Below are 57671 nucleotides of genomic sequence, written 5' to 3'. Positions count from 1 at the left end.
GCTGGTAGCCGCGATTTCCCATTGATTGCCGTTTGGTAAAATCAGCGCTCCTTTGTCAGCTCCTGTATTTTTCATCGCCAGTTGCATGAGTTTGGCAATCAGTCGATCGAGTTCTCTTTCACTAGAGAGCGCTTGACAAGCTTTGAGCAGTGTTGAAAAATTCCCGAAATCTGAGACACTCGCCGAAACAGACGGATGAATGGATGGATGAATGGATGGATGAATGGATGGATGAAGCGATTGATTTTGCCCAGCAGGTGTTGGAAAATTTGCTAATGAATTTGCAGGGAGTTTTGCCTGTTCTAAAATCGGTTTTAATAATTGAGGATAACGTTTTTCTAAGTCATCAATTTTTGCTCTGTCTCCCCAGCGGACATAGCAATCATAGGCATCTATCATGTAGATTCTGGCAATTTTTTCCCTTCCTAATGACAGGTAAAATTTAGCAGCGAGTTCGCAGGCAAGAGCTTCTTCATTGACATATTCGTTAGCTTTAGCTCCGGTAATAGCTCGATCGTACAATTCCATTGCTTCTGCTGTCTGTCCCAAAACGCCCAGCAATTCTGCCTCAACCAGATCGAACTTGTGTTGGTAATTGATCGGCGTATGGTGCGCGAATTCTTTGAGTTTTTTCTGACTAGCCCCAACGCGATCAAGGATTTGTTGGCGCTCCGCCGGTGGGGCCTCTGCATAGATTGCCAAATCTGCCAGCGCATCATAAAAGTCGTGCATCATCGTTACTAGCATCAAAACACAATTCCCAAGATAAGGTTTACCTCCATTTCCCCTGTCGATTGGCTGCGGATTACTGCTCTAATATATCCTGAATCCGTGGCCTCTTTTTGCTAAATTTTATACACCTCTATATAGCAGGTAACAGTCAAGATTAATTGAAAGATTGGAAGGTTTAATGTATTTGTAAATAACCGGTCTGCATTTCAGTCTGTCGAAAATTTTTCTTCTGTTTAGGACTATTTCTACCGATGCAATTAACGGTCGCTAATGCAACTTTTGGAGATTTGGGCAGCACCGCCTCTCGGAAATCCTCCGCCACAATAGCGTAGGTTTGAGAATTTTAGCGGCGGGTTGTCGGTCTTTCTCCCCCATGAATCGATCGATAGCCGATCGAGAATCTGTGTACGATTGCGCGATTGCGCGATCGAGCGATACCCCGGTATTACCCTAGTCAAATATACTCCATTTATTATTGTGTCCATATTGGCTGACCTCAACCCAGACATTAACTTGACAAAACTTGGTCTATCTATCTTAGGGCATAAACACCATAATTTTCGAGCTGTAGATCAAAAAATCAAATTATCTATTAAAAAATAATGTTTTATACTTGAGCGATCGCGATTAAAGCTGTTTACTTACGTATAAGTTTCTGCTCTTAATCTCAAAGGCGATTAAATAAACGCAAAATTCCGTATAAACACTGCCTTGTCATGTATTGAAAAATACACACCTTAATTAATTGAATTTAATATAGCTCGATCGCCCAAATTTCCGCAAAGCCGATCGAAAAGTTATTACCTTAAAAAGTCCAAATACAATCTATATATATTATAAAGAATCCGTCGTGAGAGCAGTGGCATTCCAGTCCCCCGAATTTATCTCGCGCAAGTCAATGCTTCAATTCTTTAATCTTTAATCTAAAATCGATTTACCGAAAGCATCCAGGATACAGGCCCCGAATTTATCTCGCGCAAGTCAATGCTAAGATCTCAAATCTCAAATCTCAAATCTCAAATCTCAAATCTCAAATCTCAAATCTCAAATTGATTGACTTTACCTACATTCCGACAGAGGTTAAAACCCCTGTCGGAATGTAGCTTCCAGAAAAGGAAACAGCGTTATTTGAGATTAGTAGTCTGTCGCTCTTTGGGCCTATCGTTGAGTTCAGTCAATATCTCGATTCACTTTCGAGCAAATATCGTCTGAGGCATCTTGAGCCTTCTATCTTGCATCTCGTGCTGCATCATTGATATTTTCTTGGCCGCCGGCGGTATTATATCTCAGAGACTCAGTACCCTCTGATACTCTTTCTTTTGCTCCCTCGGTGGCTTCTTTAACAATATCTTTTGCTCCCTTCAAGCCTTCGCGAGTGTTTTCTTTAAGATTAGCAAAGCCTTGTTTGGTTTTGTCGCCAAAGTCATCAGCTTTCTGCTGGGCGGTGCGAGCATCCTCCTTGATCTTTTCGCCAATTTGGTCGAGTTTTTCAGGCGCATCATCCGCTACCCGCCGCACATTTTCACCTACATTGTTGCTAGATTTCGTGTCAATGCGGCGCTGCGCTTGATCTTTGAGAAGCTGAGCTTTTGCTTCTGTTGTTGTCATCTTTTTGTTTCTAGGATCGACATCGCTGTAATCGTTCATGCCGCCTTTGAATTCGGACGTTACAGCGCCGCTCGGCACTTCTTCTCTAATTTGGTCGGCAGTTTTTCCTTTTCCTGTCATCACATCAGTTTTTCCTGCCATAATATCAGGGGCGCTGCTGCAGGCCGTACTCACAAATACTAAAATGCCAGCCAGAAAAACTGTTAAAATTTGTACAGCTCGAATTTTTTTCAGAAATGCAGTTAGTGTCTTCATAAAAATGCTCGGTAAGTGGGAAACAAGCGTGGCTTGAGCCCTGAGAAGGAAACGACGCGGCGGTTTCAACCGCTTTGAATCGCCTTTCGGGGTTGGAGAGGTATGGTTGCCCCTCCGATGGAGATATGGTTGTCTCCTTTCTCCCTTGCGGGGTAATGTTCGCCTCGACCTGGTTATAAAGGCTTGTTAGACCTGCAACACTGTTTCAGTGACTTTAAAACTGTTTAATTGCAGATGACAGAGCGGAAAACTGGCGTCGCATTCACCGGTGTCGTGACCTAAATAACGTCTCCGCCATGCGGGGGGTCTGGTCAGAACAGCTTGCAATTTCTTACAAGCTCAGTGGCACTTAGCCCTGAGTTCCTGACAAAAATGCTCCTTTCTATTGTGAGATGCTCAAATGCCTGGTGGTTTTGTAGATGGCTAGCCTTACCAAATTAGGCACTTAAACACTTTTTTAAGTATACGAATAGAAACCGTAGCTTTTCATCTATCCCAAGTTACATTCCTCAAGTTATAGTAGGAGGAAGAAGGAAGAAGGAAGAAGGAAGAAGGAAGAAATAAGAAGGAAGAAGGCTCTTCAGCTTGGCGAGCGGAGAGAAATCACCAATCAGGAAGAAGGAATGAATAATCCTCAATCTTTTACCCATTATTAAAAGTCGCAGCACAGCCCACCGGAGAAGGCAAAGTCGTTTGCATACATAGCTGTTTGGTTCTCCATGCCTGCAATAGGTGGAAATGTTGTGCGTGTTCGGCTCAAAAAAAACCTTCTAGTCAGGAACTAGAAGGAATGTGGTGTATTATCTCAAGTACAACAAGGTCTTTAATCGCAATTGTGATGGCACATCCCGATCGCACACATCTGTCTAATGGCTGAAAGTATTGTACAGTTACTAAGGATTTTGAATCGCTGTTTTTAGACTTTTGCAGAATTCGCCGATCGCCTCTAAGCCCTGTTCTGGAGTACCTTCTGCCAACCGTTTGACAAATGCACTGCCAACAATCGCAGCATCTGCACCCCATTCTTTCACTTGGCGAGCGTGTTCGGGTTGCGATATACCAAACCCGACCCCGATGGGTTTGTCGGTGACGGCGCGAAGTTCTTGCAGCAACTCTTTTGCTCTCGTTTCTAAGCCTTCGCGTACTCCCGTCACCCCCGTCACACTGACTAAGTAAATAAATCCTTGAGACTGACGAGCGATCGCTTCTATACGGCTTTTGGGACTTGTCGGAGCAACTAATAATGTTAGTTCAATCCCTAATTTGTTGGCAGGTTGGATGAGACTGTCTGCTTCTTCTAAGGGCAAGTCTGGTACAACCAATCCCTGAACTCCAGCACTTTTGATTTGCTGCAAGAAGGTTTCTATACCTCGGTACAAAATCGGGTTGTAGTATGTGAAGAGAATGATGGGCGATCGCAAATTCGGACTAACTTTCGCTACCATTTCCAGCACCGCATCTAACCGCGTTCCCCGCTGTAGGGCCCTTGTAGCGGCTGCTTGAATTACCGGCCCGTCAGCTAGCGGGTCAGAATAGGGAACGCCAAGCTCGATCGCATCTGCACCATTGTCATCCAAAATTTGCAGTGCTTTAGCCGTTGTCTCCAAGTCTGGGTCGCCAGCAGTAATAAAAGGAATCAATGCACATTGGTGGTTCTTGCGTAACTTTTCAAAACAATTAGAAATAGTCATTAGTTATTAGTCATCAGTCATTGGTTGTTGGCAGTTGGTTGTTGGCAGTTGGTTGTTGGCAGTTGGTTGTTGGCAGTTGGCAGTTGGTTGTTGGCAGTTGGTATTAGCTAATAACAACTAATATCATGTCCGAGCGATTAACCATAATAGCCCGGTCGGGGCGGGTTTTTGAGATTGTCAATTATGGGCGGTATTGTTTGTGAACCCGCCCCTACAAAAATCGCGATCGCTCGACCGGACATGATATAACAACTAACCACTGACAACTAACAACTAACCACTGACAATTGACAACTAACCACTGACTAACTATCTTTTTCCTGCTCAATTTCGGCTTGAAGTTTGGCTAATTCTTCAGGAGTGAGTTCATCGAGTTGCTTCTGCAAGACAGCTTCTTTGTAGTCTTGCAATTGCTGGCTGTAGGTCATATTTTGAGTCAGTGCTCGAAATAAATAAGTCACCAGCCAGCCAATCAAGCCAGCAACCAAAAACAACTGACTCCAAATCCCGGCATTCATACTGTCGAGTCCGGCAAATTGCAGTAGCAAGTAGACAAACCCACCTGCTACAAAAAAGCCGACACTGATTCCAATTACGTCAATACGTCGCATTTAGGCTTCTATCTGCCGCCGTTTGGGCCGAAAATTCAAAAATGGAGCTAGGAGAAACATACCTGGGAAGAAGAAGAACATCAAGAAGTACATGAAGCCACGCTCAAAAGAGGTAGCGACGTACCAGCGGCTGTTCAGGTAAGCGTAGGTGGCCGCGGGTACTACCAGGAGGTAGGCTCCTGCCAAGACGGCGTAAAGCAGTAAGGTAATATACATAGATTTGCTTTAGGGGAATAATAACACCGGTAAGTCAGTTGACACGCTCCGTTAGCTGGTTAACTATTGTACCGCTTGCGGAGATCCAGCGCGACTTTTGGGAATTTTTTGATTAGGGGTTGCGTAAATCGGGGTTTTGCCTGTAGAATAAAAGGCTGTTGCTGTTAGTGGCTCAAAACCACAGCAGCTTGACCAAAGGGGGGCGTGGCGGAATGGTAGACGCTACGGACTTAAAATCCGTTGACCCGAAACGGTCGTGTGGGTTCAAGTCCCTCCGCCCCCATCCATTTCCATCATTTGTGATTCAACGGTTTCAGATTTCTTGTCACCAAGAGTTCTGTTTTCCGCTCAATTTTCGCGCTAATGGTTTTTTACTAAGTCCAAAAGCGCCTCTATATCTGCCCAGTTCGCCCCGACTTTTTACGTCGGGCTGTCAACTGGTTGAGCAAATCGGCTGGTTTGGGAAATTGGGCGGCTGTCGGAGCTGAGTTTAAATAGTCGAATAACAAATTATGTGCCGTCGTTAACACATTAATGTCCTCAAAATAGACAATATCTAGCTTCAAGTTTGAGATGAGGCGGGGAGTGCGATCGCAAACTCTGCTCCCCCTCCCAAAGATGAAATTACCTCTATTTTTCCCCGATGTTTTTCCACAATTTGGTAGCAAATTGCGAGTCCGATACCAGTGCCTTTTCCTGGTTCTTTAGTTGTAAAAAATGGGTCAAATAGCTTGTTTTGGATTGCGGATGGAATGCCAGGGCCGTTATCGCAAATTCGCACCAGAATTTGGCTACTGTCCAACTTTTGCGTCTGAATTAAAATCTGAGGATTTTTCCCTTTTTTAGAGTCATGGGATGATTGTTCTAGTGCATCTATCGCATTTGCTATAATATTCATAAATACTTGATTTAGCTGCGCTGGATAACACTCTACTTCTGGCAAGTCTCCATAGTTTTTGACAACTTCAATTCCCTGCTTGAGCCGACTGTTCAAAATCAACAGTGTATTGTCAATGCCTTCATGAATATCAACTAATTTCATTTGAGATTCATCTAAGCGAGAGAAATTTCGCAAAGACAAAACTATTTGCCGGATGCGTTCTGAACCTATTTTCATAGATTCAAGAAGTTTTAGTAAATCTTCTGTGATAAATTCTAGTTCTATTTCTGCGATTTCTTCTGCGATCGCCTCTGTGGGTTGCGGGTATTCCTGCTGATATAGACGAAGTAAATGCAGCAAGTTTATAATATACTCGTTGGCATATTCTAGGTTGCCGTGAATAAAGTTAATAGGGTTGTTTATTTCATGGGCTACGCCTGCCACCATCTGCCCTAAACTGGACATTTTTTCGGTTTGAATTAACTGGGTTTGGGTGTGTTTAAGTTGGTGAAGCGCTGCTGTAAGCTCTTCTGTTCTTTCTTCTACTCGCTCTTCCAAAGTTTGGCGACCCAGCTCTAATTCATCGGTGTATTCTGCTACCCATTGAACTAATTGATTGATGGATTTTGCTAAGGTTCCTACTTCATCTTCTGTGGTGACAGGTGCTTGCAAATCAAAATTTGCTTGTTGAGTAATAGTTTTAGCAACGCTGGTTACAGCTTGGATAGGGATGGCGATCGCGCGGCTGGTACAGATGGCTAGAAAAGTAGCGATCACAACTGAAACTAACATACTCACTACGATGATTTGCACTCGCAATTTCTCAGCTATATTAAAATTAACAGAGGCTTGTCTTTCCTGTGCATTAGCTACTTCTGTCATCAAGCTCAAACTCTCTGAGAGTCGCTCAAACTTAACATCGAGCTTAACAGCTCTATCCCCTCTGATTAAATCCAATACTTGCTGCTGCGCCTGTTTAACGTCCTCTGGTTTTAGTGAGGAGGGAGCTATTTCTTTCCAAAAAGAGGTGAGCAATTTAGAATACGAATCTGTCGCAGTTGTGTAACCGTCTAATAATTCCTTTAATTCAGCATAATTTACTGCTAATTCTTCCGAGTATTCTTCACTAAAAGTGTCTATTTCTGCAATATTTTTTTTAACTGCATTAACATCTTTCGAGAACTTAGCAGTTTCATATTCAAACCAGATTGAATCTCCCAAGATAGATATTAGTCGTTTGGGATGTGACTGGACTACCTGCACGGAATATTCTAAATCCCTGAGCAAATCTTGTTGATCGTCGGCGAAGGTTAAAGCTTTGAAAGCTTGCTTTTGGTAATAGTCTCCACAGATCATTCCCCCTGTGGTTCCTAGTACGGCTATTCCAATTGCTAGGGAGTAGCCATAATTAATTTTTTGGGCAATGCTTAAGCGAGAAATGAAACGGTTAATTGCAGTGAAGGGAGTTTTTTTGAGAGGATTTTTGATGTCGCGAGATCCTTCAGTGACAGCGGCATTATTTTTTCCTCTATTTAGGATAAGGTTTTTGAACCTCACAGCCCTATTCTCTCCCTGTTCAAACTTTTGCATACTGGCAACCTGAGCTAAATTTTAACAACTTTATCAATTAGTAAATGCACGTAAATAAACTTTCTGATTCCTAGTACCAAATCTTCCTTATAGTTTATGGATTAAGGGCTAACGCCCTACTACAAAGTAGGCATTAGATAAAACTTAACCTTAAAAAACATTCCCCTGACCAATAGCTTTATAAACTTCACGAATCATGTTATAATCACTGTCGTTTGCTGGCACCAGTTTAGCTCCTTGATACTTATCATTATCTTTCCCAACTAAAATTGCTTCAATTAGCTGATCTTGATTTTCGACCAGGCGATCGCGAATTTCTTCAACAAGAGTATTAGGCAGATTACTACTAGCAACAAACAAATCATTAGGTAAGGGTTGCCCTGTGGCAATAATCCGAAAATCCTTGGTTGACAAACTGTCTGTTTTGAGTAAATCTTTGTATCTATTCACACCAATTGCTAAGGCATCAACTTGGTCTTTTTTGAGAGCCTGCAAACCCTTGATTCCCAACATTGAGATTTTGAAGTCGGATTGGGGATTTAAGCCAGCATCCAGGAGAATTTTAATCGGGCTTAGATGACCACCAGTTGCACCTATTTCCCACATAGCTATTGTTTTACCTTTCAATTGTGCTGCGGACTTAATTTCGCTATTGGCACGAACAAGAATAATTGAGTGATAGTCGGGGCGGGTGATGGCAATGATGGGAACAGCATTTGTCCGGGCCCGCATAATCACATATTCAGATGGCCCTGTTAGAGCTAGTTTTAGCTGACCAGACTGGAGAGCTACTGCTGCTTCTATATAGTTATCGACAGGGAACAATTCAATTTTTTTCTCCAAAACTTCCCCAAGAACAGTGCGAAAGGTTTGATAATTTTGCTGCAAATCTTCTGCACCATGAACATCAGTCACAGCAAATTCAAGGGTTTCAGGTTCACTTACGGCCAAACTGGAAGAAGTGCGATTAGATTGATTTACTGTTGTAGAACAGCTTGCTACAAACAATAGCGATAACCCAACAAAATGCCGCCGCTTCATAATTTTTAGGAGTTTGAGTGGCAGTTGAAAATTGCATAACTATTATAAGCTATTTGGAAGCAAGTTTCATTAAAATAGATTATCCGTTGGTTAAGCTTCAGTCAACTGTTGTGGCAAAATTATTAAGAAAATTTTTATCGAGGGGTTTTATGGTTGCGAGTATCAGGCAGCGGATATTGTAAACTTAACTCATTAAACGCTGCCAGCTTTAACTCAGGAGCGCTAATTAAATAACTTACAATTTTAATTGTTATTGTGGGATGGGCGTCCCGCCCGTCCTTTTTGGACGGGCGGGACGCCCATCCCACTTTCAAGAGTGGAAGTTATTTAATTCTCATTCCTCACAGGAATCGCCAACGCCGTCAGCAATCAGCAACTTTACCGCCGCCGTAACAAAACCAAGTTTTTTTGCAAGGCACTCCCCCATTATTGCCTAATTTAATGATTGCTGTCTTTTTTAGCTCAATCAGAGGTATTAAGATAGAGAGTGCATCGCCTTCTCTCCCCTATTATGCCCCGATCCGAAATACTTCTTGCATGGCTTGAATATAATGGGGGCGACAGTCTCGATAGCCGGAATAATCTAAGTGTTGACACTAATGTAAACGCGATCGGCGTTGAGAGTTTCGACCCCGGAGATGCCAAAACTTAGAAAAATTGTATTGCGATCGATAACGTAGGTGATGGGCAGGCTTTCGGAGATTGGATCGAGGGTGCGATCGCGCTTAAGCGTCTGGCTATCCTGCAACCGCTTTGAAGGGAGCGATCGCCTCAACGGATCTCTGATGGTGTACAATCCCGTATCACCAGCACGCCTCAAGAGGACTTTGATTGTCTAATTTTTGCACGTCCAAACAAAAACGAAGTCGCCCCGCGAATATTACACAGCAACTGGCAAAGTAATCACAAATTCCGTACCCTGTCCTATTTGAGAATTCACCTCTATTTTGCCTTGATGCTTGGCAAGGATTTGATAGGAAATAGCCAATCCTAATCCAGTACCTTTGCCGATCGACTTTGTAGTAAAAAATGGGTCAAAAATCTGTTGGGCACAGGCTGCTGCAATTCCCGGCCCGTTATCCCGAATCTTGACGGTGACAGTATTGTCGGCTGTAATTTCCGTGCTCACCCAAATCGTTGGCGAATAGCCTTTGTCTTCCTTTTTCACCTCCTCCAGCGCATCTATTGCATTACTAATAATATTCATAAATACTTGATTTAGTTGCGCGGGATAGCACTCAACCGCAGGCAAATTGCCGTAGTGTTTAATAACTTGAATACCTTGTTTGAGCCGATGATTGAGAATTACGAGGGTGCTATCAATTCCTTCGTGAATGTCGGCTGATTTCATTTTTCCGTCGTCCGATCGCGAAAAATTCCGCATGGATACGACAATTTCGCGAATGCGATCGGCTCCCATTTTCATCGAAGAGAGGGTTTTTGGCAAATCTTCTCTGAGAAATTCGAGTTCAATGTCTTCGATGCGCTCTAGAATGGCATCTGGTGGGTTGGGATAGTATTCTTGATAGAGAGTTACCAAACCTGCCAAATCTTCGATGTATTGGTTGGCATAGTCAATGTTGCCCCCGATGAAGTTGACAGGATTGTTGATTTCGTGGGCTATCCCTGCCACCATTTGACCGAGAGATGACATTTTTTCGGTTTGAATTAATTGGGATTGAGTTTCTTTGAGTTCTTTTGTATACTCACTAACTCGCTGAATCAATTGATTGAAAGAGACAGCTAAAACTCCTATTTCGTCGTCGGTTGTGACTGGTACTTGCAGGTTAAAATTCGATTCGCGAGCGACTTGCTGAGCGACATTAGTGACGGTTTCGAGGGGTTGGGCGATCGCGCGGCTGGTTTTGTCCGCTAGCGCCGCGGCGATGAGTGCTGAAATTAGCATACTTCCGAGAATAATTCGGTTTCGCAAATTTTCAGATTCTTCTAATGCTTGGGTTCCTTCCTGTTTGTGAATTTCTACTTGAGAAATTAGCTCAGTTAAACGTTGAGCGAGGTTATCTAGTACGATCGCCTCTTGGCCGCTGCTAGTCCTCAACATTTGTAGCTGTGCGGACTCGATGCTGTTGGGGGGCAAATTCCAAACTTCCGCTTCTTTTAACTGCAATTTAATTAGCTGACCGTAGTAATCAATGACGAGGGCAGATTTCTTCAATATAGCGTGCAATGCTGCCTCTTCTGTTGCTAGTCTGTTGGGATGTTCTCGTGCGAAAGATTCAAGTTCTGAAATCAGGATTTTGGCCTGATTGATTTGCCCAAAAAAGCGATCGTGTTCGTATTGCAGCCACACGGCGTTTCCCAAAACGGCCGGCAATCTCGCCGCGTGCGATCGGGCTTCAAATACGGTATTTTGCAAATTTTGCAGCAGTTGCTGCTGCTGCCCAGCAACATTGACCTGAACTAAAGCTTGCTGGTGAAAGTAGTCTCCCAATCTCAGTCCCGCACCAGTTCCCAAAATCGCTATGCCGATAGCTAAAGCATAGCCATAGCTGATTTTTTGACCGATACGCAAATAGTTGAATCGTCCTTTTAGCCAACTTATATTAATATTTGAATGGTGTAACAAGGTTTTTTTAGCAGAGTGTTCTTGCTCTACTTTGCTATCTTGGGGCTGAGTGTGGGTAAAGAATAACATTGAAAGCTCCTCCCAAAACAATCAGGAGTAATTGAGCGAATAAATGCAGAAGGCACTTATGCTGAAAGCAGAAAGCTGTTTTGAGTGTTTAATTTTTAAATTTTAAATTTTTAACTCAAAAATCACAACTCAAGACTCAAGGCTTCCCCTAGTATCTCTCTTTTTCGACTAGAGTGTTTGTGATCTATATCAACAATCTATGTGATTATACGCAAATTTACAAAAGTTATGATAAGAGCGATTAGTATTTGTAGTCAGTTGGAACACAAGCCCCAACTACCGGCTCTCCCCGTTTTTCTTGTTCTGCCAGTTCTAGGTTGAATTCCAGCACTTTTGCTAAAATATCGTCGCTGTCAGTAAATCCATAAGCTGCATTACATTCGCGATCGAGCGCTTCATGAAGTTTATAAAGTTGACTTGTGGGTTCTTCAAAAAACTTATTGTAAAGTTGAGTAATTCCCCACTGCTTTGCGGACATTTGTTGAGTGCGGTATTGATGCAATTCGACCGCCGTTGCCCGAATTTGCTCTACTGATTTACGAGTCGGTGTCTGGGGAAATGCGAAAGTTTCAAAGCAGGTATTGTGGGTGTATGCGATATCTCCTTTGAGAGTTGATTTTTGAGCGTGCATCCAAATTCGGTGAATGTTAGATGAGAGAATGCCGAGAATATAAAAGTCTTCTGAGGCAACAACTACTGATTTGTCTCCCGGCAGCCAACTAACGGGAGCGGGAATGAAGACAGCCCACTTTGAGACTCTCGGTACGGTGAAGTAGTCAGATAAGGGGGCGATCGCCTTTCTCATTCCTTGATTAGTACGCTTAAATCTCCACCACTTTTCTCGCAGAATAGCTTCGCGGTTTTGCTCGCGTTCAGGTTTAACATGAATCCTAATATGCTCTAGTGGTAGTTCGTAATTGCTAGCTTCTTCAATACTCATATCATTAAAATCAATAATCCAGCGTTCAGGCGTACAATTAGGATTTTTTGCGAGATTTGCCCCCATTGAAAAAAGTTTAAGAACCTCTTGATTTTTCGCATCAGCTTTAATCCAATCATTAACCTGCTGTTGAGTAACAATAAACCCCATTCCCACTGGAATTACACCTTGAAAGCATTTGTTTGAGTTCGCTGACAACCGGGCAGCTTGAGAAACATCAATCGTAGCTTGTAGCGAAGAGTTAATACTTGAAACCGCGAGATTATCTAAATAATAAAGTTTCTGCTTTTCCTTGCTCCAGTTAATCAAACTAACATGAACCTTAGCTTCTCCAGACCAAGGCTGAGTAGAAACGGCTGCATAAATGTAACCGCCATTTTGCGCGACATAATCTAAAGCAGCAGCACGACTTTTACCTTGACTAATTGAATTAGTAGCAACTAAACCAGCCCTGCCATTTAGTTCTAAATTGTTGTGAGCAATGCGAAACCAATAAGCACAAAAATCAACCGAATCTTTCACATCTGGAAAGCGTTTAAACACGCGGTCAATATATTCATCTCCCAGGGCAATCCTCATGTGCTTTCCCCCTAAAAACGGAGGATTCCCGATAATCGCGTCAGCCTTCACCCAATCAGTAAATAAAGCATCAGCACAGACAATATTTTTATCCAAAGTGTCTAAAGGCAGAGAAGGTTCTTTCAATCCCAAATTATCGATCGCCACCTTGCGGCCAATCATCAGTGTCACCCGCGCCAACTCCACCGCAAACGAGTTAATATCCATGCCATAAAATTGCTGCGGCGTGACTAAATTCATATAACCTCTTGTACCGTCGAACTCGTTTAGCTTATCTAAAAGTAACTTTTCAACTTGCTTGAGTTCCTGATAAGCTACATACAGAAAATTACCCGAACCGCAAGCCGGATCTAGGACGCGATAGCGACCTAATTCTTGGTGCAGATTTTGCAGTTTGGCTACGGTATTTGCAGCGTTAATTCGCTCTTCCCAGTAATAGCTAATTGTGGGCAAAACAATGCGACGAATGTCTCCCTCAGTAGTAAAGTGAATCCCGTAAGCGCGGCGCTGTTTTTTATCTATTTTCAAAGCGGATTCAAAGATATTGCCAAAAATAGAAGGGCGTACCTGACTCCAATTTTGTTCGGCACAAGCTTCTAATATTTTCAACTCTCCCTGTTGCAGTTCAATGGGATGTATTTCAGAAAACAATCCGCCGTTGAAATACTCGACTCCTTCATAACGTCCTTCCGGCGTGACTCCCTGCTGATTCATTGCTTGAAATAAGCCGCCCAAGACCTCGTAAGAACTTGCTCCTTCCAGACAATCTTTGACGCAGCGAGTAAAGAGTGCCGACGGCAAAAGTCCCCTATCTTCGGCAAACATTGCTAAGACGCATTGCAACACAAATCGCTGGGCCTGAAACTGATTAAATTTAGCAAATTTGCGCTCTTTTCCGCGATCGATTAGCATTTCCAGTAGCATCCCCATTCTGCTAGCAGCTTTTTCGGTAATCTCGACTTGGTTGTTTTTGAATATGGGGCGGCGGCTGGTAGATTCCATGAAGGCAAAAGCGGGCGATCGCGCGGGCAATTGCTTTAGGGATATAATGTCTACAGGCTGATCCGGCTGAAGGTCGAAATCGTAAATGTGAAACTCGTCAAAATTGCACATCATCACGTAGCGCGGGCGATCGTCTTTTTTGAGGCGAATATAATAGCGTTCTGTTTGGGTGCGGTGTTCTCTTTTAGTCAAGTCTTCGCCCCGTTTTTTCATTTCAATCAAAACGTGCTTTTTCCACACCAAATCAGCAAATCCAAGTAGACCTTTTTTGCTGCTTTTTTCTATACGTTCCTCATAGGTTGCGCCTGCTTCTAATGCCCCCTCGTGGCCGAAAGCCCGAAAGAAGCGGTCTAAAAATACTTGTGCTTGTCCTTTTTCATCGCCTGTAATGTGTTGCTGGCAGTAGCTAACGAATTTCTGGAGGCTTTCAGGGGTGGCTGGCATGGGAGGATAATTTAAAACGCATATTAATACCATTTTTCTAAAGATGTGCTATGGATGAAGTCTTAGCCCCCCCGCGGGAGGGGGGGTTGGGGGGGTAATATCTAGCGCTACTTTATGAAATTGGTATAATTAGTATAATCTGGTTAGACGTTACGCAGCGATCGCTTAAAATTTCGATACTCCCTAGCCTTTTTTAAAGAGAGTCGAATTGATTCATACTTCCTTGGCCCGCCAGGGACTTAAGTCCCTGTCTAATAGCAAAAGTCGGTTGAAACCGACTGAAATACAGGACTTACGCACAGCAAGCAAATACTAACTTTACAGTCCTCTTAAGAGGACTTTCGCTTTGAGGCAGGGAATTCATTCCCTGCCGGACTATCGGACTGTCGGAATATCAAACTCCATCAGTGACCGATCATCCAAGGTCGTCCCCCTCGGTGTTCGCGATTCCGCTGCGGTTTTGGTTCCTCAGAACGCTTAATTACCTGCGGTTCCCGATTTTCTTGACCTTTCAACCGCAGCTTTCCAGTTAGAATCATCGGCGGCGAAAAGATGCGTTTAGCAACAGTTTCGCAACTCGGGCAAAGCACCGGTGTATCTGCTTCTGCAAGAGGGCGCCACTTATCAAAAGTGCCGCAAGTTTCACACTTAAAATCGTAAAGAGGCATATCAATTTTTGATTGTAGATTTGGATGCAATGACTAGGCGGCGGGCCACACATTGTGTCAATTTAAGTTCAACTTAAGGTCAAAGTTAGTATCAGTCTGCTGTCTGAGTCACATTCCTCTAGATCCCCCCTAGCCCCCCTTAAAAAGGGGGGGACAAGAGCGCTCAAAGTCCCCCTTTTTAAGGGGGATTTAGGGGGATCTAGACTCGGATAAAAGCGAGAGATACAGAGGGCTTTAGTCTTAAGTTCACACCCCCATGACTGGCCCGGCCCGCCCTACTAATTAAGATGGCAGAATATCCATCTGGAAAATTTCTGTCGGTAAAGCAATCGTGCAGCAAGCATTAGGAATATCCACAATGCCGCTGATGCGACCCTCAACCGGAGCACAACTTAAGAGCAAATACGCTTGTTCTCCGGTAAAACCAAACTTTTTCAAATATTCGATCGCATTCAAACAAGCTCGTCGATAAGCAACGTGGGCATCCATATAATACTGCTGACCCGTAAATTCATCAACAGAAATCCCTTCAAAAACCAGGTACTCAGAATAGCGGGGTTCCACCGGCCCGGGTTTGAAAATCGGGTTGACCATCGCGTATTTATCCATGCCACCTTTGATAATATCAACGTGGAGGTCGATGTAACCCGACATTTCAATTGCCCCGCAGAATGAAATTTCCCCGTCTCCTTGAGAAAAGTGAATATCTCCCATCGAAAGTTTCGCGCCTTCGACATAAACCGGGAAATAAATTCTCGAACCCCGCGACAGGTTTTTAATATCGCAATTGCCGCCGTGTTCGCGGGGAGGAACTGTGCGCGCCGCTTCTGCCGCAACTCGCTCGAATTCTGCCCCTTGCAGCGACCCCAAAACTGCATTGTTGGGGTTCGGCAGTGCTGCTAAAGGCGGCACTCTATCGGGATTTGTTGCTACTAATTCCGCTTCCCGTTTGTTCCATTTATTCAACAATTCCTGAGAAGGAGCGCAGCCGATTAAACCCGGATGAGTAATCCCAGCAAACCTGACTTTTGGTATGTGTCGGGAAGCGGTATAAATTCCCTGAAAATCCCAGATTGCTTTAGCAGCAGTCGGAAAATGTTCGGTCAAGAAACCGCCGCCGTTTTCTTTAGCAAAAATTCCCGTAAAACCCCATTCATCCCCTTGCAAAGCCCCGATATCGAGGATATCGACTACTAAAATATCCCCTGGCTGCGCGCCGTTAACGTAAATTGGCCCGCTCAAAACGTGAACTACTGTTAAGTCTATATCGCGAATGTCGTCGGGGTTGTCGTCATTTTTAATTTGTCCGTCTGTCCAGTCTTTGCACTCGATGCGAAATACATCGCCGGGATTGACGGAAACTACTGCTGGAATATCTGGATGCCAGCGATTGTGGCCGACTAATTCCTGTTCGGACATCGGTTTGGTCAAATCAACTTTGAAGAGAACTTGAGGCATATTCTGCACTCCTCTAGTTACTGATTTTTACATGGTACGCGCATCTTCGCCGATCTGATGGTTGATAAATGTAAATTATTATACTAATAAGTGGAGAAACCAAAAATATTTCAGAGAACGATTATCATTATTTAACTAATTGCAGGGAAGCGCCGCAGTCGTGGTATGTTTTTGATCGGGAATGTTTTTAAATTAAAAAATTAGTGACTGAAAATTTGACCAAACAACATATAGATCAAGTTAAAAATGGCTGGCACGGCAGCCTGAATTTAGTCTACGCTAACCGCAGCGGCTCAACTCAAATCATTCACAATCAAATGCAAGCGCCCCTCAAGGTGCAGCGCCCGTTTTATCCTGAAGGGAAAGACGTTTGTCACAGCGTCATCTTGCACACGGCTGGGGGAGTTGTCGGGGGCGATCGACTTTCCAGCCATTTTCACCTCCAACCCAACGCCAAAGCCTTGATTACAACGGCCGCCGCTGGTAAAATCTATCGCAGCAGCGGACTAGAATCACAACAAAATATTGACATTCAATTAGATATCGGTGCTAATTTAGAATGGCTGCCACAGGAAACAATAGTTTTTGACGGCGCAATATATCGGCAAAATTTGCGGGTAGAATTAGCACCAACAGCGAGGATTTTACTGTGGGAAATTACCAGATTTGGACGCAGTGCTAGGGGCGAAAAGTTCTTGTCTGGAGAATGGCGATCGCACACCGAAATCTGGCAGCAAAACAGCCCTTTATGGATTGACAGACAATTGCTCAAAGGTGGAGAAAAAATGCTCGAAAGTCCTCACGGGCTCGCAGGAAAACCCGTAGTCGCCACCCTCGCTTGGGTAGGCGAACCCGTCACCACAGAGTTCGTGGAAAAAGTGCGAGATTTGCCATCTGAGGCAACAATTTATCCTGGTAATTCCACCGTCGGCGTGACTCGTATTCCTAACGGTTTGCTGTGCCGATATCGCGGTACATCCACAACTGCAGCGAGAGACTGGTTTGTCAGCATTTGGCACTTGCTGCGCTTGTCTTTTTCAGAACGCCCTTGCTGTTTGCCCAGAGTTTGGATAAAATAGGATGATCTTTGAGTTTCAATGTATAGTTGCCCGTCTAACTAGATTATTCATCTCTTCTCTGACTCTGCGCCCTCTGCGCCCTTTGCGGTTTAATCATTCAGAAACAACCGTAAACGATATCATAACCAAATAATGCGATCGCACTTACAAGAATAAAAATGCAACTCACCCCCCAAGAAAAAGACAAACTGCTGATTTTCACCGCCGCCCTAGTAGCAGAGCGCCGGAAACAAAGAGGTTTAAAATTAAACTATCCAGAAGCACTAGCCTACATTTCCGCCGCCATTTTAGAAGGAGCAAGAGATGGCCTCACCGTCGCCGATTTAATGAGTTACGGAACAACTCTCCTGACGCGGGAAGATGTGATGGAAGGGATAGCAGAAATGGTGCATGAAGTCCAGGTTGAGGCGACTTTCCCCGACGGAACTAAGTTGGTAACAGTGCACGATCCGATCCGTTAAAAAAATCAACCAGAGAGACTCATAGGAGGAAAAGATGATTCCAGGAGAAATGATTGTTTCAGCAGGTGAAATAGAATTAAATGCCGATCGCCCAACGGTGCGGTTGCTGGTAGGGAATACGGGCGATCGACCCATTCAAATCGGTTCCCACTATCACTTTTATGAAGCCAACGAAGCCTTAGAATTTAATCGAGAACAAACAAAAGGAATGCGGTTGGATATCCCCGCAGGGACAGCCGTCAGGTTTGAACCGGGAGATGAAAGGGAAGTGCAATTAGTGCCGTTTGTTGGTACTCGTCAAGTCTACGGCTTTAATGGAAAAGTGAATGGTATGTTAGATGGATGAGGTTTTTAGAGGGACGAGACTTTTTGGCATAAATTAAAAAGAATAATTAGTAGGAGTATAATTCGATATGCCCGATCAAATTAGATTGTGGGAAATATCAAAGGATAAATTGAAGGAAATTACCCAATCTAAGTTAGACTTAGAATCTCGTTTAGAAACCTGGCTAGAGAATGATATTTCAATCCTAGCAGATGATCTCTTGGTAATTGGTCGGCAAGTGATTACTGATTATGGTGGACAACTTGACCTTTTATGTATAGATAGGAACGGAGATTTAGTCATTGTTGAGTTAAAGAAGGACAAAACAGCAAGAGAAGTAACAGCACAAGCCTTGGATTACGCCTCATGGGTTAAGGATTTGTCAAACGAGAGAGTTAGAGAAATTGCCAATGCTTATTTACTGACTAAAAATGGCAGTAACTTAGAAAAGGCTTTCTGTGAGAAATTTAGCTCAGAATTCCCGGATATTTTGAATGCTCAGCACAACATTATAATTGTAGCTGCACAGATTGATAGTAGTTCGGAAAGGATTATTAAATACTTATTAGAAACTTATGGGGTGAGAATCAATGTCGCAACATTCCAGTATTTCTGTGACTCTAGTGGTAGAGAGTTACTAGCAAGAAAATTATTGATTGAGGCTGAAATAAAACCTGTAAATATAATATCAAAAAGAAAGCCCAACTTGACCCTGGAAGAATTAGTTGAAATAGCAGATAGCAATGAAGTTGGAAAAGTGTATAGACTACTTTACAACGAAATTATACCACAAATATTTTGGATAAATACAACAACAAGAGGTCTGGCATTGAGAGGAACAAGTCAAAATAGCCAAGTTATCTTCAATCTTTTGTTAACTGAAAGCACGCCTAGGGAGGGTCTAAAGTTTAAGGTATACATAGATAGATTGTCAAACTATTTAAACATTGATGTAGAAGAGTTTGCTAATTTGTTACCTAACTATCAAGAAATAGCACAAGATGATTTTTTTGGTTCAATTGGTGAAGGATTCTTTAAAACAGAAGAACAGGTGAACCAGTTTGTGGGAAAATTAAATCAAGTAAGGAGCTAATTAATATGAGTTACAGAATGGATCGCCGCGCTTACGCGGAAACTTTCGGACCGACAACGGGCGATCGCGTCCGGTTAGCCGATACAGAATTATTCATAGAAGTTGAAAAAGACTTCACAACCTACGGAGATGAAGTTAAATTTGGCGGTGGCAAAGTCATTCGCGACGGCATGGGACAGTCGCCTATTTCTAATGCAGACGGCGCTGTTGACACGGTGATTACTAATGCTTTAATATTAGATTGGTGGGGAATTGTAAAAGCAGATGTTGGGATTAAAGACGGCAAAATTTACAAAATTGGTAAAGCCGGAAATCCTTATATTCAAGACAGAGTAGATATTATTATCGGGCCTGGTACTGAAGTGATTGCCGGTGAAGGAATGATTCTCACCGCTGGGGGGATTGACACTCACATTCACTTTATTTGTCCGCAGCAAATTGAAGTGGCGATCGCCTCTGGAATCACGACAATGATCGGCGGCGGCACTGGCCCTGCAACGGGTACAAACGCCACAACTTGCACTCCGGGGCCTTGGCATATGTACCGAATGCTGCAAGCAGCCGACGCTTTCCCGGTAAATCTAGGATTTTTAGGTAAAGGAAATAGCAGTCAACCCCAAGGATTAGTCGAACAAATCTTTGCCGGTGCAATGGGTTTGAAACTCCACGAAGATTGGGGAACTACACCAGCAACGATCGACACTTGTTTGAGTGTAGCTGACGAGTACGACGTGCAAGTTGCAATTCACACTGATACTCTCAATGAAGCGGGATTTGTGGAAGCTACAATTGCGGCTTTTAAGAATCGAGCTATTCATACTTACCACACCGAAGGTGCTGGTGGCGGACACGCACCAGATATTATTAAAGTGTGTGGACAAGCTAATGTTTTGCCCTCGTCAACTAACCCGACTCGCCCTTACACTGTCAATACTTTAGAAGAACATTTAGATATGTTGATGGTTTGCCACCATTTGGATCGAGGCATTCCTGAAGATGTGGCTTTTGCTGAATCGAGAATTAGAAGGGAAACTATTGCTGCTGAGGATATTTTGCACGATTTAGGTGCTTTTAGTATGATTGCTTCTGACTCGCAGGCGATGGGAAGAGTTGGAGAGGTGATTATTCGGACTTGGCAAACGGCACATAAAATGAAGGTGCAGCGGGGGAATTTACCCCCCCTAACCCCCCCTTATCAAGGGGGGGAAACAAGAGGGATAACCCCCCCTTATCAAGGGGGGGAAACAAGAGGGATAACCCCCCCTTACCAAGGGGGGGAAACAGAGGGGATTAATGACAATTTTCGGGTGAAGCGGTACATTGCGAAATATACAATTAATCCGGCGATTACTCACGGAATTAGTCAGTATGTCGGTTCGGTGGAAGAGGGGAAATTGGCGGATTTGTGTTTGTGGCGGCCGGCTTTTTTTGGGGTGAAACCGGAACTGGTAATTAAAGGAGGGGCGATCGCCTACGGGCAGATGGGAGATGCTAACGCCAGCATTCCCACGCCACAACCGGTGCATATGCGGCCGATGTTTGGCAGTTTTGGCGGGGCGATTGGGGCGACTTGTCTGACGTTTGTTTCGCAGGCTGCGCGCGATCGAGATATTGCCGCACAGCTAGGTTTGCAAAAGCCCACTGTAGCAGTTTCCGGAACCCGACAAATTAGTAAAAGAGACATGAAACTCAACGATTATTTGCCACAAATGGAAGTCGATCCAGAAACTTATGAAGTCAGGGCGGATGGGGAATTGTTAACTTGCGAACCGGCAACAGTTTTGCCAATGGCCCAGCGGTACTTTTTGTTTTGATATAAGTTCGTAGCATAGTAGATATGTAGGTTGGGTTGAGGAACGAAACCCAACTCCAACGCTTCGTTAAAGCCAACCTACATATCTGGAGTTGGGTTTCACTTCGTTCAACCCAACCTACGTATATTATCAGCGATCGAGCGGGTCTGATATACTCCTGAAATAATTGGTGGTGAAATTCAATTTCCTCCGGCTTTGCCGCCACCTGCAACAAGCGATCGCACTATCAAACCCTGACACAAAAACCAAAAATAAAGTGCAATATTAATCCCGCTCAACAGTTTCGGTATTCCCTCCAGCAAGCTCGAAATGATCTCGTTTTTCAAAGGCAGCGCTTCTGCAAAAAAGGCAACAAATAACAAACCAACGCCACTCAGCAGTAAAGGATAGGGAGTCGAGCGAATTTGTCTCCGAAAAGCTAATCCGTATGCAATTGCCAGCACCGCGTAAAATATGACAATTGTCACTTTCGGAAAACCCGCACGGCCCAGATGAACGTGGGTGCGAAAAACTTCATTGAATAGAAAGCAACCTGCAAACAGTGCCGAATATAAAATAAATCGATTTTCTGGGCGATCGGGTTGAATAATTCTCAGCAATCCCAAGGTAAAAGCGCACACCATTACCGATAAATAAAATAACATTTGAAACGCCAAGAAAAAGAAACCTGCACCCGGATACGTGGCAGAACAAGGCGGCAAAAATAACCCTTTTACTGAAGAACCGAATAAACTCAGACACGCCGTCACTAGCCCAACTAGCACTAAAGTTAGACTATTGAACAACAATACAGTTCTGTAATTTGCCATAATTAATAACTAAGAAATAACAACTAACAATAGTATATTGCCCGTCAAACTATTTTTTTGCCTTAGTGCGGATTCAGTAAGGTGCATGACAACACCAACTGCACGCTAAACAGCGCAGATGTTTTGTGAATTTATACGGATTGCTGTGCGTGCATCTGTGGCTAATAATCTTCTGAGGCAGCTATAGCAATGCTAAATGACTCGTAAATTTTTTACCCCACCCCAACCCTCCCCGAAGCCGCGGGGAGGGAGTAAGAAATTCACAGTCGCTAAGGCAGGTAAGATTCCCCCACTACGGGAAGTTTTATTTTTATTTATTATCACCTAAAACTCAGGAGAGTCTTAATCGCTTGGTAAACTCAATTTTAATACCTGTCCAACAGATACCTCGTGCTTGTGCGTCGCTACTACCACGGCACCTTCTAATCGCGGATCGTAACATCCAACCCAAGCCGCAGGATGACATTCGTGTACTAAATACCCGTACAGCCAAATTGCCCCTCTACCTTCAATGACAATTCCTTGGCTCAATTGAACGTCTTGAGGAAGTTTCAAACCTTGTAAATCATTGGGTGTGATAATACCGTCTTGAGTTGTAATTCGCAAGCGCAAATGTTGGTAAGCTAAACCGTCTTGAGTTTGATGTGGGATTATTTTTAATTCAATAGGATTCATTGGATGCACAAATGTTGAAGGCTGCGATCAAATCATATCATGTCCGGTAGTATGGGCGGGGGCGGGTTTATTATATTGTAGATTATGGGCAATTATTGTTTGTGAACCCGCCCCTACAAAATTTAATATCATACAAGTCCGAATCAAACAGACATGATATCATCTACCTTTTAGGGTAAATTGGGAATCCGATCGCCAACTTTGAGTCCCAATTGGGCCGCCCTTCCGCCTCTGAGTTCAATAACTCCGTCAACGGGAACATCCGGGCCGTAGTTGGGGCAGGTTTCGCTCAAACACGGCGGTACGTTAGGAATTATTGCCTGCACTACGCCTTCCCGCAGAAAAACCATATCGAGTTCAATTAACACGTTTTTCATCCAAAAACGCACGTTTCGCGCGGGTTCGATGGGGAAAAACATTCCCCTGTCATCCGGTAATTCTGTCCGAAACATTAAACCTGTCGCTTGTTCTTGGGGAGTTTGCGCCACTTCCAGTCCGATCCTCTGCGAGGGCTCCGCTAACGCGCGATCGGCTATAATCGTGTTAACAGAAATTGGCAAAAGCTGACCCTTATCTAGTCCGCCAAACAGCGACATAAAGTTGGATTCAGTCAGATTAGAATTTCCCGAAACAACTCCTAAATAATTACCAGAGTTTTTGTCTTTCATAATAGTTTGGTTGTCGGCAACAGAAAGCTCCAAATCGCTAAACTTCATGCCATCGGTCAAGACAATTTTATCATTGCCGTTGCCAAAATCTGTAATTATATCGGCTTCAGTAATAGTAGATGCGGCGGAGGTTCTTTCAATCACAAATAAATCATCCCCCGCGCCTCCTGTTAAGATATCCCCGCCTTCGCCGCCTATTAGCAAATCATTACCCCGATCGCCAAAAATCCAATCCGACTCTTGTCCTCCATAGATTGTATCGCTTCCCTGACCACCCGACAGCGTATCAGCGCCTTCATTTCCTGCTAGCAAGTCATTTTCCCGATCGCCAAAAATTCGGTCGTTTCCCCCCAAACCTTGAATAGTATCATTACCTGCAAATCCTCTAATCGTATCGTTGCTGAGAGTTCCCAGGAGAAAATCGAAGCCGAAAGTACCGTCGATGTTAACCATTTTGCGTTTAATGATGGGTTTAATAGAAGGAAGATTTGGCGATCGGCATCCGCCAACCGGTACCAAAAGCTCGATCGCTAATTTTCAAACCCGGGGCTGCTTGCCGCCGTTTAAACTCCGCTTGCCTCACTAATTTTACTACACGTTTAACCACCGCTTCATCGTGTCCTGCCGCCACAATTTGTTGAACCGATTCGTGATGTTCGATCGACCGCTGCAAGATGTCATCCAAAACATCGTAATCCGGCAAAGAATCTTGGTCAATTTGCCCCGGTTTCAGTTCAGCACTAGGCGGTTTAGTAATAATATTAACCGGAATAATTTCCTTTCCCAGGGGCGGGTACGGGGGTGGGTAGGGAGAGGGCGGGCACGGGGGCACCGCCCCTACATATCCCCCAGAATTCAGCCACCTACAAAGCGAATAAACGCGAGTTTTCGGCACATCGGAAATCACCGCCAATCCCCCATTCATATCGCCGTAGAGGGTGCAGTAACCCACCGCCATTTCCGACTTATTGCCAGTCGAAAGCAGCAAATGTCCGAACTTATTAGAAATTGCCATCAACAGATTGCCTCGAATCCGCGATTGAATATTTTCCTCAGCAATGCCGAAAGTTGTATTGGCAAACAAATCGGCGAGAGTGCGATCGTAAGTTTTCATCAAATCGTCGATCGACAACATTTCGATCGCGATGCCCAGATTTCGGGCTAATTCCAAAGCATCATTAACCGAATGATCCGAACTATAAGGAGAAGGCATCAACACCCCTAGAACATTTTCGGGCCCGATCGCGCAACTGGCGATCGCCGCCACCAAAGCCGAATCTATTCCGCCACTCAAACCGAGTACAACCTTAGAAAAACCACATTTGCGAACATAATCTCGCACTCCCAAAACCAAAGCCGCCCAAATTTCTGCATCTCCAACCGCCGGATAAAAACTCAAATCAGTTGTGGAACGGGCATCTTGCCCGTTCCCGCTGCCAACGCCACTGCCGATCGAACCTAGTTTTTGTCGTCCTTCACCTAATCCCAAATCAGTTGTGGAACGGGCAAGATGCCCGTTCCCGCTGGCAACTAAATCTTGTTTAGCTGCATCATATTCCAGCACCGCAAAATCCGTTTCAAAAGAAGCCAATACCTGAATTAAATCACCCTTTCGATTCACAGCAAAACTGCTGCCGTCAAAAATAATATCGTCATTTCCCCCTATTTGATTAGCATAAATAATCGGTATCCCGCAGCGGATGACGCTGTGCTGCAACATAGCCGATCGCACTCCCCGCTTCAGAGCAGAATAAGGCGATGCCGACAAATTCACCACTAAATCTACACCCAATTTTGCCAAATCGGAAATAGGATCGCCCGCGTAACTGCGTTTACCCCAAAACTCCTCATTGTTCCACAAATCTTCACAAATTGTTACGCCTATTTTGACTTTGCCAATAGAAAAGTAATTGCTGTTTTCTCCCGGTTCAAAATATCTATCTTCATCAAATACATCATAAGTAGGCAACAAGCGTTTATGAAAAACTTGTTTGACCACGCCATTTTGCAACAAAACAGCGCTATTAAACAATGATTTTCCGCCGCGTTTAACAGCATTAGCATTAGGTAAGGCAGTGCCTGCTATGACTGCCAACTCCGGCGGCAAAGCTTGCGCCAGTTGCAGCAACTGTGCACCTGCATCTGCAATGAAACTCGGATTGATTAACAAATCGCGCGGCGGATAACCGATCAGGGAAAGTTCCGGTGTTAGCAATAAGTTTGCGCCCTCAACCTCAGCTTTTTTCGCAGCCTCCAGAATTAGGTTGGAGTTGCCAAAGATATCACCAATAGTAGGATTGAGTTGTGCGATCGCAATTTTCATATTACCAAATCACTTAATAAATATTGCTAACAGTCCGCCCGCGCGGACTTACTTTCCTATAGTCCTAGATTTGAATGTAGCGAAAGATTACTTTGATTTGTAATGTTTCAACTCTTCCTCAATATAATAATTTACCAAATCCCGGTAAATATTTTCAACCACATCAGGATTCAAACCCGATTGTTGAGCCCACTCGCGCCGCTGCTGTAACATATCGTGAAAGCGATCGAACGATTTAACGCTAGCTTCACTCGTTTTGAACCTTGCTGCAGCGATGACGTATTGAAATCTCTTGCTCAAAGCCTCGATCACTTCTCGATCGATGATATCAATTTCCTCCCGAACTTCGTGAATATTAGCGCATTCATCTGGATCTTTCATAGTCCGTACTCCTTAATAGCTTCTATTCTCATGTTACTAAATTGCTCCCCGAATGTCATCCAATAAACAGCTAGATAAACACCAGAGGCTTATTTTTGAAAGGAGCAAAAGCGGTCGCATCAAAGCGGTACAAACTAGCAGGGCGGCCCGCCCCGCGCGAAACCTTAACACCGGTATCGCACAAAAAACCCAATTTCAACAATCGAGCTCTAAAATTAGAATAATCAGAAAAATTTTCCCCCAAAATAGTTGTATAAAGTTGATACAAATCGCTCAAAGTAAAAAGTTCCGGCAACACTTCAAAAGCTACCGGGCTGTATTCAAGTTTGTTACGCAGTCGCCGATATCCGTATTCGAGAATTTGATTGTGATCGAAGGCCAGCTTAGGAACTTGTTGCACGGGATACCAAGCAATGCCGCCGACGCGGTGGCCCACACCCGCGACTACACTCCCAGCAATTAACTCAGCTTCCTCAAAACGAACCAAAGCAAAATAACTCACCGAAAGATAGCGATCGCCCCTGGTAATTTCCCGAGGATCGCGCCCCGGTTCTCCGAAAGTATACAATTGCTCCAGATACAAATTTTTTACCCTAATTTTCTCAGACAAAATCCGGTAAGCCGCATTTTCTAGAGACTCTCCGTGTCGCACCAAAGTACCGGGAAGACTCCAAGAATCGATAAACGGTTCGTCTGGCCGCATTAGCAACAGCACCAACAAGCGGTTCTGCACGGTATCGACGGAAAAAATAACATTATCTACTCCTACTTTAAAGTCAGCTAATGAGCAACCCTCGCTCTTGTTTGTGCCTCGTGCCATGCGTACAAATGCTCCCTATGGATGTAATCTTCGATGGTGGGAGTCAGAGCTTCCCTGTCTCCTTTTTCCCGATAGGAAGTAGAAGAAACATTGGGAGCACTCAAAGATGCGATCGCCACCTCTGCACCCATGCGCCTCAACTGCCACAAATCTAATTGTTCTGATGGATAACCGGGTCGCGGTACTATCAGCAAGTCCACTTGTTTTAACAATTGTTCAAATTTGTACCAGCGAGACAGTTGCCCCACCAAGTCCGAACCTATTACCAGCGTCAAATCTGCATTCGGCCACAGCAATTTTGCTTGTTCCACAGTTTCCACAGTCCTCGGACTGCTGAGTTCTGGATGCAAGCAAAGATTGTGTCTGGGCGAATTAATTTCTTGAATCATTAACAGCAGCATTGCCGATCGGTGTTCTAGAGAAGTTTGGTGCGACTTAAAAGGATTGTCCGACGCCCAAACTGCTACCCAATCAAAATGTTGCGAAAGCCAACTCAGAATTGTTTTATGTCCCGCTGTTGGTGGATCGGCACTGGTTCCAAAAAGAGCAATCTTCTGCATAGGGAATCGGTAATTGTTGACTGTTGACTGTTGACTGTTGACTGTTGACTACTGACTACTGACTTCAATCTAAAATCTAAAATCTAAAATCTAAAATCGATTGACTCTTTTTCGTTTTTTCGGTGAGACTCTGCAAATCTGTAGAAATTTCCACTGACGGCGAAATCGGGTTGTCAAGTTGACGAGTTTCGGGTCGAAGACTGGCGACAGAAGCAGCAGTGCGTTTGGCGATATCCTCCAAACTTTCCTGGTTCTTGACTCGTTTTCCCTCCTTGAAAACCAACTCCATTAATGGTAAGTAAGAATCGCAATTGTGAATATTTTCTCCCGACAATCCTAAACAATCTCCGAGAATTTGCCCATTTTCAATATGTCTAAAAATTTGCTTTCTTCCTGGATATGTTACCTTGCCGCTTGCCTCTTTCATCACCGGAATTCCGTCAATTTCCACCAACTTATAAACACCGTTCACAGGGGAACCGCTGACTAACTTGGTTCCCAAACCGTAACCGTCAATGCAAGCACCGCTACTTTTTAATTTAGCAATTTCTCGATCGTCCAAATCGCCACTAGCAAAAATTGGAACCCCAGGCAGGATCGATCGAACTTCCCGCGACAGCACCGCCAAATCGCCCGAATCCAGCCGCACGCCTTCCAACTGCATTTCACCGCTGTTTACTCGATCGGCCAACATCCGCGCCGCCCCCACAGTATCATAAGTATCGATCAGCAGTGGCGCCCCCGGAAAATAGCGGTGAAAAGCTGCAAACGCCTGATTCTCGCTGCCTTCGAGGGCGGCAACAGCCATTACCAAAGCATGGGCGATCGTACCGACAGGCTTGCGGCCCAACTTCAAAGCAGCCAAAACATTAGAAGTTCCGTCGAACCCCGCAGCCAGAGCCGCCCTAGCCGCCCAAACAGCAGCTTGAGGCCCAAAAGCCCTGCGCGTCCCGAATTCCAGCAACTTAGCCTCCGGGCCCGCCGCATCCCGCAGTCTGGCCGCCCGCGTCGCAATCAAAGTTTGATAATTTATCGCATTCAACAAATAAGTCTCCACCAACTGAGCCTGCCACAGAGAAGCCTCAATTCGCAGCAGTGGCTCATTGGCAAACACCGCCGTCCCCTCCGGCACCGCCCAAACATCGCCAGTAAAACGGGCTGTGGCGAGTAAAGTCCAAAATCGTTCCGGGGCGCCGGCAAAAATCCCAGTGGACTGCAAAGCCTCAATTTGCGACTGAGAAAACCGAAATTTCTCCAAATAATCGATAACTTGAGCCAAACCCATCGCGATCGCGTAGCCAAAACCTTCTGGCAGCCTGCGCGCGAACAACTCAAAACTCGCGGCCCGCCCGTCGATCCCTTCCCCGACGTAACAAGCGGACATCGTTAGCTGGTAGAGATCGGTCAAAAGGCTGTAATCTGCTGAAGAAACCGTTAGTTCCTGGTCTTCTAAGATTTCTTCAAAACCTGTGAGCTGCAGGCTTTCTGTGGTAGTTTTCATAAAAAAAACCCCGGACAAACTTCTTTTTCTTAATTATAGTGACAAACACCATATCTTTTTGTAAATATTTGATGAAGATTGCAGATATTTGTCGGATAAATTCGCTTATAATGCCCTTTGATAGCGGATTTCGGTTAATTTGTACATTAATATTATGGTAAATTCAATATAAATATTGAATTTAACAAACTCAGGAATTAAGCACAAACACTCAAGCGTTCCGGGTTTTTTGCGAAAATATTTCGTTGCAGCCTTTGAATAGAGTTAGAAAACCCGGTTTCTGACCGTCGGGAGGGCGATCGCGAGTGCTGGAGTTGAGCGAGGAAATAATCTACCAGCAAAAGGTCGATCGTCCAAAAATGCGTAATTTCTCCAAGCTTCAGCTTGCTTCGATGTTGCAGACCAATAAGTAATTCAAATAAATATTGCTAAACTCATCCACAGCCCCAAAATCAGAGTAATATTAAAAGTATCAGAACTCAGACAAGAGAGGCAGATTCTATGAATCTTTCTAAATCTTTGGCAAACGCGATGCGTTACGTTTCGGAAGCAGCGGTGCGGATTTTTAGCCCCAGTGATGACAACTATCCCAATAGTGGAGTTCAACCTTTTGAGGGTAAGCTCTCCAAAAGTTCTAAATCGAAAGAATGAACAGCCCTCCCGGCAGTTTCTAGTGAGTTCGGCACAGGCATTCCGTCTTTAACCGTGCGTTCTCAAGACGGTTTTGCCTTTGATTTAGAAGTAGCTCAGATTATTCACGTCGGCGCTTTGGATGCTCCAAAAGTCATCTCTCGCGTCGGCTCAATGCAGAATTTAGTAGACCACGTTTTGCAGCCGACAATTGGCAATTATTTCCGCAATTCGGCTCAAGCTTATTCTGTATTAGATTTTCTCTCCGCAAGAAGCGGCAGACAAGCGGAAGCCGCCGAGTATATCAAAGCAGCTTTGCGTACCTACGACGTGCAAGCTATTGATACTTTGATCGGGGATATTTTGCCGCCTGCAGAGTTGATGCAAACTCAAACAGATCGCAAAATTGCTGAGGAACAGTGCAAGACTTATGAGGTGCAGCAATTAGCACAAACTCAGCGGCAACAATTGGTGCGGGAAACGGCGCTAGCTGAGATTCAACAAGAGATGGTAAAATCCGAACAAGGCGTGAAGATTTCTGAGTTGAAAGCGAATTCTCAGGTGAAACAAGCTCAAGGCGAAGCAGAGTCGATTCGGGTGAAGGGAAATGCTCAAGCTGAAGCTTATCGCGCGGGTGTTGTAGCTTTGGGAGGTTCGGGTTATACGGCTTTGCAGTTAATGCAAATTATAGGCGATCGCAACGTGCGAGTTGTGCCGGATGTTGCGGTAACAGGCAACGGTAGCGGTGGCGGTTTGGTTGATGGTTTGCTGGGAATGATGATGTGGAATCAAACGGGCAAAAATGGAGAAAATGGAGGAGAATTACCTGTAGTTAAGTTACAGAAATCCGAGCCGACTGTTTTGGAATCTGCGACAAAGTTACCAGTAGCAAAAGTCCATTCAGCAAAGCCCCCGAAATCTCGCGCTCATTCGCCGGTTGGGAATTCTGAGTCTGATATTGATGCGCGGTTTGATGAATTGCCGTTTGACGATCGATCTTTTAGTTAGGCTGTGCAGTTTGTAGTCACAAACCAGAATACTCACAACCCCGACTTCTTGGAGAAGTCGGGATTCTAATTATCTCGATCGATAATATCTTTACTCTTCACTCCAAGCACTGATCAACTCTATTTGATTTTGCATTTCTGCCGCTGATTTGGCAGAAATTAGACTCAAAAGGCGACGCATTTGTTCTCCCACTGAATAATTTTGCTGTCCTAAAATAATTCCTGCATGAGAATCTCCTCTTTCTAGCCAATTGGTATGGATTCTATAAAAATCCCTAATGTTGAAACTATAAATTACCCTTTGATTAGTAAAAGCCCAAATTAATTGCTCTTCATCGCTGCGAGATAACATCCCTGTTTCGGAAACTGTAATGACATCTACACCACGACTTTGTAAAGCTTGCAATAGTTTTTTACTTCGTGAATCTTCATCTAAGTAAAGACGAATTTGGCTCATGCTTTCTTCTGCATTTTTAGCCGATTTAATGCTGCCAAACGTTCATATTCAGCTTGTTCAGCCGCTAAATCTGCTTCTATTTCTGCTCGATTTGCGTGATAATAAGTCAGTGCAGCATAAACTTGTGCTAAGGTGAGATGATCCAGATCCGCTGCTATTTCCTCAGCACTATTACCTTGTTTGTATAAGACTACGATTCGCTGCACCGATGTGGCAGTACCTGCAATAATAGGGATGCCACCGCGAAGGTGCGGATCGCGGATAATGAAAGTGCCAATATCAGTTAAAGTTGGCATAGGTGAATATGGGGTTATAAATTAGAACTTAATTATAGCATAATTTTATTAAACTTTTGAGCTATAATCAAATCAACCTGTCCTAAGTGTTCCACAAGATAAGAAGCAAGAGGATTTGCTATGTTAACTACTGTTCGAGAAGTTTACGATCGCGTTCTGTCTACCCTTTCACCAAAGGATAGACTGCGCTTGGCAACTCTTATTCTCAACGATTTGGTGCAGCAAAATCTGTCGGTTGTCGATGAAAGCGAGACTTGGACTGAGGAAGATAAACTCGATGTGACGGCATTTTCTTTGCAGTACGCGGCAACCATTTTTTCTGAAAATGAGGAGATGTAATAGTGTCTTTTAATCCTGGTGATGTGGTGACAGTAGATTTTCCTGGTGTCACTGGCATTAAACGTCGTCCGGCTGTAATTCTATCATCAGTTATCTATAACACAACCCGCTCTGATGTAATAGCTGGACTCCTGACTACACAGACAACTGTTTTAGGTTTAACTGATTATATACTTCAAGATTGGGCAACAGCGGGTTTACGAGTCGCTTCAGTTTTTCGCAGTTTTATTGTCACTCTACCCCCATCTTCCAACTTAGTTCTAATTGGTCATCTGTCGGAACGTGACTGGAAGGAGGTTCGTGCTTGCTTGAAATTAGCTCTTGCGGATTTGGAATGATATAGTTGTTACTGTTTGACTAAGAAGTGTTCGATAAAATCCTCTTTAGAGCAGATTATAATTGAATTTTGCCGACTTACTTTATGAAATATTTTGCCCTACTACCGTGCTTCTACATAGTCACAGAGAGTAGTTGGTTCGGGAATGGGTAAACCCTCCTCTCGCAACCCTTCTAAGTGAAATTCGATCGCTTCTTTAATTTGCTGCTGTACTTCCGCAAGGGTAGCGCCTGTGGCTGCACATCCGGGTAAATCTGGCGCATAAGCTGAATAGTTATTCGGTGTTTTTTCAATGACAATGGCATAACGCATCACTTAGTCTCGAATTTAGAGTAGATTAGGACTTACGCACTGACCAAAGAAACCGGGTTTTTACCGAATCTGCTGGCTACAACCAAATATTTCCTAAAAAACCAGGTTTCTGAACCCCAAACAGTTTGTGTTGGCTAATTGTTATCACCCGAATTTCGCGAGTCTGTTGTTTGAAGAGTAAACCCCCGCGTAGCAGGTAATGAAATGACCAAAAGCCGATAACTTCGTAGAAAAAGGTTCTCAAAAAAAGACTTGACAAAGGGCTGAAATCGCTATAAATTACACCTTACAGCTCTTGATGCGAGAGAAGAAGCATCACCTCACCAACCCTAAACCTCCTAACCCCTTGCCCCCCGCCCGTCGGGAGCTGACCACTAGGTGCTTGTTTATTATAGGTTAGGTCACTGTTGTTCAACCAACTGCCTCCTTTTCGCCAACCCATATCATCGCCCAGCTTGCATCCAGTCTCATAATCAATTTTACCACCAACAGACAACCAGATTTTTTTCTGGACGCTAAAGCCAAAGTGACCCTGACTGTATTTTACCCACAATTGGTCGATCGTCCGCAAATCATCGCAAGGAAAATTCTTGATCGATTCCGTTGTGAAATAACGTTCGTTCTCCCGTCTAGCAGCTTTCAGCATCACCTTGAGTGTTTCCTCATCCGCCTCTTTCCATTTCCCCGCCGCCAATAAATCCCGCAGATGAGAATAGTCAATACCCCGCGCCGATTTAAGCTGCACCGAAACACCGGCAACCGTTGGCGGAATCGGTTCCCGCAGATAACTCAACCAATCTTTCATCGACTGCGGCCGCTTTTGCGGTTCGGATGCCATCCCTTTTTCTATTGCTAAACTCACCCAATCTTTCACCCCAAAATCTTTCGCAGGTGGCAATGCTTCATTTCTAAAATGCCGATTGAGGGAAGCTGTTGGCACTTTTCCCGTTACCGCATAATACAAAGAAGCAGCCAAAGCATAAATATCAACTGTTGGTTTACCACTCCCTTCAATATGCTGTTCCCAAGGAGCAAAAGCAGGGTTATGAGGATGTCTGCTACTAATAATAGTTGGCATTAATTCACTCGCCAGCCCAAAATCAATTAATACTGCTTGCCCGTTGGGGCGCAACATAATATTACCCGGATGGGCATCTCGATGGACAATTCCTGCTTGGTGAACATCACTTAATGCTTCTCCAATTTGGCGGATAAGTGCCACCGCTTCTGTATCCGGGAGTCGCCCCCGTTGCCGTACTGTATCAAATAAACTTTGGCCGACGATTAAATCCATTACCAAACAGTGAAGGCCTTTTTCCTCAAACAAATCGCTAATGCGGACAATTCCAGGATGCGCGTTTTGGCAAAATTTTGCTAAGATTTGCCCTTCGCGGATAAATCTGCGGACGAAGTGGGCGTATTCCGGGTCGTTTTGCAAACTCACATTCGGTGTTTTGAGGACAACTTGATAGTTGAGTTGCAAATGTGTTGCTTTGTAGGTAAGGCCAAATCCCCCTTGTGCGAGGATGGTGTCGATGCGGAGAGGGCGAGTTTTGAGGATTTGTCCGGGCGTCCACAGCATGGCAGGTTGGTTAAATACTCTTTAGTTGCTAATTATGATAAACTGTCTCGCCTTTAAAAAGCAATGAAAAGGAAGCATTCTCAGGATTTACGCACTCCGATTCAAGAAACCGGGTTTTTAGAGAATCTCTCGGTGACAGTGCGTCTTACCGTAAAAACCAGGTTTCTGGACTAAAGTCCTTACTACCAACAAAAATATGGTTTTAAATTCAAGCAGTTGTTTTGACTGGATGCAGCGGAAAGAAAACAGCCGGCGAGACGCGGAAAAACTCTGCAAGCTTTTGTATGTGTTCGGTTGTAAGTGGGCGCTTTTCACGGAGGATATCTGAGACAATAGACTCGGTTTTAAAAATAGGAACTAAATCTTTTTGTCTGAGCTCAAATTCTTCGATTAAAGCCTTTAATAGTTCTACTCCGTAAATGTCAGGTATGGGTTCTAAAGTTTGCTCGTACTCATAAACAAGGGTTCCCAGTACGTTGAGGTAGTCGCGTTCGTCGGGAGTCAGTTCGCCTTTATCCAACAAAGAGTCGATCGCTTCTTGAGTTGCCCTTAACTCCTCCTCAGCAGTTATGGGTCGCGGCGGAAATGTTTTGAGTAGTTCGATATAAGCGCTAGAGTTGTTCATGTGAGGAGGCAATATTAAGTAAGTAATATTTTATCATTTTAGTTGACTGATTGAATTGTTTAACTGCAGATGAACTCCGATTAACGCGGATATAATTTAGTTATTTATCCCTCATAACTCTTGATGCAATTCCTCGCTATTGAAAACTTTGTACCGATCGCAGTACAATCGATCGATATTGCATCTGAGGAATCTCCCATGTCAGAACAGTTTTCCACTGAGATTAGCGATCGCATCTGCACTCACATGAACGAAGACCACGCTAGTGCGGTGGTGCTGTACGCTCAAGCATTTGGCGACCAACCAGAGGCGACAGAAGCTCAAATGCTCGCTATTGATGCCAATGGCATGGATTTAACCGCTAAAGTCAACGACGAAACAGTGCCTGTTAGAGTAAATTTCGATCGCACTTTAAAAGACGCCGAAGATGCTCACCACACTCTCATTGATATGGTGAAACAAGCTCGAAAAGTTGCTAAGTAGTCAATTGCCTACTATTCTGTTATAATTTTAACGTTTGCAGTACGGACTTTAGTCTGGTTAAATAGTTGTTAAGGACTCAAGTCCTTAGTGAAAACCTTTAGTTAGGTTAATTTTTTTAAAAGACTAAAGTCCGTACTGCCAAAAAAATATTTAATAAAGTTTAATTTTACTCTAAAATATCCACTAAAATGACAGAAAATAACCCAAGTCCCAAAGAATTAGATGTCGTCAAGGGTAGTAAAAATAACCATTTCGAGGCACTGGTAAAGCGACTAGATTTGATGATTCGCGCCCGCTATTCGCTGCTGTACATTGTCGGCGCGGAGGAAGAACCGGTCGAAGCCGTAATTGCCCAAGTAGCGCTGCAAGTAACTCCCCCGCGCCGGGTGTTGTTCTGGGATCTCGTGCGCGGCTGGGAGGATAACGGTTCTGGGAAAGGTTCGGTAATGGCGGCGCTCGATCGCGTCAGCAAAACTGCTGTTGAAGAATATACCATATTTGTACTGCGGGATTTGCACCCAACTTTGAAATATCCCTACAGCGAAAAAAGCGCGCCGGTAGTGCGAGAATTGCGGAATTTAACGCGGGAATTGAAGCGCAGCAAAAAAACTATAGTTCTTACTTCTCACACGCTGGAATTGCCGGAGGAATTGAAAGAAGAAGTAACAGTAATTGATTTTCCTTTGCCCAACGTGCAAGAAATCGATAGTTTAATTTCCCACGTTGTGGAAAAGCCGCAACAGTTGCAAGTTAGCGGTTTAGCAAGGGAACAGTTAGTTAAAGCTTGTCAGGGTTTGAGCCGCGCTCGAATCGGGCGGGTTTTGGCTAAAGCTTTGGCCGCCAAACAGCAAATTAACGAGTCAGATATTGACGGAGTTTTGGAGGAAAAACAGCAAGCAATTCGCCAAACGGGCATTTTGGAGTTTTTCAACTCCAGAGAATCCCTAAAAAGTGTGGGCGGCTTGGAGAATTTGAAACAGTGGGTAAAAATGCGGCAAGATGCTTTTACTGACGAAGCGCGTCGCTACGGCATACCCAATCCTAAAGGAGTTTTGTTAGTAGGAATTCAAGGTACAGGCAAATCTTTATCGGCGAAAACAATAGCCTCAGAATGGCGTTTGCCGCTGCTACGATTGGATACTGGGAGATTGTTTGGCGGCGTGGTCGGGGAGAGCGAAAGTCGCGTCAGGCAAATGATACAATTAGCAGAGGCGATCGCACCTTGCGTTTTGTGGATCGATGAAATAGATAAAGCCTTCGGCAACATTATCAGCGGCAGCGACGGCGATTCGGGAACTTCGCGCCGGGTATTCGGCAGTTTGATTACTTGGATGCAGGAAAAAACCAGTCCGGTGTTTATTGTCGCAACTGCAAATAACGTCAGGATTTTGCCGGCTGAGTTGCTGAGAAAAGGCAGGTTTGATGAAATTTTCTTTTTAAATTTGCCCTCAGAATCGGAAAGGCAAGATATTTTTAAAGTGCATTTGCAGCGACTGCGGCCAACTAGATTGCGCGAGTTTGATTTGGGAGTTTTGGCGAAACGCGCTGAGAATTTTAGCGGTGCAGAAATTGAGCAAGTGGTAATTGATGGATTGTACCGAGCCTTTGGCACTTTTGTCAACGGACAGCGCCGGGATTTGATGACCGAGGATATTTTGAGGTCGATCGAGGATACTGTACCTTTAGCTGCGATCGCGCGATCGCAAATTGAAGATTTGAAGCGCTGGGCGGCGGAAGCGGGCGCGAGAACAGCATCTAACGATACTCATTTAATTGATGAATTGAAACGCTACAGCCAGCGGCGAAGAGATGCGATCGACAATTAACTTAATTTCTAGGGTGCCTCAGTTCATATCTAATTTATTCTCGGAAAATTTATAGCCACCGCCTTGGCGGTTACGACGATATCGATTGCTGAAACCCTTGCTCTGATTACCTCTGCTTGCTGCTTCCTGCCTCAAGCCTTCTGCCTTCTGCCTCCTGCTATACATCTGACGCACCTTCCTAATCCCATGGTGCGTCAGTTGATGCCTGATTAATTCTCCCAAATATCTCCCGTTATGACACACCCTACTACTATAGCTATTACACCTGTGGCAAGATATCAATTTCAAGCATATTTAGCTATAATGACTGACCATAACAATAGTTTTAGTGCTAATAATTATGCCAGAATCTTTTTTGCTCGGTCGGCTGCTGCTGCAATTCACCAGCGAAGCAGCGGATATCATTACAGACTTATCCGCTGTTGCTTTAACTCCAGACGGCCATTTGTGGCTGGGTTCCGATGAAACGACTTCGATCGAGCGTTTGTCGCCTGTCGCCCCTCATATTTTTGGAGAACATCAAAAATTTGCGATCGCAGATTTTATAGATTTATCTGGAGAATCTGAAATCGATATTGAAGGAATTGATTTCAGCAACGATTATCTTTGGCTAGTCGGTTCTCACAGCACCAAACGCAAGAAAGCTAAAGGCAAAGACCCCGGTAAAGACATTGAAAGATTAGCAGAAATCGTCACAGAAGTCAACCGCTATTTACTGGCGCGCATTCCTATGAAAGACGGGATTTTGTGCGAGTCAATTCCCGATTCAGACAATCCCGAAATTCAGCAGACAGTGGGATGCCTGCAGCGGACAGAAACAGGCAATTTGCTGACAGACGCGCTCAAAGATGACACCCACCTCGGTCTATATTTATCTGTGCCGATTCCGAGTAAAGAAAATGGCTTTGATCTGGAAGGGTTGGCGGTGCGCGGAAATCGGATTTTTCTTGGTTTGCGGGGGCCGGTGCTGCGGGGTTGGGCGATAATTTTAGAGATAGAAGTTGAAGAGGCAGAACCGGGAGTTTTAAGGCTTAAGGCTATTGGGGAAGGAGAGAAATTGTACAAGAAACATTTTGTTGATTTGAACGGTTTGGGGGTGCGAGAATTGTGCTGGAATGGAGAAGATTTGATGGTTTTAGCCGGGCCGACGATGACTTTATCTGGGGCGATGAGGGTTTTTCGGTTAAAGGGAATTTTAGGGCGATCGGGCGACAGTATTACGGGGCAAGATGGGGGAGATTTGGAGGTATTGTTTGACTTGCCTTTTAAGGTGGGTACGGACAATGCTGAGGGATTGAGCCTGTTTCCCTATTTGGGGGGGCAGAATTCGCTGTTAGTGGTTTACGATTCGCCGGATGCCGGAAGAATGGTGGAGGAAAATGCTATTTTTGCTGATGTTTTTAAATTAGGTTCGTATAGCGATTCTCAAGGAATTGTGTAAGTGTTGTAGGGCCAAAACTCGCGCCCGGTTGCCCCGATACTTGGGGTAGGCATTCTTGGCACTACCCCTACATATTTGTACAACTGATTTAAGATTGCTCTAGTAAAGTTTCACACTCCTAAATTCCCGGTTTTGGCGGGCGAAAAAATATGATTAGCTATTAACAGAAATCGAACTGAGTCAGAAACCAATTTTTGTGTAGCTGCATACTTCTCAAACCAATAATTTTGGGTGATTCCGGGTTTTTCTGGGTAAGTCCTATTTAACAAAAAAAAAAGATGCGATCGAATTTATGACAACTCCAGTCCCCGGTAAAAACCTCAATCCCTCGCACCCGTGGCTTTTGTGTCAAAAAAATTGGCCGCCAAATCATAGTCTGCACTCCGCCTGCTAAGGGCTGTTGCCTCCTTATTGTAGATAACACTGACGTGGTAAACCTGTTATATTGGCAGTATGTAGGCAAGTTTCCTGACTACAGGTACTTGCACGTAAAGGAGTCAGAGTGTCTGCTTCGAGACTATACTTCGGCGAACAACTACCAAACCACACCTTAATGCAAGTTATGAACAGCCAAAAAGTCAGCGTCATCATTCCTGCATTCAATGCTGCCGACACTCTGGCCGAGACAATTGCCTCCGTACTCAATGGTACCCACAAGAATCTAGAAATTTTAATTGTTGATGACTGCTCTACTGACGCTACTGAAAAAGTTGCTGCTAAGCTGGTAGAGCAAGATTCGAGAATTCAATACTTCAGAAATCCCCAAAATTACGGAGTTTCTAAGTCGAGAAATTTAATGATGTATCGCGCCACAGGCGAGTATGTAGCGTTTATCGACAGCGACGATACCTGGGAACCCAATAAGTTAGAAGTTTGCCTGAAAATGCTCGCAGACAATCCAGAAGTCAAAGCTGTCGCTCACGCTTTGCGGTATTTAGACAAGCGTGGCAACAAGTTGAGTTATATTCCCACCTATCCTACAACTAAAGCAGAAATGCAGGCGATTAAGGAGACAGGCGAAAGTCCTTGGGTTTTCCCGTCTTCTGTTGTAGTCGATCGCTCTATTCTACTCCAAGAAGGCGGGTTTCCAGAAGATTGGGAGGTAGGAGAAGATACAGAATTATTTACTAAACTTGCTCAAAAGTATGGCTTGCTAGCGGCGACAGAACCTTTGGGAAATTATCGAATTAGAGGGAACTCTCTCACAGATAAGCACTGGCTCAAAAAGCGCATAGCTTCTGATTGTGTCAAGGAAAACCAACTGCGGCGCTTGCGGGGAGAAAAAGAGTTATCACTCCACGAATACGAAGAGTTATGTTTTAAGAATTTGCCGCTTTTGCAAAGGCTGAACAAATTTCGAGAAGTTTTGGCACTGCACTACATGAGAAAGCTGGGACAAAGTTGGTTAAATCGGGAGGTGTTGCCGACTATTGTTTACGGCATCGCTACCACAGTGCTCAATCCTCAAGCTACTGTCAACAAGTGGAAATGGATGAAGACTCACGAAAAGTTGAGTCATCAAACGGCAGAAGGTATTGGTACTTCGGCAGAATTAAACCCCCAGCGATCGTCTGAAATCGGCGGGCTGTCCTAAAGGATGTTATAGTTGTATGCGGGTTTAGTTAAGAAATTAGGTGCTGCCAATAAAGCCGAATCGAAGCCGATCGCCCAGGGGCTGATTAATACGCGATATTGGGGTTTTGAGCCGTATTTGACTGTGAATATTCTGTCGGGTCAATTACCCGCACTACCAGCTACAGCCGCTTGCAGCCGTGCGGTGGGAGACAATATAAAAATTTTTGAAAGTCGCGGATGTCAGCCTTGATTTATTCGGCCGCCAGCTTCAACCCTATACAGGGCGAAAATAGCAGCGATCGCCAGCCGTGCTATTTGCCCCCACAACAGTTAGAATAAATAATGTATAAGTAAAAAGGAAAGTTTTTTGAATAAAAAAATGGGTAGCAAACCCCTTTTTGAGGCAGAAAATAAAAGCAAAAATTTATAAAACATTCTGCCTTCTACCTTCAGAGGGCGATCGCCTTTTTATTTATTATTAGATTGAAGTTATGGACTGGCAAGAAATTTCTGGCAACTGGGTATTAATTCCTTCAAGACCGATCGCGATCGTACATTTTCTCGGCGGTGCATTTGTGGCGACAGCACCCCAACTCACCTATCGCTGGCTGTTAGAGGCTTTGGGGAATCAAGGATATGTTGTAGTAGCAACGCCGTTTGTCAATACTTTGGATCATATTGCGATCGCCCGCGATGTCCTCAACAAATTTGAAAATGCCCTCGATCGCCTGCGCGCCACTAAATTGCTCAAATCTTCCTATCTCCCCATTTACGGTATGGGACACAGCATGGGATGCAAACTGCACTTGCTGATCGGTTCTGTATTTGACATAGAAAGGGCAGGCAATATTCTGATTTCTTTCAACAATTATGCGGCATCCGAAGCAATCCCGATCGTCGAGCAAATTTCCCCCGTCTTTAACGTCGAGTTTACCCCTTCCCCGCAAGAGACTAATCGCCTCGTCCAAGATAGCTATCAAATTCGGCGCAATCTTTTAGTCAAATTTAACGGCGACAACATCGACCAAACCCTGCTGTTGACCAAACTGCTAAAAGCACGATTTCCAGACATGATTACAGTTCAGACTCTAGCCGGCAACCATCAAACGCCGTTGGGTCAAGATGTTAGCTGGCCTGTGGGTCAAATTTTTACACCATTCGATGCGATCGGGCAGTGGGTCAAACAAGAAGTGTATCGAGAATTAAATGAATTAAAACGGACAATTCTGCTGTGGCTTAATCCTATGTCCAAGGATTTTAAATCTTAAAGTTCAGATTTTAGCTTGGTGACATTAAATTTAGTAATTACGCATAAACTCTATCTGTAGGGTGCTTATGGGCACACATTACGCTACCAATAGAGTTTAAAAGCCGTGGGCGTAAGTCCTAAAACTGCTAAAGGGATGTCTCAGCCATGCACTCCTAGCGGCGACGATCCTACTTTTCCGACTTTTCCGACTTTAAAGATCCGACTTTTCCGACTTTACTTCAGCCTGAGTGGTGAGTCAACATAGCGATAGGTGCATCCGAGGCTAGGTAAATTACCGCCTAAATTAATCGCAAGTTGTTTGTCCACCTAGAGTTTCAAGCTCCAGAGATGTTAAATTGTAGTTCTGCATCAATTCCTTGCTCAGGCACTCAAGATATAGATTCAGCTTTTTGGAAATTATGGCAGCAGCATCAAGATTATCTTTACCGTTGCTGTCGCAAGTGGATGGGCAACCCAACCGATGCTGAAGATGCCCTCAGTCGGGCGATGGTGAAAGCTTGGGAAAAAGTAAGAGATTGTACGGATGATATCAAAAACTTTAAGGCTTGGTTAACCAAACTGACTTATAACCTCTGCGCCGATATCCATCGAGAGCGCAACAGAAGTGCAGTAGGAGTTGACAGTTTAGACACCATTGCTCTAGGAAACGAAACCGAATTAATTAGCCAAGAAGAAACACCAGTTCGCGCTGCTATGCAGCGCGAACTCGAATTATTTTTTCGTGGGGTAATAGATGAGTTGCCAGATAGATTGCGCGAGACTTTTATTCTCCATTTTGAATCCGGGCTATCTTATCCAGATATTGCTGAACAGCTTGGTATATCCTACGATAACGTTCGCAAGCGGATTTCCCAGGCGCGGGCAATTTTGCGTCAGCGGTTCAATGAAAATTTCTCTGAAGATGGGACTGACTCGGATTTGTCTAATCCTAAGTCGAGCGTTTCTCCTCAGTCTGCAAAACAAAGGAAGTCGAAGAAGGCTGCTCAAAAAGAACCCGTTGCGCGCGAGATAGCCTTATCTGGGGAGTTAGAAGAAGTACAAATTGTTGCTGGTGTAGAATTACCAGAGGCGGCGCTGTCTGTTACGCAGATTGAGCCTGTTTTGGTGGATGCTCAATCTGAGGAGAAGTTAGAGGAAATAGAGATTAGACCTCTTGCGCGCATTCGATTTATGCCTGTAGGGGCGAAGCATTTGCGCCCATATTTAGCGTTAAACCAGGATCTAGATCCGCAAATGCTTCGCCCTTCCAAGGATTTTTGCAAGAAATCTATTGTTGCTGATGGGGAACCCCAGTCGGCGGCGCTGTCTGTACCGCACAGAGAAAAGCTGGAACTAGAGGAAAGGATGAAGGGCGAAAAACCGGGTTTCTTTAGCTGTAGCAACGAAATTTCGGCCTTTCCCTCGTCTTCTCAATCGGTAATTCCGCTCTTGCGGATAGCTTCGCCTTGCGCTTTGAAGCAATTGCTAATCTGGGTTTCTCTAGCTTGGAGTAGCGAAATTTCGGCCTCCCTTATGCAAGAAACCTGGTTTCTGAGATTACTAACACAGGAGGCGAGGATTGTTAATAAAGGGATAAATTCAAGCTAAATTCAGGCAATACATTCTCACCCAATAATTCTGTGGGAAGATTTCGCACTTCCACATCATGTCCTGGGCGATAAATTTCCACCTGCTGCTGTTGGGAGTTAATCAACCATCCCGTATCAGATTCCCGACTTCTTAAACAAGTCGGGGATCTATAACCCCTCATAGGGTGCAACTGAAGGTATAACCGAGGTCGGTTTGCCGATTCCAGATGGCTAAATCGGCAATTAATTCGGCTTCGCGATTGGCGGTTTCACCGCCAACGGGAGACATAATAATTAATTCTCCTTTGGCAGTTCGTTCAAACTGTAACTCGCGGTTATTTTGACATAACTGATAGAACTGTTCGTCACTCAGGTGAACGGTGTCTAGGTTTAATGTCAAAGGACTTGTAACCATACAGTTAACCTGAATAGTGATGGGTGTTATATCATGCTACTTTTTACTTGCCAATATCATCCTGGTGTGGTAGAAGGTGCCTGGAAACGTCTGACTGCCTCTGCTGGAAGAGGGGCGCATCTTGGGAGCGGTTTTATTGGGTGCGGTGAGTTTCAGAAATCTGTGCCGGTGAAGAGTTCACAATTTGAGTTGTGAAAGCGTCTTATTAATAGATGAGCAATGAGCCATCGCTATATTCACGGGCAGCACCTAACTATAACTAAAGTAATTAGGTGATCGCCCCTTCACTCGAAATATTTAAAACTAAAGGAGATCCAAAATGCAGGTTCCTAACTTCCAAACACATCTGAGAGCAATGAAAGCGCATTATCAGGGAACACCCTTTTCACGATATAGCCTTCCTATAACAGTTGTGGACACTTACCCGCTATACCGCCTTACAGCAGGATCGACGGACTTCGACCTGGAATATAAAACGGTTATACAAAAATCAGAACAAGATATCCGAGAGATGCTGAACTCTCCCCAAGAATATATTGTAAAAGAAACAGAAGCACTGGTGAAAAATCCAGGGCAGGCTGAAGAGTTCAAAAAACAAATGAATAAAAGAAGGGAAGAGACAAAACAAAAGGCAAACGCAACCATCGATCAGATATTCGATCAAGGTATAGAATTGGGGGATCAGTTTCCTGAAATGCAATCCACCATCCTAACCGGACTTGATAAAATAGGTGGGTTTATCAGCAAAATATTTGACCAAATTTCTGAATTTATTACCTGCTTAATTCAGAAAATATATGAATGGTTAAAAGATGCAGTCAAAAAAGTCAAGGGATTCTTTTTGGATGCGTATCATAGTATCTCAACATTTTTCGGACTATTCAGCACCCCTATCACCCTACTGAAGACACCCAACTCCGCGCTAGGAGTACAGGGAGAGCGGCGAGAATATGATTGGAAAAAAACTTTAGAACATGCCCATATAATTACTGTGATTGAAATGGGAGAACCATTTGAAATTCACTTAACCGATACAGAAGATGTAAAGGAGTGGCAAAGGATATACGCGCAAGAATTCTACTTAGGAATCGACTCTATTACTAAGGAACACCTGTTGAACTTAATAAAAAACCACATAACAAGTGTGGGATTAGGAGTCTTAGGCTTATCCGGGTTCCTTATCTATGCGGTTGCAAAAAAATATGAGATAGACATAGAAATAGCCAACATAGTAAAGTTCAAGATGAAGCCCGGAACGAACTAAACAAAAACAACCAAATAATGATGGTGCGATCGCCCCACAACCTGATTAATTTTCCACATCAGAAAGGCGATCGCCCCCCGATTAAATTTCCACATCCGAAGGGCGATCGCCCTAACTAAAAACAAACTCTGAATTTACGGATATAGAAATACTATGCTAGAAATCAGATTAGCTCAAACCCCAGAAGAAAAAGAACAGGTTTTCAAATTACGCTATCAAATCTATGTAGAAGAACTAGGATATAGCCAACACTATGCAGACCAACAACAGCAAAAAATCGAAGAACCGCTAGATAGATCAGGCAACATTTTTGGAGCTTTTAAAGATGGTAAATTACTTGGCACTGTTAGATGTAACTATTCTAGCCAATCAGATTTAGGATACTATGTTTCTCTTTATAACATGAGTGAAATCACCCAAGATGCACATCCCATGAATGTGTCAGTTTCCACGAAATTTATGGTAGACACAAATTTCAGAAGAAAGGGGATAGGGCTAGTCCTAATGCAAGCCAATTACAACCAGCTCCTGCTAGATAAAGTCAAATTGGATTTTATAGACTGCGAACCTCACATGATTGGTTTCTTTCAAAAACTAGGCTATCAACCTATTGATATGATAAATCACCCCGAATATGGCAGTGGTCTTGCTCTGATGCTAGATGTATTTAATTTTGAACATTTACAGCGAGTTAAATCACCTTTTCAACGCCTATATAGAAACTTTTTGGAATCCAAAGAGTGCCAGTATAGTTTTTCATAAATTGCCCATAGGCTTTACCTAGAACTAAGGTATTGTTTTTGTCCACCTCAGCAATCCTGTTAACCCTCTCTAAAAAATGAAATCAATTCTACCAATCAAAAATTTACCGATTTCCGATAAAGAGATGCTTGTCTGGGCATTTATTCCCTATTCTTTATCTGCAGATTCAGATTTTTCTAACCAAGAATTCGATCCTGTATATTTTCAGCAAGAACTAGCAGAGGTTTTTGCGGAACTGGAAGTCGCATGGAAGTTTAAGCTAATCACCTTAAAAAATATGAAGGCAGCGATCGAAGAAGTCGCGGCTTCCCAAACCCATTATTTTCCAATTGTACTGAACTATTGTGCGGGACTCGATGAAATTGATGGATATCCAGGGGCTTCTGTTGTGAAATTATTGGAAGCTAAGGGTATTCTCTTCACTGGAGCAGATTCTCAGTTCTTTAAAATGGGTGACTCCAAGATACTGATGAAACAGGCTTTTGTTGAGGCAGGAGTTTCAACTGCACCCTATGAAGTGATTAAAGATGTGAATAGCATTCGGGGATTGTGCGATCGCCTTGTACCTCCACTGATTGTCAAACCTTCAGCTTCGTTTGGTACTAGAGGTATTTCCTTGCAATCTGTTATCCACACTGATGAAGAAGCGATCGCTCGATTTGATGATCTACAGCAAGGACAACATGGGATGCAGATTCCGGCAGGCAGTATCTTTGTCGAACGATTTATCAAAGGTCGAGAATTTACGGTTTTAGTCATAGGGACTGCTCAACATCCAGAGGGAATAAAGATTTATCCAGCATTGGAAACAGTTTTTCACTCTGGTGTACCCGAAACTGAACGATTTTATACCCGTGAGCTATGGCTAGGAGAAGCAGAAGAACGAACTATCCTACCCCATCAGGAACCGTTATTCGGTTATCAATTAGCACCGATTGAATTGCAGGCTCGACTGAGCGAACTAGCTAAACGTGCTTACTGTGCAATAGGTGCTACTGGATATGGACGAGTAGATATCCGCATGGAGGAGATAACTCAAGAAATGTTTGTTTTAGAGGTAAATCCCTGTCCTTTTGTCACTTCCACGTCTCTCACGATGGGTGTAGAAAATCCAAATACATCCAAAGTCGGTACTATTTTACACCTTGCCAAAATTCCCTTTTCTCATCTGATGTCTGAAATAATTACAGAGGCTTTTTCAAGGAATTCCACAAAATCCCCTTCAGTAAATCAGGTAGCGTAAAGTTTACATCTTAGCAGCTAGCCATTCGATCGCTATCACTAAAGAACGTTTAGATAGTGCTTAAAAAGTTTCAAGAGTCAGAGAGACAGTAATCCAAAATCACCAGAACAGCAAATTTATAGAAGTGAACGTTTAGAGGGCAACAACAAAGCTATATTTGACCCAATACTTAGATTTATTGAGCCATATCAGCAGGTTGAATAGCAAGATTATATCACTATAACCTCGCCCTCTATACTTTACTCTTTGGCAACAGAATTAGTTATATCAACTAACCAACAAGGGGAATGTAATGACTTACTCCATCTTCAAAAACGACACCGCTCTGGTGAATAATCACCTAGAATCTCTCAAAACGGTGTCTGTAACCGATCAAATGTTGATACCCACCACTTCATACTGGAGTCTTCAAAAATCTATCACTAATCTTCAGGGCCTCACGGGCTTCTATTTTCCCTTGGTAGGTCTTTCGGAAGCCGATTTTTCGCAATTTATGCCTCTACTCATATTTGTTGAGGCGACAATCTATCAATTTGATGAAGAATACGAACGCCATGTTGACGATCCCGATTTTATCTCACCACATATGTTAACTCTGCGAGATGTATTATTTCAACTCAACCTCTTCGATGAGAAAATAGAAACTGAATTATTTACCAATGGATTGACCTACTACCGTCTGGAACAGCAGTTTTGTTCGGGAGGAAGTCCAACTGTAGAAGATATTGATAAAGCCAGTCTATTCAAATGTTTTGATTTTGCAATACTACAACGGATTTTATTAAAGTTAACCAATCAACCTTATGATGAAGAATTTTTACAAACCTGCCGACTATCAGATCAAATTTGCAAAATTTGTTGTGACCTCAGAGACTACAAAGAAGATATCAATCGCAACGTCATTAATACCTATCGAATGTTTGTGCGCCTCTATGGTGCTGAAGCTCCCCAACACCTGCGGTGGTATCTTGAAAGCTTGAACTCGAAACTGCAAGGTCGGCTCAAATTGCTAGAGAAAACTAGGCCGGAAATAGCTAAAATTTTTATTGAACTATGGATGGAAGATCTGAAATTAGAGAAAATGTGGAATGCAGAGACTGAAAGTTTTGCAGTACCCGAAATTCCTGAACCAATCCTAGAAGAAGGTACTACCATTTCACAATAATTTTTTTTCTTTATAAAAGTAAGTAAATTGTCAAATCAAACAGCTAACAAAGCAACATCAGAACAAGCAACTCTAACCCAAAATCGGAAAGCCGACCATTTGCGAGTTTGCTTGGAAGAAGATGTACAATTTCATCAAACCAGCAACGGACTAGAACACTATCGGTTTACTCACTGCTGTTTACCAGAAATAGACCGAAGTGAGATTAACCTGAGTACAACCTTTTTCCAGAAAAAACTAGGTGTTCCCCTCCTAATTTCCTCCATGACGGGCGGAACGGAACAGGCGAAAATGATTAATTATCGTCTGGCAGAAGTTGCCCAACACTACCGAATTGCAATGGGAGTTGGTTCTCAACGGGTGGCAATTGAAAACTCCAAGGTTGCACCCACATTTGCTGTACGTTCTATCGCCCCTGATATTCTGTTGTTTGCCAATTTGGGTGCAGTACAGCTTAACTATAAATACGGCATTGACGAATGCTTACGGAGTGTGGATTTACTAGAAGCCGATGCCCTAATCCTACACCTGAATCCCCTACAAGAGTGTATTCAAACCAACGGAGATACTAACTTTCGGGGACTACTCGCCAAAATAGCGACCCTTTGCCAAAAGCTTCCTGTTCCCGTCATTGCCAAAGAAGTTGGCAACGGCATCTCGGCACAGATGGCTGAGAAACTCATAGAGGCTGGAGTAAGCGCCATTGACGTAGCCGGGGCAGGAGGAACATCTTGGGCAAAAGTAGAAAGCGAACGGGCATCAGAGGCACGACAACGCCGACTGGGAACAACCTTTGCTGACTGGGGATTACCAACCGCAGAATGCGTCACAGCAGTACGGGCGGTTTCTCCCCAGATTCCCATCATTGCTTCTGGTGGACTTCGCAATGGTGTGGATGTGACTAAAGTTATTGCTCTGGGTGCAGATTTAGCAGGTTTGGCGTTTCCCTTTCTCAAAGCTGCTGTTGAATCTGAAACTGCACTATCCGAGTTAGTGGAAGATTTACTGGCTGAAATGATTACGGTTTTATTCTGTACTGGCAATGCCGCGTTAGCTGGCTTGAAAACTCCTGGTGTATTGGAGCGAGTCACCTTTTAATTTAAAAACAAATGAATCTAATTTGGTTTCTCAAAGAACTGAATAAATACATCGCTCCCTACAGATGGTTAGCAATTCTTCTCATCGCTCGTGGACTTTTTGAGGCAGCCTTTGAATCCTCAATCAGAATCAGCTTAAAATTTATTATTGATGCTGCCATTATTCCCCAAAATTACCACCTCCTAATTGTAATTCTATTATGGCTGGGTGCAGGATCTATTTTATTTGTTTTCATCGGTTTATTAGGAGATTTTTGGGCAGCACGCTTTAACATTTCAGTCATCAACAATATCCGCCATTCTATGTTCGAGCGTCTGCAAAACCTATCTATGGAGTTTTTTGGGCGACGTTCAGCCGGAGATATTGTCAACTGTTTTTCAGCAGATACCGAAAAATTAGAAAATAGCTTGAGCTACGGATTTATCCTGATTTTAGAACTCGGTACTATTCTATTTTCTGCTATCTTTATGTTTTCTCTCAACTGGCAGTTAGGTCTGATTAGTTGTATCGGGTTAACTTTATGTGTCCTTGCTCCCGCAAAAATTAGTCAAACAGCCACAGAGCAAAACTATCAACTCAGAGATAAAGAAGGACAAATTGCCAATGTAGTTCAAGAAAATATTATCTCTCAATCAGTTGTTAAACTCTTTGGGTTGCAAACCCGAACGATTAACAATTTTTCTAAGGATTTGCAGGCTCTAAAAAAAGTTTATGTTAAAGCCAAGTTTTCCTCTTATTTAGTCCAAAGGATTCCCACTTTAGTCTTTGTATTTGTCCAGCTTGCCATCATCAGTATCGGCACAGTAATGACCTACAGAAACATAATTACAGTAGGAACGCTTGTCTCTTTTCAGGTTTTATTAGTCGGTTTAAATCTAAACATACTCAGCTTTACTTTTTCCCTCCCTTATCTAATAGACGGGATAGCCGCCATGCAGCGCATCTCCGTTATTTTAGCTGAAGTTCCCCAAGTCCAAGATGCACCTGATGCCATTGAATTACCTCATTTTTCTCAAGAAATTCGCTTTGATAGTGTTAGTTTTAGTTACTATTCAGATAGAAAAGGCGTTAATCAGTTATCCCTAACCATCAAAAAAGGAGATTTTGTTGTATTTGTCGGACATTCCGGTGCGGGGAAAAGTACCATTGTTAATCTCCTAACCCGCTTCTATGACCCCAATCAAGGTAGTATTCTTTTTGACGACATTGATTTGCGTTCCTGCACTCAAAAATCGCTGCGCGAGCAAATTGGGCTGGTTTCTCAAGAGGTAATTTTATTTAACACTTCCATCCGTGAAAATATCAGAATGGGCTATTTAGAAGCCACCGATGAACAAGTAGAAACCGCCGCCAAAAACGCCGAAATTCACGAATTTATTTTGACCTTACCCCAAGGTTACGATACCCCTGTGGGTGACAGAGGCGGACAGCTATCGGGGGGACAACGGCAAAGAATCGCCCTCGCTAGAGCATTAGTTAGAACTCCTGCTATTTTGATTTTAGATGAAGCTACCTCAGCCCTCGACCCAGCAACAGAAGTTGAGATTATGAATACGATCGAGCACCTTACTAAAGAACGTACAATTATTATGATCACCCACCGTATGGCTCATGCCTTGCGTGCAGATAAGATGTTTGTGCTGGAAAATGGCAGTATTGTGGTATCAGGTTAGCCATACAGATTTGATTCAACAAAAAAGAACCCATACCACACTTTGGCAACAAGTTAATGCGGGAAATACCGATGCTATGGGAATTGCTAGTATCTAGGGCGGTGGAGTCACATCAAAATATAATAAACTGCTACGCAGCTTAACAGTCAGCTAGGGTTCTGAGGGAAGGGTTGAGGGGCTACCCTCAACCCTTACCCGCTAAAAATATTAGTGTTATTTTCGATCGTCGATACAGGGCGAATAATTTTTGACCATCGACAAACAGTTCCGTCCATCGGGCATTCTCTCGTAACTAATACTGTCTGCGATGTCTTTGATTAATTTTAGGCCCCGCCCGCCCGGAGAGTGAATATCGACTTTTTCCGAAATATCTTTGATTTTTTTCTCTAAATCAAACGGATCGCCCGAGTCCCAAATTTTTATCTCTAAAGATTCAGCGAACACAGCCACCTGAATGTCAACAGGCAAATCCGCTGGTTTGCCCTTGTGGGCGTGACGCACCGCATTCGTAAAGCCCTCAGCCAAAGCCAACTGACACCTGATCCACACACTTGTAGGAATTCGCGAGTCGTACAATTGTGCAAACCACGACAAAACCCAGCTTAATCCATTCAGACCTGTATTGACTTGAAGATCAGCTTTTTTTAGCATCGGCAACTTTTCGGAACCCTTTAATTCAATCACGCTCACCACACAAGTTCTTCATCGGCCGGTGGGCAAAATACAACGAGACAAAATACAACCAGATAAAATACCACGAGACAAAGTATAACGGCGGCCAAATTGAATGGTTGTTTGAGGATACTAGCTTTGGTGGGCCGTCGATCGATGTCTAATCCACTAATCGGTTAGCCACTATACCATAAATAGCATTTTCATGTCAACCAGCGCCTGTGGTAAATAAAAGTCTATAAAAATTTATATTCTGAGTATAAACTGAGTGAAGTTCGATCGCGCCAAATTTCTATCAAATTTTAACGTAAATTGAACTCAACGACCCGCCCTCAAAAGCAATTACCTCGAAAGCGATGTCAATCAACTATACTCAATCTCAGACAAGGGCGCTGACAGGATATATTTTAAATGACCCCCAGACCTTGAAAAACTTGTAGTACCTAAGTGCCCATGTTTCAAATTCTGGTTATAGACGATGATACGGCTGTTCAAGAACTGCTGAGAAGAACCCTGAAAAAACAGGGTTACGAAGTAACAGTAGCAAGCAATGGCGAAGACGGTGTAGCCCAGGCGCAAAAATTGCGTCCGGCCCTGATAATTTGCGATTGGATCATGCCGCGCTTGACCGGCATCGATGTCTGCCGTCGAGTTAAGGCAGATCCGGATCTGTCAACTACACAATTCTTTTTGTTGACTTCTTTGGGTTCGATCGCCGATCGAGTCAAAGGCCTCGACGCCGGTGCCGACGATTTTATCTCCAAGCCGATCGAACTCAACGAGTTACAGGCAAGAGTACGCGCGGGATTGAGGCTGCACCAACTCAGCCGAGATTTGAAAATAGCCAAGCAAAGTCTGGAAGCAGAGTTAGCCGAGGCCGCCGAGTACGTGCAATCGCTGCTGCCAGATCCGATGACGGAACCTTTCAGCATCGAAGCAAAATTCATTCCCTCCCGGCAGTTGGGGGGAGATTGCTTCGACTACAACTGGCTAGATGCCGATTATTTGGCGATTTACTTGCTAGACGTAGCCGGTCACGGTTTGCGGGCGGCCCTGCCTTCGGTGGCGGTGCTGAATTTGCTGCGATCGCGCACGCTCCCCAACATAGACTACTACAAGCCCAGCGACGTTTTGCGCGCCCTGAATACCACCTTCCAGATGAGCTACCAAAATGACAAGTATTTCACCATCTGGTATGGCGTTTACAACCGCATTTCTCGCCAGCTAGTTTATGCCAGCGCCGGCCATCCACCGGCAGTGTTGATTTCCCAGTCGCCTGCGAGCACCGCTAAAATCCAGCGATTAAAAACCCCCGGAATGCCGGTCGGAATGTTCCCCGACGCCCCCTATGTCGATAATTGCTGCGATGTCGAGGATTTGAGCACTCTCTACATCTTTAGCGACGGGGTATACGAGATCCACCAACCTGACGGCAATATCTGGGGGCTTGACCCTTTCATCGACTTGTTAGCAGCTTACAACGGTGCAAGTGCCGACCAGTTAGAGCTGGTTTTGAACTACATTCAAAAGTTGAACGCTAAAGCAGTTTTTGATGATGATTGGTCTTTACTCAAGGTAAACTTTGGCTAGCTGACTTCTTGCAGTGCATCTGCGACCAAATAGCAAGAAGACAGCAGCCCAAAGATTTAGTTAGTTGAGAGAATTTTGCTATTAAAAGCATCGCGGGTCTGAAATATCTCGAAAACTCGATCCATGCTGGTGAGTTCAAATAAGATGCGGATTTGCTCGTTGATAGAACAGACAACTAATTGACTCCCAGCGGCCCGGACTGTTTTGAGCGCCAATACTAAAGCGCCCAAACCAGAACTATCCATAAATGTCACATCAGTGAAGTCTATCAATACCACATCGGCTCCCGCTTCCACTAGGTCGCTAATCTCTTGGCGGAATTGACTTGCCTTGGTGCCGTCTAAAATGCCAGAGGGCTGAATAATTTTAACTACAGGACTCATATTTTGCGGTGGGAATATCAGAATTACTAGCCAGACTACGCTAGTATAGCTGCGAGATGGACTCCGATCCAAATAAGAGAGGGGGAAAGCGCCAGAGCCTGAGAGCGGGAGAATAGTTTTGAGGGCAAAAGATGGTGCTCGTCGCGGATCGTAAGGCCGATCGCAGTCGCAGCGCTTCGCCGGGAGTGAATTTTGAGAGGGGGACAATCTTTGTTCTGCCGAATGCCTTCTGGTATGAATCAAACTGGGCTAACTTTGGCGCGGTAGAGCAGTTTTTCACCTTGTCTGTAGCCTGTGTAGCGGACTGTGACGGGTTCTCCGGGTTCGGCTGTTCCTTCCATTAGCTGGTGCTGTTGGGGGTTGTAGGGAATCTCGGCTCCGACTGGGGCGATCGACTCCACTCCCCAATACTCCAATAACTGCTCAACTGGCCGCAGCAACGGCAGTAGTTTCTGAGCCCGCAAGTTGTGATTTTCCTGAGCTTTGCTCGCAGCCGTCGGCCACTGCAACATCCAAGATTCTAAAATTTGCAGGCTAGATAGCTGGAATTCCTGCATCAAAGATTCTCGCTGCTGTTCGATCGAAGCTTGCAGGCGCTGATATTCTTGTTCTAGGGCTGTCGGTGGTGCCGATTCTAACTCTACATAGTCTGGCGCCAAGGTTGCGAGCAGTTCATTTAAGGAAATTTGCAAAGCTTGACTGATTTTGAGCAGGATATCGGCTCGGGTTTGCAAAGCTAAACCGCGACGCAGGCGAATTAGCTGGATCTCGGAAACTCCTGCTTTTTTGCTGAGTTCTCGATCGCTCGAAAGCCCCGCCTGTTCCATCAGGCGTTGCATTTGAGGAGCATAATCTGGAATATTGGCAGTCACGAAAAATTCATCCAAATTAACTATTAGCCGGGAAGTCCCTCGGTATATTTAGAGGGGATTAATCAGAGCGCTGCGCGAAGTACCCCGTTGGGAATTACGCCCGCGTGATGAAAGGCTCGTCGGGTGTAGGTACGGAAACCGACAATTATTCTTTTATACCCCAAGATGACCGGGAAATACTCTGATACTATATTAGCAAGTGGGGGTGGAACTACCTCACTATAAAAAGCCTTTGAAAAAAAGGAAAAAGAAGCCTGTGGTCTAACTGTACTCAGTTGACCGTCAGGTTTGTTCACTAAATGGACATATTCTCGATCGTAAACTGTCACGAGCCTTAAGGAAATACATCTGTAGGGCGGGCTCGGGAACCCACCCCACAACTTTTTTTGTGGCTATTTGACGGCAACTTTTGCGGCTGTGGCTGTTGCAGTTGTTGCAGAACCTTGCAAATGCGCTTCTAGGAACCACAAACGCTTATCAATTGTCCGCGAAATTTCGGTGTACAGATCCGCTGTATCGGCATCGCCGAGTTCGTCTGCTTTGTCGATGGCGACTCGCAGGTGTTGGGCGTAGGGTGCGTAGCGATCGGCCAAAGCCGTCACATATTCTTTCCCATCTAAAATGTCGAAAGGAAATTCTGGCAAAATCGAATCTGCGGCGGCTGTGCGGGCTGTTCCTACAGCCAAACCGCCCAAAGCTGTGACCCGTTCGGCAACCGTATCAACGTATTCTTCGAGTTCTGTTGCCATTTCGTCAAACAGCAAATGCAACTGGTAGAAGTCCATGCCTTTGACGTTCCAGTGAGCTTGCTTGACTTGAGTTTTTAAGTCCAGAGTCGTTGCTAGCGTTGCGTTGAGCAGCCCGACTACTTGAGAGCGGGTGGCGGCTGACATATCGATGCGGGTGGGGTAAAGATGTTGTTTGTGGTTGTTGGTAGTCATAGGTTTTTAGCTTGTTATTAGTGATTGTCGATCGAATATCTTAGAAAGCTTTGGGCGATCGAATATTTGCCTGTCATGAATTTCTGTTGAGAGGCTCAGGCTAAGTGCATCTGCAACACGGTACGGGGAGCTCGGCGTACATTACAGCGGATAGTTTCTAAACCGAGACGCTGGCAAGCTTCGTACCGATGGCAACCGGAAAATCCGTAATACTGACCATCTACTTCTAGCACGTCGATGGGTTCGTTTAAACCTACCTCGCGGATGGATTCCATAAGGGCGGCGACTTTGGTTTGGTCGTTGACTCGTGGCAGGGGGCGGCGAATCTGGTTGAGGGGTATTTCTTCGATCCTCATGGCTGCTCTCTTTTTTGCTTCTTGTTAAATCATACTCGTAATGACTTCGACTTGTCAATAAATATGAGGACTTACGCAAAAACCAGGTTTCTGCGGGGAATATGGGGGTTAGACAATCCCAACTACTGCTATCTGGCCCGGAAATCCCATACAAATAGCTATGAATGGGCAACACTGAGCACAGGCAGGATTTTTCATGCCTTTCGATAGATCGATCGACCTCAACCTTCTAGGTACAGTGTGAGAAAAGATAAATTGTGGCTTGAAATTATGGCATCCTCCCAACCCCTCAAAGGCATTGAATTGATCGACTGCGCCAAAGCTAACGCCCAACAAGGAATCGCCACAGCCGCGAAGCTTTGCGGCTACGGAGGCGACCTCAACACCTTCGAGCGGGAACTGAAACAGGCTTGCCAAGACATCGGCGTCGAAGTCAAGGAGTTAAACGACTTGATTACGACTCAGCAGATGATGAAACAAGGAATGGGTATTGAAGTCGCTCCAGATACTCCCTCAGAACTCTAGGCTCAATCTCCACTGCACCAGTTTGAGAGCTAAGAGTGCCCTGACACCCGTATTTTGAGTCTGCTAGCTGAGGCAGGCTAGAATGTTTTGCATGGGAGCTTCCGACTTTTGGCAGGAGTCGTGTTTTCTCCCGCGAAGAGGGTGCTTTCTGGAGGGTGCACAGATTGTTAGGAGGACTGTCGTGTCAGATCAGCAAGACCGAATAATGCGTTTGTTTATAGAGGAGGCTAAGGAGCACCTCGATACTCTAGAAAATGGTTTAGTGGATTTAAAGTCCACGATGAAAGACCCCGAAAGCGTCCAAGAGATGTTTCGAGCCGCCCATTCCGTGAAAGGAGGGGCGGCTATGCTTGGCTTAGATAGTATTAAAACAACCTCTCACCGCTTGGAAGATTGTTTTAAGGTGCTCAAGGACGGGCCCGTTAAGCAGGTTGACCAAACGGCAGAATCCCTATTTTTAAAGGGAGTTGATACGCTTAAGGACTTGCTGGGGCGACTGGAGGGGCCTTTCGGCTTGAGGAATGAGGAGGGAGAAAAACTTGTGCAGCAGGTGATGCCTGTTTTTGCTCAACTGGAAACTCACCTCACTAAATTGGCGTCGGGTAAAGTGCAGGCTGCTGCTGGGTCTGGTACGCCCGCCGCTCCAACAGCGGGCGCTGTGCCGGCGAATTTTGCTGTTGAAGTGATGACTTTACTCAAAGAAATGTTGCAGGTGTTCAAGGAGAAAGAATCGGCTGCTAGTCGCTCTGAGTTGACGGCTGTGTGCGTTCGCCTCTATAAGTTGGGAGGTAAAATAGAGACTTGGCAAAATTTAGTAAAAACAGCTAGAGCCGCGATCGTTAATCCCAAAAACTCTTATAAAGTCTTAGCTCCGTTGATTATCAAAGAACTCAAGGAAGCTGGCGATTTAGTACAATTGGGGAAAGTCAAGACGATCGTTCCGAGTAAAAATTTGCTACTTTTGGCAGCAAGCCCAAAACCAGCCCCAGCAGCCCCAGCAGCCCCAGCAGCCCCAGCAGCCCCAGCAGCCCCAGCCTCCGCGTCGAAGCAAGTCGCACTTCCCGCCGAACCGAAGGCGGTAGTCAAGCTTTTGCTCAAAACTTTCAACAAAAAGCAACTCTCGGAAATCGCCAAGTTACTGGTTAACGCCATCAAATCCTCGAACTAGGATGTGTGGCAGTAGAAGATAGAGTTGAGCAGCAACTCGAAAAAATTCACTCCCTCGAGATTTTTGCCCTCTACCTTCTACTGTTGGGCAACCCTGCGTTAGAATTAGTGAATATATCGGCGTGCAATATTGTACCAGAATTAAAAATCGAGCAGGCTTTATAAGGCGGTAGCTGTGAAACCAATTAGTTCATTAGAAGATGCTTTAAACCGCTGTCAGGCGATGGGAATGCGCTTGAGCCGCCAGCGTCGATTTATTCTAGAACTTTTGTGGGAGGCAAAAGAACACCTCTGTGCTCGCGAAATCTACGATCGCCTCAACAAACAAGCTCATTCGATCGGGCATACTTCTGTTTATCAAAATCTAGAAGCTTTGTCGAAAGCAGGGATTATTGAGTGCATAGAACGCTCGGAGGGACGCTTGTACGGCAATGTCAGCGATTCTCACTCTCATGTCAATTGTCTTGATACGGCTCAGATTCTCGACGTTCATGTGGAATTGCCGATCGACTTGATCGAGCTAATTCAAGAGCAAACGGGTGTCAAAATAGTAGACTACCGGATAGATTTCTACGGATACCGATCGGCAGAGTCCGCCACCCAAGCATCCAGTGTCAGCGATACGTCAAAGGCTTCGTAACGGATAAAGCAGCGGCTGTTGGAAGCAAAACCGATATTTGTACTGAGCCGATCGGTGGTATAAAATGATTTAAGTATTTAGCTGGGTTCGATCGGGCTTTTTGCCGTCGCCAGCCGGAATTCGGCACAGTAGAAAAAAAATGAAAACAGAAAAATGAAACTCGATCGGCAAGTTTGGCGATCGGGAATAAAATTTACGACTAAGGATCGCGAATTAAATAACTTACAATTTTAATTGTTATTGTGGGATGGGCGTCCCGCCCGTCCTTTTTGGACGG

General features: G+C 44.3%; 59 protein-coding genes, 1 tRNA gene and 1 pseudogene (1 of these 61 running past the window's edge). 28 read left to right on the top strand and 33 right to left on the bottom strand.

The window, feature by feature from the left end:
- The 5 genes from QT987_RS14740 to ndhL all read right to left on the bottom strand — a co-directional run.
- A protein-coding gene (locus QT987_RS14740) for an ATP-binding protein (RefSeq protein ID WP_333211328.1) crosses the window boundary here: on the bottom strand, nt 1-747 show its 5' portion. 1683 nt of this gene lie to the left of the window's left edge; the window shows 747 of its 2430 coding nt (coding positions 1-747); the start codon lies at nt 745-747; its stop codon lies beyond the left edge, outside the window.
- A 1212-nt stretch (nt 748-1959) separates the two neighbouring features.
- A complete protein-coding gene (locus QT987_RS14735; RefSeq protein WP_333056350.1) occupies nt 1960-2595 on the bottom strand; it encodes a DUF6658 family protein in 636 nt (211 codons plus the stop codon).
- An 893-nt stretch (nt 2596-3488) separates the two neighbouring features.
- Entirely contained in the window at nt 3489-4286 is a 798-nt protein-coding gene (gene trpA, locus QT987_RS14730) for a tryptophan synthase subunit alpha (RefSeq protein ID WP_333241203.1), read from the bottom strand.
- Nucleotides 4287-4591: 305 nt separating this feature from the next.
- Nucleotides 4592-4897 carry a DUF3007 family protein gene (locus QT987_RS14725; protein WP_333241200.1) on the bottom strand — a complete coding sequence of 102 codons (306 nt, stop codon included), beginning with the start codon at nt 4895-4897 and terminating at the stop codon, nt 4592-4594.
- Nucleotides 4898-5113, bottom strand: coding sequence for an NAD(P)H-quinone oxidoreductase subunit L (gene ndhL, locus QT987_RS14720; protein ID WP_193972727.1), 216 nt, complete (start codon nt 5111-5113; stop codon nt 4898-4900).
- Nucleotides 5114-5311: 198 nt separating this feature from the next.
- Here ndhL and QT987_RS14715 point away from each other — a divergent pair.
- A tRNA-Leu gene (locus tag QT987_RS14715) sits at nt 5312-5396 on the top strand.
- 279 nt (nt 5397-5675) lie between these two features.
- On the opposite strand, the gene QT987_RS14710 is transcribed toward QT987_RS14715, so the two are convergent.
- From QT987_RS14710 to fmdA, 7 genes and pseudogenes are all read right to left on the bottom strand, one after another.
- Nucleotides 5676-7583: an ATP-binding protein gene (locus QT987_RS14710; RefSeq protein WP_333241198.1), complete on the bottom strand. Its 1908-nt coding sequence runs from the start codon at nt 7581-7583 to the stop codon at nt 5676-5678.
- A gap of 150 nt (nt 7584-7733) precedes the next feature.
- Nucleotides 7734-8624, bottom strand: coding sequence for a phosphate/phosphite/phosphonate ABC transporter substrate-binding protein (gene phnD, locus QT987_RS14705; RefSeq protein WP_333241195.1), 891 nt, complete (start codon nt 8622-8624; stop codon nt 7734-7736).
- A 362-nt stretch (nt 8625-8986) separates the two neighbouring features.
- Nucleotides 8987-9372 (bottom strand): annotated as a pseudogene (locus QT987_RS14700) (7-cyano-7-deazaguanine synthase).
- A 132-nt stretch (nt 9373-9504) separates the two neighbouring features.
- Nucleotides 9505-11280, bottom strand: coding sequence for an ATP-binding protein (locus tag QT987_RS14695; protein WP_333241193.1), 1776 nt, complete (start codon nt 11278-11280; stop codon nt 9505-9507).
- 241 nt (nt 11281-11521) lie between these two features.
- Nucleotides 11522-14245, bottom strand: coding sequence for a DNA methyltransferase (locus tag QT987_RS14690; RefSeq protein WP_333241190.1), 2724 nt, complete (start codon nt 14243-14245; stop codon nt 11522-11524).
- A gap of 404 nt (nt 14246-14649) precedes the next feature.
- Nucleotides 14650-14913, bottom strand: coding sequence for a zinc ribbon domain-containing protein (locus tag QT987_RS14685; protein WP_333241179.1), 264 nt, complete (start codon nt 14911-14913; stop codon nt 14650-14652).
- Between the two features lie 282 nt (nt 14914-15195).
- A complete protein-coding gene (gene fmdA / locus QT987_RS14680; RefSeq protein ID WP_333241176.1) occupies nt 15196-16371 on the bottom strand; it encodes a formamidase in 1176 nt (391 codons plus the stop codon).
- Nucleotides 16372-16574: 203 nt separating this feature from the next.
- Between fmdA and QT987_RS14675 the strand changes: the two genes are divergently transcribed.
- The 5 genes from QT987_RS14675 (at nt 16575) to ureC (ending at nt 21143) form a co-directional block, all read left to right on the top strand.
- Nucleotides 16575-17450: an urease accessory protein UreD gene (locus QT987_RS14675; protein ID WP_333241172.1), complete on the top strand. Its 876-nt coding sequence runs from the start codon at nt 16575-16577 to the stop codon at nt 17448-17450.
- Between the two features lie 158 nt (nt 17451-17608).
- Nucleotides 17609-17911: an urease subunit gamma gene (gene ureA / locus QT987_RS14670; protein ID WP_006635319.1), complete on the top strand. Its 303-nt coding sequence runs from the start codon at nt 17609-17611 to the stop codon at nt 17909-17911.
- Nucleotides 17912-17945: 34 nt separating this feature from the next.
- A complete protein-coding gene (locus QT987_RS14665; RefSeq protein WP_333241169.1) occupies nt 17946-18257 on the top strand; it encodes an urease subunit beta in 312 nt (103 codons plus the stop codon).
- Nucleotides 18258-18324: 67 nt separating this feature from the next.
- Nucleotides 18325-19329 carry an endonuclease NucS domain-containing protein gene (locus QT987_RS14660; protein ID WP_333241166.1) on the top strand — a complete coding sequence of 335 codons (1005 nt, stop codon included), beginning with the start codon at nt 18325-18327 and terminating at the stop codon, nt 19327-19329.
- Nucleotides 19330-19334: 5 nt separating this feature from the next.
- Entirely contained in the window at nt 19335-21143 is a 1809-nt protein-coding gene (gene ureC, locus QT987_RS14655; RefSeq protein WP_333241164.1) for an urease subunit alpha, read from the top strand.
- Nucleotides 21144-21322: 179 nt separating this feature from the next.
- On the opposite strand, the gene QT987_RS14650 is transcribed toward ureC, so the two are convergent.
- The 8 genes from QT987_RS14650 to QT987_RS14615 all read right to left on the bottom strand — a co-directional run bounded on the left by QT987_RS14650 (nt 21323) and on the right by QT987_RS14615 (nt 28880).
- A complete protein-coding gene (locus QT987_RS14650) occupies nt 21323-21952 on the bottom strand; it encodes a hypothetical protein (RefSeq protein ID WP_333241161.1) in 630 nt (209 codons plus the stop codon).
- 342 nt (nt 21953-22294) lie between these two features.
- Nucleotides 22295-22627, bottom strand: coding sequence for a CRISPR-associated ring nuclease Crn3/Csx3 (crn3, locus tag QT987_RS14645; RefSeq protein WP_333040230.1), 333 nt, complete (start codon nt 22625-22627; stop codon nt 22295-22297).
- Nucleotides 22628-22797: 170 nt separating this feature from the next.
- On the bottom strand, nt 22798-23748 hold the full coding sequence (locus QT987_RS14640; RefSeq protein ID WP_333241159.1) for a DUF192 domain-containing protein: 951 nt from the start codon (nt 23746-23748) through the stop codon (nt 22798-22800).
- Nucleotides 23749-23767: 19 nt separating this feature from the next.
- On the bottom strand, nt 23768-25618 hold the full coding sequence (locus QT987_RS14635) for an NAD+ synthase (RefSeq protein ID WP_333241156.1): 1851 nt from the start codon (nt 25616-25618) through the stop codon (nt 23768-23770).
- An 87-nt stretch (nt 25619-25705) separates the two neighbouring features.
- Nucleotides 25706-25999: an isochorismate lyase gene (locus QT987_RS14630; protein ID WP_333056332.1), complete on the bottom strand. Its 294-nt coding sequence runs from the start codon at nt 25997-25999 to the stop codon at nt 25706-25708.
- Nucleotides 26000-26069: 70 nt separating this feature from the next.
- Nucleotides 26070-26819 (bottom strand): NrtR DNA-binding winged helix domain-containing protein, encoded by a 750-nt coding sequence (locus QT987_RS14625; RefSeq protein ID WP_333241154.1) that lies wholly within the window; start codon nt 26817-26819, stop codon nt 26070-26072.
- Nucleotides 26780-27379, bottom strand: a complete 600-nt coding sequence (locus QT987_RS14620) for a nicotinate-nucleotide adenylyltransferase (protein ID WP_333056330.1) — start codon at nt 27377-27379, stop codon at nt 26780-26782. Before QT987_RS14620 ends, QT987_RS14625 begins: the two co-directional genes overlap by 40 nt.
- Nucleotides 27380-27455: 76 nt before the next feature.
- Nucleotides 27456-28880, bottom strand: a complete 1425-nt coding sequence (locus tag QT987_RS14615; RefSeq protein ID WP_333241151.1) for a nicotinate phosphoribosyltransferase — start codon at nt 28878-28880, stop codon at nt 27456-27458.
- A gap of 501 nt (nt 28881-29381) precedes the next feature.
- Here QT987_RS14615 and QT987_RS14610 point away from each other — a divergent pair.
- Nucleotides 29382-29531 (top strand): isochorismate synthase, encoded by a 150-nt coding sequence (locus tag QT987_RS14610; protein ID WP_333143642.1) that lies wholly within the window; start codon nt 29382-29384, stop codon nt 29529-29531.
- 39 nt (nt 29532-29570) lie between these two features.
- Nucleotides 29571-30518, top strand: coding sequence for an SPFH domain-containing protein (locus QT987_RS14605; RefSeq protein WP_333241235.1), 948 nt, complete (start codon nt 29571-29573; stop codon nt 30516-30518).
- A 90-nt stretch (nt 30519-30608) separates the two neighbouring features.
- Here QT987_RS14605 and QT987_RS14600 read toward each other — a convergent pair whose 3' ends face one another.
- Together QT987_RS14600 and QT987_RS14595 are read right to left on the bottom strand one after the other, a co-directional pair.
- On the bottom strand, nt 30609-30974 hold the full coding sequence (locus tag QT987_RS14600) for a DUF5615 family PIN-like protein (RefSeq protein WP_333149845.1): 366 nt from the start codon (nt 30972-30974) through the stop codon (nt 30609-30611).
- Complete coding sequence (locus tag QT987_RS14595; protein ID WP_333241144.1) at nt 30971-31270, bottom strand: DUF433 domain-containing protein; 300 nt, start codon at nt 31268-31270, stop codon at nt 30971-30973. Before QT987_RS14595 ends, QT987_RS14600 begins: the two co-directional genes overlap by 4 nt.
- A gap of 120 nt (nt 31271-31390) precedes the next feature.
- On the opposite strand from QT987_RS14595, the gene QT987_RS14590 reads away from it, so the two are divergent.
- Together QT987_RS14590 and QT987_RS14585 are read left to right on the top strand one after the other, a co-directional pair.
- Nucleotides 31391-31609, top strand: a complete 219-nt coding sequence (locus QT987_RS14590; protein ID WP_190734845.1) for a hypothetical protein — start codon at nt 31391-31393, stop codon at nt 31607-31609.
- A 2-nt stretch (nt 31610-31611) separates the two neighbouring features.
- Entirely contained in the window at nt 31612-31947 is a 336-nt protein-coding gene (locus QT987_RS14585; RefSeq protein WP_333241140.1) for a type II toxin-antitoxin system PemK/MazF family toxin, read from the top strand.
- Between the two features lie 101 nt (nt 31948-32048).
- Here QT987_RS14585 and QT987_RS14580 read toward each other — a convergent pair whose 3' ends face one another.
- From QT987_RS14580 to QT987_RS14570, 3 genes are all read right to left on the bottom strand, one after another.
- Nucleotides 32049-32258: a type II toxin-antitoxin system HicB family antitoxin gene (locus QT987_RS14580; RefSeq protein WP_333241137.1), complete on the bottom strand. Its 210-nt coding sequence runs from the start codon at nt 32256-32258 to the stop codon at nt 32049-32051.
- A gap of 286 nt (nt 32259-32544) precedes the next feature.
- Nucleotides 32545-33840, bottom strand: a complete 1296-nt coding sequence (locus QT987_RS14575) for a serine/threonine-protein kinase (RefSeq protein ID WP_333241133.1) — start codon at nt 33838-33840, stop codon at nt 32545-32547.
- 208 nt (nt 33841-34048) lie between these two features.
- Nucleotides 34049-34465, bottom strand: coding sequence for a transcriptional regulator (locus QT987_RS14570; protein ID WP_333241130.1), 417 nt, complete (start codon nt 34463-34465; stop codon nt 34049-34051).
- Between the two features lie 123 nt (nt 34466-34588).
- Here QT987_RS14570 and QT987_RS14565 point away from each other — a divergent pair, with 123 nt between their 5' ends.
- The 7 genes from QT987_RS14565 (at nt 34589) to QT987_RS14535 (ending at nt 42647) form a co-directional block, all read left to right on the top strand.
- Nucleotides 34589-34948 (top strand): DUF2470 domain-containing protein, encoded by a 360-nt coding sequence (locus tag QT987_RS14565; RefSeq protein WP_333241127.1) that lies wholly within the window; start codon nt 34589-34591, stop codon nt 34946-34948.
- A 188-nt stretch (nt 34949-35136) separates the two neighbouring features.
- Entirely contained in the window at nt 35137-36774 is a 1638-nt protein-coding gene (locus tag QT987_RS14560) for an AAA family ATPase (protein WP_333241125.1), read from the top strand.
- Between the two features lie 340 nt (nt 36775-37114).
- A complete protein-coding gene (locus QT987_RS14555) occupies nt 37115-38215 on the top strand; it encodes a DUF3616 domain-containing protein (RefSeq protein ID WP_333241122.1) in 1101 nt (366 codons plus the stop codon).
- Between the two features lie 502 nt (nt 38216-38717).
- The gene (locus tag QT987_RS14550; RefSeq protein ID WP_333241119.1) at nt 38718-39809 is read left to right on the top strand and encodes a glycosyltransferase family 2 protein; all 1092 of its coding nucleotides are present in this window, start codon (nt 38718-38720) and stop codon (nt 39807-39809) included.
- 12 nt (nt 39810-39821) lie between these two features.
- Complete coding sequence (locus QT987_RS14545) at nt 39822-40040, top strand: hypothetical protein (RefSeq protein WP_333241117.1); 219 nt, start codon at nt 39822-39824, stop codon at nt 40038-40040.
- A 241-nt stretch (nt 40041-40281) separates the two neighbouring features.
- Nucleotides 40282-41058, top strand: coding sequence for a DUF1350 family protein (locus QT987_RS14540; RefSeq protein ID WP_333241115.1), 777 nt, complete (start codon nt 40282-40284; stop codon nt 41056-41058).
- 329 nt (nt 41059-41387) lie between these two features.
- A complete protein-coding gene (locus QT987_RS14535) occupies nt 41388-42647 on the top strand; it encodes a sigma-70 family RNA polymerase sigma factor (protein ID WP_333241112.1) in 1260 nt (419 codons plus the stop codon).
- Here QT987_RS14535 and QT987_RS29970 read toward each other — a convergent pair.
- Nucleotides 42622-42810, bottom strand: a complete 189-nt coding sequence (locus QT987_RS29970; protein WP_445299712.1) for a hypothetical protein — start codon at nt 42808-42810, stop codon at nt 42622-42624. The genes QT987_RS14535 and QT987_RS29970 overlap by 26 nt on opposite strands.
- Nucleotides 42807-43043, bottom strand: coding sequence for a Uma2 family endonuclease (locus tag QT987_RS29965; protein WP_445299713.1), 237 nt, complete (start codon nt 43041-43043; stop codon nt 42807-42809). Before QT987_RS29965 ends, QT987_RS29970 begins: the two co-directional genes overlap by 4 nt.
- A gap of 319 nt (nt 43044-43362) precedes the next feature.
- Between QT987_RS29965 and QT987_RS14525 the strand changes: the two genes are divergently transcribed.
- Complete coding sequence (locus QT987_RS14525; protein ID WP_333241110.1) at nt 43363-44307, top strand: hypothetical protein; 945 nt, start codon at nt 43363-43365, stop codon at nt 44305-44307.
- Here QT987_RS14525 and QT987_RS14520 read toward each other — a convergent pair.
- Complete coding sequence (locus QT987_RS14520; RefSeq protein ID WP_333241106.1) at nt 44304-44432, bottom strand: hypothetical protein; 129 nt, start codon at nt 44430-44432, stop codon at nt 44304-44306. The two genes, QT987_RS14525 and QT987_RS14520, sit on opposite strands and share 4 nt — an antisense overlap.
- Nucleotides 44433-44460: 28 nt before the next feature.
- Here QT987_RS14520 and QT987_RS14515 point away from each other — a divergent pair, with 28 nt between their 5' ends.
- The 5 genes from QT987_RS14515 to QT987_RS14495 all read left to right on the top strand — a co-directional run bounded on the left by QT987_RS14515 (nt 44461) and on the right by QT987_RS14495 (nt 50248).
- Nucleotides 44461-45069 carry a GNAT family N-acetyltransferase gene (locus QT987_RS14515; RefSeq protein WP_333241103.1) on the top strand — a complete coding sequence of 203 codons (609 nt, stop codon included), beginning with the start codon at nt 44461-44463 and terminating at the stop codon, nt 45067-45069.
- A gap of 76 nt (nt 45070-45145) precedes the next feature.
- On the top strand, nt 45146-46312 hold the full coding sequence (locus QT987_RS14510) for a hypothetical protein (protein ID WP_333241100.1): 1167 nt from the start codon (nt 45146-45148) through the stop codon (nt 46310-46312).
- Nucleotides 46313-46604: 292 nt separating this feature from the next.
- The gene (locus QT987_RS14505; protein WP_333241098.1) at nt 46605-47477 is read left to right on the top strand and encodes a hypothetical protein; all 873 of its coding nucleotides are present in this window, start codon (nt 46605-46607) and stop codon (nt 47475-47477) included.
- A 27-nt stretch (nt 47478-47504) separates the two neighbouring features.
- The gene (gene fni / locus QT987_RS14500) at nt 47505-48575 is read left to right on the top strand and encodes a type 2 isopentenyl-diphosphate Delta-isomerase (protein WP_333241094.1); all 1071 of its coding nucleotides are present in this window, start codon (nt 47505-47507) and stop codon (nt 48573-48575) included.
- A gap of 11 nt (nt 48576-48586) precedes the next feature.
- On the top strand, nt 48587-50248 hold the full coding sequence (locus tag QT987_RS14495; RefSeq protein ID WP_333241091.1) for an ABC transporter ATP-binding protein: 1662 nt from the start codon (nt 48587-48589) through the stop codon (nt 50246-50248).
- 213 nt (nt 50249-50461) lie between these two features.
- Here QT987_RS14495 and QT987_RS14490 read toward each other — a convergent pair whose 3' ends face one another.
- A complete protein-coding gene (locus QT987_RS14490) occupies nt 50462-50941 on the bottom strand; it encodes an ATP-binding protein (RefSeq protein ID WP_333241089.1) in 480 nt (159 codons plus the stop codon).
- Between the two features lie 432 nt (nt 50942-51373).
- On the opposite strand from QT987_RS14490, the gene QT987_RS14485 reads away from it, so the two are divergent.
- Nucleotides 51374-52510, top strand: coding sequence for a SpoIIE family protein phosphatase (locus QT987_RS14485; RefSeq protein ID WP_333060566.1), 1137 nt, complete (start codon nt 51374-51376; stop codon nt 52508-52510).
- Between the two features lie 56 nt (nt 52511-52566).
- Here QT987_RS14485 and QT987_RS14480 read toward each other — a convergent pair whose 3' ends face one another.
- From QT987_RS14480 to QT987_RS14465, 4 genes are all read right to left on the bottom strand, one after another.
- Complete coding sequence (locus QT987_RS14480; protein WP_041623653.1) at nt 52567-52893, bottom strand: STAS domain-containing protein; 327 nt, start codon at nt 52891-52893, stop codon at nt 52567-52569.
- A gap of 239 nt (nt 52894-53132) precedes the next feature.
- On the bottom strand, nt 53133-53765 hold the full coding sequence (locus QT987_RS14475) for a helix-turn-helix domain-containing protein (protein ID WP_333241087.1): 633 nt from the start codon (nt 53763-53765) through the stop codon (nt 53133-53135).
- A 392-nt stretch (nt 53766-54157) separates the two neighbouring features.
- Nucleotides 54158-54706, bottom strand: a complete 549-nt coding sequence (gene dps / locus QT987_RS14470; protein WP_333241086.1) for a DNA starvation/stationary phase protection protein Dps — start codon at nt 54704-54706, stop codon at nt 54158-54160.
- A 95-nt stretch (nt 54707-54801) separates the two neighbouring features.
- Entirely contained in the window at nt 54802-55062 is a 261-nt protein-coding gene (locus QT987_RS14465; protein WP_332985662.1) for a sulfiredoxin, read from the bottom strand.
- Between the two features lie 270 nt (nt 55063-55332).
- Here QT987_RS14465 and QT987_RS14460 point away from each other — a divergent pair, with 270 nt between their 5' ends.
- The 4 genes from QT987_RS14460 (at nt 55333) to QT987_RS14445 (ending at nt 57394) form a co-directional block, all read left to right on the top strand.
- Entirely contained in the window at nt 55333-55587 is a 255-nt protein-coding gene (locus QT987_RS14460) for a hypothetical protein (protein WP_333241084.1), read from the top strand.
- An 82-nt stretch (nt 55588-55669) separates the two neighbouring features.
- The gene (locus tag QT987_RS14455) at nt 55670-56755 is read left to right on the top strand and encodes an Hpt domain-containing protein (RefSeq protein WP_333241081.1); all 1086 of its coding nucleotides are present in this window, start codon (nt 55670-55672) and stop codon (nt 56753-56755) included.
- Nucleotides 56756-56760: 5 nt separating this feature from the next.
- Nucleotides 56761-56919 (top strand): hypothetical protein, encoded by a 159-nt coding sequence (locus QT987_RS14450; protein ID WP_333241078.1) that lies wholly within the window; start codon nt 56761-56763, stop codon nt 56917-56919.
- 10 nt (nt 56920-56929) lie between these two features.
- Nucleotides 56930-57394: a Fur family transcriptional regulator gene (locus tag QT987_RS14445; RefSeq protein WP_333241076.1), complete on the top strand. Its 465-nt coding sequence runs from the start codon at nt 56930-56932 to the stop codon at nt 57392-57394.
- Nucleotides 57395-57671 lie beyond the last annotated feature (277 nt).

It is taken from the genome of Microcoleus sp. SVA1B4, assembly GCF_036700545.1.
Classification (GTDB): Bacteria; Cyanobacteriota; Cyanobacteriia; order Cyanobacteriales; family Microcoleaceae; genus Microcoleus.
The sequence above is the reverse complement of the archived record's forward strand: the minus strand, read 5'-3'. Positions and strand labels throughout refer to the sequence as shown.

What these genes read in the sequence shown, in the direction of transcription:
- QT987_RS29965 (WP_445299713.1), bottom strand. Translation starts at nt 43,043, where the DNA reads ATGGTTACAAGTCCTTTGACATTAAACCTAGACACCGTTCACCTGAGT.
- QT987_RS14600 (WP_333149845.1), bottom strand. Translation starts at nt 30,974, where the DNA reads ATGAGCCAAATTCGTCTTTACTTAGATGAAGATTCACGAAGTAAAAAA.
- QT987_RS14695 (WP_333241193.1), bottom strand. Translation starts at nt 11,280, where the DNA reads ATGTTATTCTTTACCCACACTCAGCCCCAAGATAGCAAAGTAGAGCAA.
- QT987_RS14575 (WP_333241133.1), bottom strand. Translation starts at nt 33,840, where the DNA reads ATGCTGTGGACGCCCGGACAAATCCTCAAAACTCGCCCTCTCCGCATC.
- dps (WP_333241086.1), bottom strand. Translation starts at nt 54,706, where the DNA reads ATGACTACCAACAACCACAAACAACATCTTTACCCCACCCGCATCGAT.
- fmdA (WP_333241176.1), bottom strand. Translation starts at nt 16,371, where the DNA reads ATGCCTCAAGTTCTCTTCAAAGTTGATTTGACCAAACCGATGTCCGAA.
- QT987_RS14630 (WP_333056332.1), bottom strand. Translation starts at nt 25,999, where the DNA reads ATGAAAGATCCAGATGAATGCGCTAATATTCACGAAGTTCGGGAGGAA.
- QT987_RS29970 (WP_445299712.1), bottom strand. Translation starts at nt 42,810, where the DNA reads ATGAGGGGTTATAGATCCCCGACTTGTTTAAGAAGTCGGGAATCTGAT.
- phnD (WP_333241195.1), bottom strand. Translation starts at nt 8,624, where the DNA reads ATGAAGCGGCGGCATTTTGTTGGGTTATCGCTATTGTTTGTAGCAAGC.
- QT987_RS14710 (WP_333241198.1), bottom strand. Translation starts at nt 7,583, where the DNA reads ATGCAAAAGTTTGAACAGGGAGAGAATAGGGCTGTGAGGTTCAAAAAC.
- QT987_RS14495 (WP_333241091.1), top strand. Translation starts at nt 48,587, where the DNA reads ATGAATCTAATTTGGTTTCTCAAAGAACTGAATAAATACATCGCTCCC.
- QT987_RS14460 (WP_333241084.1), top strand. Translation starts at nt 55,333, where the DNA reads ATGGCATCCTCCCAACCCCTCAAAGGCATTGAATTGATCGACTGCGCC.
- QT987_RS14465 (WP_332985662.1), bottom strand. Translation starts at nt 55,062, where the DNA reads ATGAGGATCGAAGAAATACCCCTCAACCAGATTCGCCGCCCCCTGCCA.
- crn3 (WP_333040230.1), bottom strand. Translation starts at nt 22,627, where the DNA reads ATGAATCCTATTGAATTAAAAATAATCCCACATCAAACTCAAGACGGT.
- QT987_RS14515 (WP_333241103.1), top strand. Translation starts at nt 44,461, where the DNA reads ATGCTAGAAATCAGATTAGCTCAAACCCCAGAAGAAAAAGAACAGGTT.
- QT987_RS14590 (WP_190734845.1), top strand. Translation starts at nt 31,391, where the DNA reads ATGTTAACTACTGTTCGAGAAGTTTACGATCGCGTTCTGTCTACCCTT.
- QT987_RS14555 (WP_333241122.1), top strand. Translation starts at nt 37,115, where the DNA reads ATGCCAGAATCTTTTTTGCTCGGTCGGCTGCTGCTGCAATTCACCAGC.
- QT987_RS14615 (WP_333241151.1), bottom strand. Translation starts at nt 28,880, where the DNA reads ATGAAAACTACCACAGAAAGCCTGCAGCTCACAGGTTTTGAAGAAATC.
- QT987_RS14735 (WP_333056350.1), bottom strand. Translation starts at nt 2,595, where the DNA reads ATGAAGACACTAACTGCATTTCTGAAAAAAATTCGAGCTGTACAAATT.
- QT987_RS14635 (WP_333241156.1), bottom strand. Translation starts at nt 25,618, where the DNA reads ATGAAAATTGCGATCGCACAACTCAATCCTACTATTGGTGATATCTTT.
- QT987_RS14660 (WP_333241166.1), top strand. Translation starts at nt 18,325, where the DNA reads ATGCCCGATCAAATTAGATTGTGGGAAATATCAAAGGATAAATTGAAG.
- QT987_RS14620 (WP_333056330.1), bottom strand. Translation starts at nt 27,379, where the DNA reads ATGCAGAAGATTGCTCTTTTTGGAACCAGTGCCGATCCACCAACAGCG.
- QT987_RS14685 (WP_333241179.1), bottom strand. Translation starts at nt 14,913, where the DNA reads ATGCCTCTTTACGATTTTAAGTGTGAAACTTGCGGCACTTTTGATAAG.
- ureC (WP_333241164.1), top strand. Translation starts at nt 19,335, where the DNA reads ATGAGTTACAGAATGGATCGCCGCGCTTACGCGGAAACTTTCGGACCG.
- QT987_RS14610 (WP_333143642.1), top strand. Translation starts at nt 29,382, where the DNA reads ATGAATCTTTCTAAATCTTTGGCAAACGCGATGCGTTACGTTTCGGAA.
- QT987_RS14640 (WP_333241159.1), bottom strand. Translation starts at nt 23,748, where the DNA reads ATGGTTAACATCGACGGTACTTTCGGCTTCGATTTTCTCCTGGGAACT.
- QT987_RS14560 (WP_333241125.1), top strand. Translation starts at nt 35,137, where the DNA reads ATGACAGAAAATAACCCAAGTCCCAAAGAATTAGATGTCGTCAAGGGT.
- QT987_RS14505 (WP_333241098.1), top strand. Translation starts at nt 46,605, where the DNA reads ATGACTTACTCCATCTTCAAAAACGACACCGCTCTGGTGAATAATCAC.
- ureA (WP_006635319.1), top strand. Translation starts at nt 17,609, where the DNA reads ATGCAACTCACCCCCCAAGAAAAAGACAAACTGCTGATTTTCACCGCC.
- QT987_RS14570 (WP_333241130.1), bottom strand. Translation starts at nt 34,465, where the DNA reads ATGAACAACTCTAGCGCTTATATCGAACTACTCAAAACATTTCCGCCG.
- QT987_RS14480 (WP_041623653.1), bottom strand. Translation starts at nt 52,893, where the DNA reads ATGAGTCCTGTAGTTAAAATTATTCAGCCCTCTGGCATTTTAGACGGC.
- QT987_RS14455 (WP_333241081.1), top strand. Translation starts at nt 55,670, where the DNA reads ATGTTTTGCATGGGAGCTTCCGACTTTTGGCAGGAGTCGTGTTTTCTC.
- QT987_RS14725 (WP_333241200.1), bottom strand. Translation starts at nt 4,897, where the DNA reads ATGCGACGTATTGACGTAATTGGAATCAGTGTCGGCTTTTTTGTAGCA.
- QT987_RS14690 (WP_333241190.1), bottom strand. Translation starts at nt 14,245, where the DNA reads ATGCCAGCCACCCCTGAAAGCCTCCAGAAATTCGTTAGCTACTGCCAG.
- QT987_RS14565 (WP_333241127.1), top strand. Translation starts at nt 34,589, where the DNA reads ATGCAATTCCTCGCTATTGAAAACTTTGTACCGATCGCAGTACAATCG.
- trpA (WP_333241203.1), bottom strand. Translation starts at nt 4,286, where the DNA reads ATGACTATTTCTAATTGTTTTGAAAAGTTACGCAAGAACCACCAATGT.
- QT987_RS14650 (WP_333241161.1), bottom strand. Translation starts at nt 21,952, where the DNA reads ATGGCAAATTACAGAACTGTATTGTTGTTCAATAGTCTAACTTTAGTG.
- QT987_RS14665 (WP_333241169.1), top strand. Translation starts at nt 17,946, where the DNA reads ATGATTCCAGGAGAAATGATTGTTTCAGCAGGTGAAATAGAATTAAAT.
- QT987_RS14525 (WP_333241110.1), top strand. Translation starts at nt 43,363, where the DNA reads ATGCAGGTTCCTAACTTCCAAACACATCTGAGAGCAATGAAAGCGCAT.
- QT987_RS14535 (WP_333241112.1), top strand. Translation starts at nt 41,388, where the DNA reads ATGTTAAATTGTAGTTCTGCATCAATTCCTTGCTCAGGCACTCAAGAT.
- ndhL (WP_193972727.1), bottom strand. Translation starts at nt 5,113, where the DNA reads ATGTATATTACCTTACTGCTTTACGCCGTCTTGGCAGGAGCCTACCTC.
- QT987_RS14625 (WP_333241154.1), bottom strand. Translation starts at nt 26,819, where the DNA reads ATGGCACGAGGCACAAACAAGAGCGAGGGTTGCTCATTAGCTGACTTT.
- QT987_RS14485 (WP_333060566.1), top strand. Translation starts at nt 51,374, where the DNA reads ATGTTTCAAATTCTGGTTATAGACGATGATACGGCTGTTCAAGAACTG.
- QT987_RS14540 (WP_333241115.1), top strand. Translation starts at nt 40,282, where the DNA reads ATGGACTGGCAAGAAATTTCTGGCAACTGGGTATTAATTCCTTCAAGA.
- QT987_RS14595 (WP_333241144.1), bottom strand. Translation starts at nt 31,270, where the DNA reads ATGCCAACTTTAACTGATATTGGCACTTTCATTATCCGCGATCCGCAC.
- QT987_RS14580 (WP_333241137.1), bottom strand. Translation starts at nt 32,258, where the DNA reads ATGCGTTATGCCATTGTCATTGAAAAAACACCGAATAACTATTCAGCT.
- QT987_RS14510 (WP_333241100.1), top strand. Translation starts at nt 45,146, where the DNA reads ATGAAATCAATTCTACCAATCAAAAATTTACCGATTTCCGATAAAGAG.